The organism is Streptomyces sp. NBC_00154, from assembly GCF_026342835.1.
Classification (GTDB): Bacteria; Actinomycetota; Actinomycetes; order Streptomycetales; family Streptomycetaceae; genus Streptomyces.
Genome location: NZ_JAPEMI010000001.1, coordinates 1,351,630 through 1,409,300 on the forward strand (window position 1 = coordinate 1,351,630; position 57,671 = coordinate 1,409,300).

46 protein-coding genes and 3 pseudogenes (2 of these 49 only partly in view) are annotated in these 57,671 nt (G+C 69.2%); 17 read left to right on the plus strand and 32 right to left on the minus strand.

What is annotated here, in order from left to right; all coding sequences use genetic code 11:
* The 3 genes from OHA03_RS05960 to OHA03_RS05970 form a co-directional block, all read left to right on the plus strand.
* On the plus strand, positions 1-319 hold the 3' portion of the coding sequence (locus OHA03_RS05960; RefSeq protein ID WP_267007938.1) for a roadblock/LC7 domain-containing protein. Its footprint begins 95 nt before the window's first position; 319 of the gene's 414 nt are visible here — the last part of the coding sequence; its start codon lies off the left edge, out of view; it ends in the stop codon at positions 317-319.
* An 89-nt stretch (positions 320-408) separates the two neighbouring features.
* Positions 409-1,068: a DUF742 domain-containing protein gene (locus OHA03_RS05965; RefSeq protein WP_267001461.1), complete on the plus strand. Its 660-nt coding sequence runs from the start codon at positions 409-411 to the stop codon at positions 1,066-1,068.
* A complete protein-coding gene (locus tag OHA03_RS05970) occupies positions 1,049-1,630 on the plus strand; it encodes an ATP/GTP-binding protein (protein WP_014048542.1) in 582 nt (193 codons plus the stop codon). Before OHA03_RS05965 ends, OHA03_RS05970 begins: the two co-directional genes overlap by 20 nt.
* 85 nt (positions 1,631-1,715) lie before the next feature.
* Here OHA03_RS05970 and OHA03_RS05975 read toward each other — a convergent pair whose 3' ends face one another.
* The 3 genes from OHA03_RS05975 to OHA03_RS05985 form a co-directional block, all read right to left on the minus strand.
* Entirely contained in the window at positions 1,716-1,922 is a 207-nt protein-coding gene (locus tag OHA03_RS05975; RefSeq protein WP_093772301.1) for an acyl-CoA carboxylase subunit epsilon, read from the minus strand.
* A 63-nt stretch (positions 1,923-1,985) separates the two neighbouring features.
* Positions 1,986-3,569 carry an acyl-CoA carboxylase subunit beta gene (locus tag OHA03_RS05980; RefSeq protein WP_030928728.1) on the minus strand — a complete coding sequence of 528 codons (1,584 nt, stop codon included), beginning with the start codon at positions 3,567-3,569 and terminating at the stop codon, positions 1,986-1,988.
* A 533-nt stretch (positions 3,570-4,102) separates the two neighbouring features.
* A complete protein-coding gene (locus OHA03_RS05985; protein WP_267001466.1) occupies positions 4,103-7,975 on the minus strand; it encodes an endo-alpha-N-acetylgalactosaminidase family protein in 3,873 nt (1,290 codons plus the stop codon).
* Between the two features lie 349 nt (positions 7,976-8,324).
* On the opposite strand from OHA03_RS05985, the gene OHA03_RS05990 reads away from it, so the two are divergent.
* Complete coding sequence (locus OHA03_RS05990) at positions 8,325-9,551, plus strand: glycoside hydrolase family 64 protein (protein WP_267001468.1); 1,227 nt, start codon at positions 8,325-8,327, stop codon at positions 9,549-9,551.
* A 69-nt stretch (positions 9,552-9,620) separates the two neighbouring features.
* Here the strand turns inward: OHA03_RS05990 and OHA03_RS05995 are convergent, their stop codons facing one another.
* Positions 9,621-10,145: a hypothetical protein gene (locus tag OHA03_RS05995; protein ID WP_267001470.1), complete on the minus strand. Its 525-nt coding sequence runs from the start codon at positions 10,143-10,145 to the stop codon at positions 9,621-9,623.
* A 236-nt stretch (positions 10,146-10,381) separates the two neighbouring features.
* Between OHA03_RS05995 and OHA03_RS06000 the strand changes: the two genes are divergently transcribed.
* From OHA03_RS06000 to OHA03_RS06020, 5 genes are all read left to right on the plus strand, one after another.
* Complete coding sequence (locus tag OHA03_RS06000) at positions 10,382-10,993, plus strand: YceI family protein (RefSeq protein WP_267001472.1); 612 nt, start codon at positions 10,382-10,384, stop codon at positions 10,991-10,993.
* Positions 10,994-11,123: 130 nt separating this feature from the next.
* The gene (locus OHA03_RS06005; protein WP_267001474.1) at positions 11,124-11,777 is read left to right on the plus strand and encodes a class I SAM-dependent methyltransferase; all 654 of its coding nucleotides are present in this window, start codon (positions 11,124-11,126) and stop codon (positions 11,775-11,777) included.
* A 373-nt stretch (positions 11,778-12,150) separates the two neighbouring features.
* Positions 12,151-13,512 (plus strand): SGNH/GDSL hydrolase family protein, encoded by a 1,362-nt coding sequence (locus tag OHA03_RS06010; protein ID WP_267001476.1) that lies wholly within the window; start codon positions 12,151-12,153, stop codon positions 13,510-13,512.
* A 320-nt stretch (positions 13,513-13,832) separates the two neighbouring features.
* The gene (locus OHA03_RS06015; RefSeq protein WP_267001478.1) at positions 13,833-14,732 is read left to right on the plus strand and encodes an aldo/keto reductase; all 900 of its coding nucleotides are present in this window, start codon (positions 13,833-13,835) and stop codon (positions 14,730-14,732) included.
* Between the two features lie 150 nt (positions 14,733-14,882).
* A complete protein-coding gene (locus tag OHA03_RS06020; RefSeq protein ID WP_158716017.1) occupies positions 14,883-15,056 on the plus strand; it encodes a hypothetical protein in 174 nt (57 codons plus the stop codon).
* Between the two features lie 176 nt (positions 15,057-15,232).
* Here the strand turns inward: OHA03_RS06020 and OHA03_RS06025 are convergent, their stop codons facing one another.
* The 9 genes from OHA03_RS06025 to OHA03_RS06065 form a co-directional block, all read right to left on the minus strand.
* Positions 15,233-16,603, minus strand: a complete 1,371-nt coding sequence (locus tag OHA03_RS06025; protein WP_267001484.1) for a hypothetical protein — start codon at positions 16,601-16,603, stop codon at positions 15,233-15,235.
* Between the two features lie 62 nt (positions 16,604-16,665).
* Complete coding sequence (locus tag OHA03_RS06030; RefSeq protein ID WP_267001486.1) at positions 16,666-19,776, minus strand: glycoside hydrolase family 3 N-terminal domain-containing protein; 3,111 nt, start codon at positions 19,774-19,776, stop codon at positions 16,666-16,668.
* 154 nt (positions 19,777-19,930) lie between these two features.
* Positions 19,931-21,349, minus strand: coding sequence for a GH1 family beta-glucosidase (locus OHA03_RS06035; RefSeq protein ID WP_267001488.1), 1,419 nt, complete (start codon positions 21,347-21,349; stop codon positions 19,931-19,933).
* A 28-nt stretch (positions 21,350-21,377) separates the two neighbouring features.
* Positions 21,378-22,391, minus strand: a complete 1,014-nt coding sequence (locus tag OHA03_RS06040) for an ABC transporter ATP-binding protein (RefSeq protein ID WP_267001490.1) — start codon at positions 22,389-22,391, stop codon at positions 21,378-21,380.
* Entirely contained in the window at positions 22,388-23,386 is a 999-nt protein-coding gene (locus OHA03_RS06045; RefSeq protein WP_267001492.1) for an ABC transporter permease, read from the minus strand. Before OHA03_RS06045 ends, OHA03_RS06040 begins: the two co-directional genes overlap by 4 nt.
* A gap of 4 nt (positions 23,387-23,390) precedes the next feature.
* Positions 23,391-24,371 carry an ABC transporter permease gene (locus OHA03_RS06050; RefSeq protein WP_267001494.1) on the minus strand — a complete coding sequence of 327 codons (981 nt, stop codon included), beginning with the start codon at positions 24,369-24,371 and terminating at the stop codon, positions 23,391-23,393.
* Entirely contained in the window at positions 24,368-25,414 is a 1,047-nt protein-coding gene (locus OHA03_RS06055) for an ABC transporter ATP-binding protein (protein ID WP_267001496.1), read from the minus strand. The genes OHA03_RS06050 and OHA03_RS06055 overlap by 4 nt, the downstream gene beginning before the upstream one ends.
* A 21-nt stretch (positions 25,415-25,435) precedes the next feature.
* Positions 25,436-27,112, minus strand: a complete 1,677-nt coding sequence (locus OHA03_RS06060) for an ABC transporter substrate-binding protein (protein ID WP_267001498.1) — start codon at positions 27,110-27,112, stop codon at positions 25,436-25,438.
* A 178-nt stretch (positions 27,113-27,290) separates the two neighbouring features.
* Entirely contained in the window at positions 27,291-28,265 is a 975-nt protein-coding gene (locus tag OHA03_RS06065; protein ID WP_267001500.1) for a LacI family DNA-binding transcriptional regulator, read from the minus strand.
* Positions 28,266-28,545: 280 nt separating this feature from the next.
* On the opposite strand from OHA03_RS06065, the gene OHA03_RS06070 reads away from it, so the two are divergent.
* Positions 28,546-30,414 (plus strand): lectin, encoded by a 1,869-nt coding sequence (locus OHA03_RS06070; protein ID WP_267001502.1) that lies wholly within the window; start codon positions 28,546-28,548, stop codon positions 30,412-30,414.
* Between the two features lie 74 nt (positions 30,415-30,488).
* Here the strand turns inward: OHA03_RS06070 and cimA are convergent, their stop codons facing one another.
* The 8 genes from cimA to OHA03_RS06110 all read right to left on the minus strand — a co-directional run bounded on the left by cimA (position 30,489) and on the right by OHA03_RS06110 (position 40,600).
* Positions 30,489-32,096, minus strand: a complete 1,608-nt coding sequence (gene cimA, locus OHA03_RS06075) for a citramalate synthase (protein WP_267001504.1) — start codon at positions 32,094-32,096, stop codon at positions 30,489-30,491.
* A gap of 278 nt (positions 32,097-32,374) precedes the next feature.
* Entirely contained in the window at positions 32,375-33,712 is a 1,338-nt protein-coding gene (locus OHA03_RS06080; protein WP_267001506.1) for an MFS transporter, read from the minus strand.
* 143 nt (positions 33,713-33,855) lie between these two features.
* The gene (locus OHA03_RS06085; protein ID WP_267007939.1) at positions 33,856-34,392 is read right to left on the minus strand and encodes a TetR/AcrR family transcriptional regulator; all 537 of its coding nucleotides are present in this window, start codon (positions 34,390-34,392) and stop codon (positions 33,856-33,858) included.
* Positions 34,393-34,552: 160 nt separating this feature from the next.
* The gene (locus OHA03_RS06090; protein ID WP_267001508.1) at positions 34,553-35,572 is read right to left on the minus strand and encodes an agmatine/peptidylarginine deiminase; all 1,020 of its coding nucleotides are present in this window, start codon (positions 35,570-35,572) and stop codon (positions 34,553-34,555) included.
* A 19-nt stretch (positions 35,573-35,591) separates the two neighbouring features.
* Positions 35,592-37,274, minus strand: coding sequence for an urease subunit alpha (locus OHA03_RS06095; protein WP_267001510.1), 1,683 nt, complete (start codon positions 37,272-37,274; stop codon positions 35,592-35,594).
* Complete coding sequence (ureA, locus tag OHA03_RS06100; RefSeq protein ID WP_267001512.1) at positions 37,274-37,969, minus strand: urease subunit gamma; 696 nt, start codon at positions 37,967-37,969, stop codon at positions 37,274-37,276. The genes OHA03_RS06095 and ureA overlap by 1 nt, the downstream gene beginning before the upstream one ends.
* Before the next feature lie 260 nt (positions 37,970-38,229).
* Entirely contained in the window at positions 38,230-39,318 is a 1,089-nt protein-coding gene (locus OHA03_RS06105; RefSeq protein WP_267001514.1) for a branched-chain amino acid aminotransferase, read from the minus strand.
* A 241-nt stretch (positions 39,319-39,559) separates the two neighbouring features.
* The gene (locus tag OHA03_RS06110) at positions 39,560-40,600 is read right to left on the minus strand and encodes a 3-isopropylmalate dehydrogenase (RefSeq protein ID WP_267001516.1); all 1,041 of its coding nucleotides are present in this window, start codon (positions 40,598-40,600) and stop codon (positions 39,560-39,562) included.
* A 128-nt stretch (positions 40,601-40,728) separates the two neighbouring features.
* Between OHA03_RS06110 and OHA03_RS06115 the strand changes: the two genes are divergently transcribed.
* Positions 40,729-42,303, plus strand: a complete 1,575-nt coding sequence (locus tag OHA03_RS06115) for a metallophosphoesterase family protein (protein ID WP_267001518.1) — start codon at positions 40,729-40,731, stop codon at positions 42,301-42,303.
* Positions 42,304-42,320: 17 nt separating this feature from the next.
* On the opposite strand, the gene OHA03_RS06120 is transcribed toward OHA03_RS06115, so the two are convergent.
* Together OHA03_RS06120 and OHA03_RS06125 are read right to left on the minus strand one after the other, a co-directional pair.
* Positions 42,321-42,449, minus strand: a complete 129-nt coding sequence (locus OHA03_RS06120; RefSeq protein WP_093772350.1) for a hypothetical protein — start codon at positions 42,447-42,449, stop codon at positions 42,321-42,323.
* Positions 42,450-42,633: 184 nt separating this feature from the next.
* A pseudogene (locus OHA03_RS06125) lies at positions 42,634-43,071 on the minus strand (LysR family transcriptional regulator substrate-binding protein); the annotation flags it as partial.
* On the opposite strand from OHA03_RS06125, the pseudogene OHA03_RS06130 reads away from it, so the two are divergent.
* A pseudogene (locus OHA03_RS06130) lies at positions 43,072-43,587 on the plus strand (phospholipase domain-containing protein); the annotation flags it as partial.
* 132 nt (positions 43,588-43,719) lie between these two features.
* Here the strand turns inward: OHA03_RS06130 and OHA03_RS06135 are convergent.
* Positions 43,720-44,265 carry a GNAT family N-acetyltransferase gene (locus tag OHA03_RS06135; protein ID WP_267001520.1) on the minus strand — a complete coding sequence of 182 codons (546 nt, stop codon included), beginning with the start codon at positions 44,263-44,265 and terminating at the stop codon, positions 43,720-43,722.
* 52 nt (positions 44,266-44,317) lie between these two features.
* On the opposite strand from OHA03_RS06135, the pseudogene OHA03_RS06140 reads away from it, so the two are divergent.
* The 3 genes and pseudogenes from OHA03_RS06140 to OHA03_RS06150 form a co-directional block, all read left to right on the plus strand.
* Positions 44,318-44,623, plus strand: a pseudogene (locus OHA03_RS06140) (1-acyl-sn-glycerol-3-phosphate acyltransferase); the annotation flags it as partial.
* A gap of 164 nt (positions 44,624-44,787) precedes the next feature.
* The gene (locus OHA03_RS06145) at positions 44,788-46,680 is read left to right on the plus strand and encodes a glycoside hydrolase family 97 protein (protein ID WP_267001522.1); all 1,893 of its coding nucleotides are present in this window, start codon (positions 44,788-44,790) and stop codon (positions 46,678-46,680) included.
* 120 nt (positions 46,681-46,800) lie between these two features.
* A complete protein-coding gene (locus OHA03_RS06150) occupies positions 46,801-47,271 on the plus strand; it encodes a DUF1877 family protein (RefSeq protein ID WP_267001524.1) in 471 nt (156 codons plus the stop codon).
* Between the two features lie 109 nt (positions 47,272-47,380).
* Here the strand turns inward: OHA03_RS06150 and pruA are convergent, their stop codons facing one another.
* Together pruA and OHA03_RS06160 are read right to left on the minus strand one after the other, a co-directional pair.
* Positions 47,381-49,012, minus strand: a complete 1,632-nt coding sequence (gene pruA, locus OHA03_RS06155; RefSeq protein WP_267001526.1) for an L-glutamate gamma-semialdehyde dehydrogenase — start codon at positions 49,010-49,012, stop codon at positions 47,381-47,383.
* Between the two features lie 51 nt (positions 49,013-49,063).
* On the minus strand, positions 49,064-49,990 hold the full coding sequence (locus OHA03_RS06160) for a proline dehydrogenase family protein (protein WP_267001528.1): 927 nt from the start codon (positions 49,988-49,990) through the stop codon (positions 49,064-49,066).
* Between the two features lie 182 nt (positions 49,991-50,172).
* On the opposite strand from OHA03_RS06160, the gene OHA03_RS06165 reads away from it, so the two are divergent.
* Positions 50,173-51,360, plus strand: coding sequence for a CdaR family transcriptional regulator (locus tag OHA03_RS06165; RefSeq protein ID WP_267001530.1), 1,188 nt, complete (start codon positions 50,173-50,175; stop codon positions 51,358-51,360).
* A gap of 19 nt (positions 51,361-51,379) precedes the next feature.
* Here the strand turns inward: OHA03_RS06165 and OHA03_RS06170 are convergent, their stop codons facing one another.
* Positions 51,380-51,862, minus strand: coding sequence for a carboxymuconolactone decarboxylase family protein (locus tag OHA03_RS06170; protein ID WP_267001532.1), 483 nt, complete (start codon positions 51,860-51,862; stop codon positions 51,380-51,382).
* 47 nt (positions 51,863-51,909) lie between these two features.
* On the opposite strand from OHA03_RS06170, the gene OHA03_RS06175 reads away from it, so the two are divergent.
* Positions 51,910-53,334, plus strand: a complete 1,425-nt coding sequence (locus tag OHA03_RS06175) for a PLP-dependent aminotransferase family protein (protein WP_267001534.1) — start codon at positions 51,910-51,912, stop codon at positions 53,332-53,334.
* A 75-nt stretch (positions 53,335-53,409) separates the two neighbouring features.
* On the opposite strand, the gene OHA03_RS06180 is transcribed toward OHA03_RS06175, so the two are convergent.
* The 5 genes from OHA03_RS06180 to OHA03_RS06200 all read right to left on the minus strand — a co-directional run.
* Positions 53,410-53,997, minus strand: a complete 588-nt coding sequence (locus tag OHA03_RS06180; RefSeq protein WP_267001536.1) for a TetR/AcrR family transcriptional regulator — start codon at positions 53,995-53,997, stop codon at positions 53,410-53,412.
* Between the two features lie 83 nt (positions 53,998-54,080).
* Positions 54,081-55,673, minus strand: coding sequence for a phosphoglycerate dehydrogenase (gene serA, locus OHA03_RS06185; RefSeq protein WP_267001538.1), 1,593 nt, complete (start codon positions 55,671-55,673; stop codon positions 54,081-54,083).
* A 270-nt stretch (positions 55,674-55,943) separates the two neighbouring features.
* Positions 55,944-56,945: a ketol-acid reductoisomerase gene (ilvC, locus tag OHA03_RS06190; RefSeq protein WP_093772369.1), complete on the minus strand. Its 1,002-nt coding sequence runs from the start codon at positions 56,943-56,945 to the stop codon at positions 55,944-55,946.
* A gap of 102 nt (positions 56,946-57,047) precedes the next feature.
* Positions 57,048-57,575 carry an acetolactate synthase small subunit gene (gene ilvN, locus OHA03_RS06195; RefSeq protein WP_030928848.1) on the minus strand — a complete coding sequence of 176 codons (528 nt, stop codon included), beginning with the start codon at positions 57,573-57,575 and terminating at the stop codon, positions 57,048-57,050.
* A 22-nt stretch (positions 57,576-57,597) separates the two neighbouring features.
* Positions 57,598-57,671: the final stretch of an acetolactate synthase large subunit gene (locus OHA03_RS06200; RefSeq protein WP_267001542.1), read on the minus strand. It continues 1,783 nt past the right edge of the window; the window shows 74 of its 1,857 coding nt (coding positions 1,784-1,857); the start codon falls outside the window, past its right edge; it ends in the stop codon at positions 57,598-57,600.

Genomic DNA, 57,671 nt, shown 5'->3' on the forward strand with positions numbered 1-57,671 from the left:
ACTCCTGCTGGCCATGTCCGAAGGATTCCCGCGGGACCGTGCCGACCAGCTGGCGGCCGTCGCTTCCGGCCTGACCTCGCTGACCGCGGGCGCCTCGCGGATCTTCGAGGGCGGCGCGGTGAATCAGACAGTTGTGGAGATGGAGCGCGGATTCCTCTTCATCATGTCCATCTCCGACGGATCTTCGCTGGCCGTTCTCTCCCACCCCGACGCCGATATCGGTCTGGTTGGGTATGAAATGGCCCTTCTGGTCGACCGTGCAGGCACGGTCCTCACCCCGGACCTCCGTGCCGAACTGCAGGGAAGTCTTCTTAACTAGTAGACAGACGGTGCGTCATGCGCCACCGCACCATAAGGTGCGGTGGCGCGGCCCCACTGGGATCGGGACCGGCAGTCGGAGGAGGAATTGTGGCAACACCCCCAGGCGGACACCAGTACGACGGTGGTCAGCAAGTACCGGGCGAGCACGGGGACAACCGTTACAACTTCCCTTCCACGCCCAGCAGACAGGGCTCGCAGCAACCTTATGAGCCGCAGCAGCCGTACCCGCGCCGGCAGACGCAGGACGGCGGGTGGCAGCAGGACGGCGGGTGGCAGCAGGATGGTGGGTGGCAGCAGCAGCAGCCGCAGCACCCTCAGCGCCCGCATCGGATCGAATCGCCCCAGCAGCCCCGCATTCAGACGGTGCAGCCGCGGCGGTCCGCCGAGCCCGCCGCTCCCGCGGCCCACAACCCGCTGGTCCGTCCGTACGCCATGACCGGCGGCCGGACCCGACCGCGATACCAGCTCGCCATTGAGGCGTTGGTCAGTACCACGGCCGATCCGTCGCGGCTGCAAGGGCAATTGCCCGAGCACCAGCGGATCTGCCGGCTGTGCTTCGAGATCAAGTCGGTTGCCGAGATCTCGGCGCTTCTCACGATCCCCCTCGGCGTTGCCCGGATCCTCGTAGCCGACCTGGCCGAGGCCGGACTCGTCGCTATCCATCAGCCCGGCGGCGACGAGTCCGCCGGTGGCCAGCCAGATGTGACACTGCTCGAAAGGGTGCTCAGTGGACTTCGCAAGCTCTAGCGGCGGAGCAGCCCGCTCCACTACCTCCGCGAAGATCGTGGTGGCAGGGGGCTTCGGCGTGGGTAAGACCACGTTCGTCGGTGCCGTTTCGGAGATCAACCCGCTGCGCACCGAAGCCGTGATGACGTCCGCGTCGGCGGGCATCGACGATCTGACGCACACCGGGGACAAGACCACCACGACGGTGGCCATGGACTTCGGCCGTATCACCCTGGACCAGGACCTGATCCTGTACCTCTTCGGTACGCCCGGTCAGGACCGTTTCTGGTTCATGTGGGACGACCTGGTCCGCGGCGCCATCGGCGCCGTCGTCCTCGTCGACACCCGGCGTCTCGCCGACTGCTTCCCGGCCGTCGACTACTTCGAGAACAGCGGACTGCCGTTCGTCATCGCCCTCAACGGCTTCGACGGACACCAGCCGTACACCCCCGACGAGGTGCGCGAGGCCCTGCAGATCGGCCCCGACACCCCGATCCTGACCACGGACGCCCGCCACCGCGCGGACGCCAAGAGCGCGCTCATCACGCTCGTGGAGCACGCGCTGATGGCGCGCCTGCGGTAGGCTCCGGCAGCCGTACGAAGAGGCCCCGCACTCCCGAGGGAGTGCGGGGCCTCTCGCGTGCTGCGGGCCGTCTGCTGGGCCGTTGTCAGCCCTGCCAGGAGTGCGGGGCGCGGAAGCCCGGGGTGCGCTCGAGGCGGCGCCAGCCGGCGTGGGTGCGGCCGCGGTGGGCCGGGGCGGCGGCGGGGGTGGCGGCTGCGCGGGCGAGCAGGACCGCGGTTATCGCGGCCAGCTCCTCGGGGTCGGCAAGACCCTTCTCGACGCGCAGCACGGACTCGGCAGGAGTAGTGCTCATGGATGTCTCTCCGTCTTCTCGGCAGTGCGTGGCGGGCTGTGCGGGGTGGTGCACCGGCCGCGGCTACTGCGGGGGGTTGCCGTGCTTACGGGACGGCAGATCGGCGTGCTTGGACCGGAGCATCGCGAGCGAGGCGATCAGCACCTCGCGCGTCTCGGCAGGGTCGATGACGTCGTCGACCAGTCCGCGCTCTGCGGCGTAGTACGGATGCATCAGTTCGGCCTTGTACTCCTTGACCATGCGGATCCGCATGGCCTCCGGGTCCTCGGCGTCGGCGATCTGCCGACGGAAGATGACGTTGGCGGCACCTTCGGCGCCCATGACGGCGATCTCGTTGGTGGGCCAGGCGTAGGTCAGGTCGGCACCGATGGACTGGCTGTCCATCACGATGTACGCACCGCCGTACGCCTTGCGCAGGATCAGCGAGATCCTCGGCACCGTGGCGTTGCAGTACGCGTAGAGCAGCTTCGCCCCGTGCCGGATGATTCCACCGTGCTCCTGATCGACGCCGGGCAGGAAGCCGGGTACGTCCAATAGAGTGATGATGGGAATGTTGAATGCATCACACATCTGGACGAAGCGGGCCGCCTTCTCGGACGCCTCGATGTCCAGGACCCCCGCCAGGGACTGCGGCTGGTTGGCGACGATGCCGACGACCTGACCGTCGAGCCGGGCCAGGGCGCAGATGATGTTGCGGGCCCAGCGCTCGTGGATCTCCAGGTAGTCGCCGTCGTCGACGAGCTCCTCGATGACCTTGTGCATGTCGTACGGGCGGTTGCCGTCGGCGGGCACCAGGTCGAGCAGGACGTCGCCGCGCCGGTCGGCCGGGTCGTCGCTCGCCACGGTGGGCGGGTTCTCCCGGTTGTTCGACGGGAGCATCCCGATCAGGTAGCGGACCTCGGCGATGCAGGTCTCCTCGTCGTCGTACGCGAAGTGCGCGACGCCCGAGGTCTCGGCGTGCACATCGGCGCCGCCGAGGCCGTTCTGCGAGATCTCCTCGCCGGTGACCGCCTTCACGACGTCCGGTCCGGTGATGAACATCTGGGAGGTCTCGCGGACCATGAACACGAAGTCGGTGAGGGCGGGGCTGTAGGCCGCGCCGCCCGCGCACGGGCCGAGCATCACGCTGATCTGCGGGATGACGCCGGAGGCTCGGGTGTTGCGCTGGAAGATGCCGCCGTATCCGGCGAGCGCGCTGACACCCTCCTGGATCCGGGCCCCTGCGCCGTCGTTCAGCGAGACCAGCGGGGCACCCGCCGAGATCGCCATGTCCATGATCTTGTGGATCTTTGTGGCGTGGGCTTCACCCAGGGCGCCGCCGAAGATCCGGAAGTCGTGCGCGTAGACGAAGACCGTACGGCCTTCGACCGTGCCCCAGCCGGTGATGACACCGTCGGTGTACGGCTTCTTCTCCTCCAGGCCGAATCCGGTCGCCCGGTGCCGGCGCAGCTGCTCGACCTCCTTGAACGAATCCGGGTCCAGGAGCAGCTCGATGCGCTCACGGGCCGTCAGCTTGCCCTTGGCGTGCTGCGCCTCGGTCGCCCGGTCACTCGGTCCGCGCCGCGCCTGCTCACGCAGTGCCAGCAGTTCGGCCACCCGGCCACGGGTGTCTGTCGGCTCGCCCGGGGTTTCGTCCACAACGGTCATGTATCGACCCTACGAAGCCGACCAAGAGAAACCTGCCGTCGACTCTGCACAGTCTCCCGACCCGTTTCCTGGTGGAGCCGGACAGAACCCTTGCGCCATGCAGGCGAACCACCAGCCCGGGACCGTCCCCGTTTGTACAGGCTCCACAAAGTCTCACTGTGGCGTACTGCACACACCGGTGAGTCCCGGGCATCCCTCGCCTGTGCGTCCTGCGCCTTCCGGGAGTCCTCCGGACGGTCCACGACCGGTTCGCCCGAGTGGGTGATGGTCAGCCGCACGGCCTCGCGAAAGGCGTCCCGCACGGCTGCGGGCACGACGTCCGCGGCGTCCGGACGGAGCGGGAACCGACGGAGGTGGAACGAGCCGCTGATCCGCTTCTCCCACCGCACCGCCCTTGGCGGGCACGGCGGAGTCCGGTGAGAATACCCCGGCCTTGCGGCCCCACCCCTTCCGCACGTCCTCGCGGACGCGCTCCTGGGAAGGGGTGGGGCCGGGATCGGCCCCACCCCTCTCACTGCTCACTGCCGGCTCATTCAGCTTCCGCAGTGGAACCGTGCGTTGCCCCAGTCCGCGTGGTCGTTGCCGTTGCCGTCGCCGCCGTCCGCGACGACCAGCTCGACGTACTTCGCGCCGGTGACGTCCGCCGTGAGTGACCAGGCCGTGTCGGCCGCCTTGAGGACCGGCGACTTCACCTTCTCCGTACCGTCGGCCCTGACGCCGAACTGCACACTGCCCGCGGTCTTCTGCACATCGTCCACGCCCACCTCGGCGGTGAACGACGTGCACCTGCCGCCCAGGTAGTAGCGGATGTTCGCCGGGGCGTGGCTACCGAGCCCCTTGGCGTAGACGGTGCCACCGATCGTCAGCGGTGTGCCGTCGCCGGCGCCCGTCTCACCGTTGGAGAGGTCGCGCTCGACCGGTCCCCAGCCGTTGCTCGACGCCGTCCAGTCCAGGTCGCTGGCCCAGCTGTCCGTGGTGGGCGGCGGCGGCAGGGTCCGTACGGACGTCTGCGCACCGAGGGTCCGCTCCGCCCCGCCGACCGTGTACGACGCCTCGGCGCTCAGGCTGTACGTCCGGTACTCGGCGTCCACCGGCGGGGTGACATGCCAGCTGCCGGTGACCTTGGCGCCCGCCGCCACGGAGTCGAAGGTGACGGCACCCACGGGCTCCGCCTTCCAGCCGTCGGGGACGGTGAGGCCGACCGACACGTCGGTCGCAGCCGTCGCCTCGTAATTGGTGAAGCTCGCCTTGACGACGTTGGCCGTGCCCGGCTCCAGGGTCTCGGCGGCCGGGTCGACGCTGAGCGTGCCGCAGGCGGCCAGCTCACCGGCGGGGGCCGGACCGAGGTCGGTCACGGTGAACCCGTCGAGGACGAAGTCGGCGCCCTCGGGTGCGTCGTCGCGCTTGCGGAGCCCGGTCCAGGTGTCGCCGCAGCCCGCCGTGACGGTCTCGGAGTAGTGCCCGGTGGTGCGCTGCTGACCGATCGCGGTGGTCCGGGTCTCGACCGAGTCGGGGTTGCCGTCGGCCGTGATCCGGTCGTAGCCGTCGACCCACTCATAGGCGCCGGCGTGGCTGGACCGGTAGTCGTACTCGATCTTGTACCGGTGACCGTCGGCCATCGGCACCGTCCAGGGCGCCGTCCGGTAGACGAGTCCGCTGTTCTCCTCGTGGGCCTTGAGGGACTCCTTGCCGCCGATCACGTCGTCGACGAGCTTCCCGTTCCAGCCGGCCTGGGTGTAGGGGGCGTGCAGCTGGGAGATGACGGTCCGGGGGTCGGTGGAGCCGCCCGCATCGCCCTTGAGGAAGGGGCCCCAGCCCTGGTCGACGTCCTCGAAGTCCTCGTACACGACGGTGTTCTTCTTGGTCGCCGGGGCGTTGGCGACGATCCGTACGTCATCGGCCCGCACCGTCGCGGCGCTGCCCCTGGCCGCTTCGATACGGAACGTGGTGCGGCCGTCCGCGGGGGCGGTGAAGTTCACCTTGGCCCGCTGGAAGTACGTACCGTGCCAGTCCGAAGCGGCGACGTAGTCCTCGGCCGTGGAGCGGTCCACGGCGACGGACCTGCCGCCGATCGAGAGCCTCGTGTGCCGGGTCTTTCCGCGCTGGACCTCGATCAGCGCGGAGGCGGTGTAACGCGCGCCGGGCTTGAGGCCGGAGATGCGCTGTGCGACGGCGGCCGGGCCGTCGCCGGAGAGCTTCGCGCTGTTGCGGCCCTGGTCGTCGGTGTCACGGGCGACGGTGCCGGTCTTCGACCAGTCGTCGAGCCCGTTGTCGTTGAAGCCCGGGTCGTCGACCGCACTGCCCTCGCCCCACTCCGGGTCGGCGGCGGCGGGTGCGTGGTCCGGGTAGAGGACGTACGGCTGTCCGGCGGTGGCCGTCAGCGTGATCTTCCCGTCGACGGGCCGGATCGTACCGGCCTTGACCCGGCCGTTGTCGGTGAGCTTGTAGACGGTGTACGCGCCCGTGGAAGGCACCGACCAGCTGCTCGTACCACCGGACTTGCTGTAGTGGTACAGCTTCTTGCCGCCGTCCCACGGCAGCAGGTAGTCGGTGCCGCTGAGCACCTTGCGGCCGTGGTCGTAGAAGGTCCGCCTGCCGTCCTCGACCGTGCCCCGGACACCGCCGGTGAGGGTGATGTCGTTGCCGTCCCAGCGGGTGATCTTCTGCTGCTGGAGGTACTTGGCGGGCAGGTTGCGCTGCCAGATGTTGTCGTAGAAGGCGTTCCAGTCGGTCTCGCCGGTCCAGCCCTCGAACTCGTCGATGGCGGTCTGGCCGAGGACCGGGTCGTTGTTCCAGACGTCCTTCTCGCTGTTGCGAATGAACCGGATGATCTGCGAGTTGAGGCCCTTGTTGGTGGCGCCGCCGTAGTCGAGGTCATTGGCCCAGTGCGACCAGAGCGAGCCGCGCTCGAACTTGTCGGCCCACTCGGTGGCGACGTTCCAGCCCTGCTTCTGCACGGACTGCAGGGTCTTGTCGGCGATCCAGCCGTGCGTGTAGTAGACGTCGATGTAGAGCAGACTGAGGTTGGGGTCGGTCTCGTCGCGCAGCTGCTGGAAACGGCGGGCCAGGTTGCCGCTGTTGATGTCGTTCCGCTGGTCGATGTAGTAGCTCTGGCCGAGCCAGTTCCAGCCGGGCTTCGTCTTGTCGACGAGCTTCTCGTCGAAGGCGTGGGCGTCCGCGTACGCCTCGGTGGCGTTGACGTGGACGCCGAAGGTGGCACCCCACTTCTTGCCGTCCTTCAGCAGCGCGTTGAGGTCCTTCAGCCCGCCGGCGCGCTTGTTGTAGTTGCCGCCGTAGTCGGGGTGGGCGGAGTCGTGGCCCTCGGAGGCGTACCCCTTGAGCAGCGCCAGCTGACCGAGGCCGTCGGTGGCGAGCGAGACCCGCTTGACGTCGTCGAGGGTGCGCAGGAACGGGTGGGTGGCCTGGCTCGCGAAGTTGAACGGGATGTGGGTGATCACCCGGTTCGCGGTGTCGTCGCTGCCGGGCGCGGTGACGCCGATGGTGCGGAACGCGACGGCGCCGTCCTGCCAGTCGACGGCCTTGTCCCCGTTGGCGTCGGGGGTGACGACGACCTTGGCCCAGGGCAGGTTCGCGCCGCTCTCCGGCTTCGGTGCGCCGGAGCCGCGGTAGGTCCACTGCCCGGACCAGATGCCGACCCGGACGGTGCCGTCGTCGGCCTTGCGGGCCTGGTGCCAGAACCGGGCGTCATCGCCCCCGGTGGCGCCGGACGGCTTGTCGTACGAGGAGTTGGACTCGACGGCCGCAGCGAGCGAGCCGGTGTTGACGATCGCGTACGAGGCGCCGACCGGCGCCTTGTCGGCGGCGGTGTCCGCGGTGACCCGGGCGAAGACGTCGGCGGTCTTCGTCGAGTCCGGGTCGAGGCGGGTGAACGCGGTGGCGGCGCCGGTGTCCGTGGAGCCGACGGACACCAGGTCGTGGCCGGGGATGTCGATGGTGCCGACCCGGAACGCCTCGGTGTCGCGGACGGCCGTCACCTTGAAGGTGGTGGTGCGTCCGGAGACCGAGAGCGAGGCGTCGATCTCCACGCCGGGCAGGTCGGGGAAGGTGAGCGTGTACCGCGCGGTCGTGGCGGTGACCTCGGGCGCACCCTTCGGCTGCACCTGGTGCGCGGCACCGTTGAGGGTGACGGCGGTCACCGGCTGTGTACTGCCGAGCAGTTGGTTGCCGCTGTCCCGGTCGGTGTACGACAGGACACGCGGGAAGTCGTCGGCGACAGCGACCGAGAGCTGCGGGGATCCGATGACGGCGGCATCCGCGGGGACGGCCGTGACGGCTGCGGCGGGGAGCGGGGTGGCGGCTGCGGCGGGGAGTGCGGTCCCCACGAGCGCCAGGACGGCGGCTGAGGCGGCGGCGACAGCGCCCGCCGAAGTGAATCTTCGCGACATGTGCCCTGAGTAGTCCCCATGTCGGGACACCGTCAACGACGTGGGACCTCGATGTGCGTGCCAGTCCAACAACCGCGTTGCGTAAGTCCAAGTGGCCGGTGGGCGGGCCGAGGCGGGTGCGGTGTTCACTTCCTGACCGCACAGTCAGGACCCGCCTCGCAGTCGCCCGCCAATTACCGTTCCCACTCGACGAGTTGTGAAGAATTCTCTTTCTTGAGAGCGCTCTCAGTCACAACCCTTGACGCTCATGGCGGCCGTCGCAAGAGTGGTGCGCACCGCGGACGCCCCTTGTTCCGAATCCCCGCACGATCGCTCCCGTCCGCGGCCCCCACACCTCAGGAGTCCCCCCGTGATCTCGCGCAGACTGTTCCTGACGGGCGCCGCCGCCACCGCGACCGCGCTCACCTACCCCGCCTGGGGAAGTGCCCTCAGCCCGCACGCGTCGGCGGCCGCCGCCACCTGTGAACTGGCCCTGGAGAACCGCTCACTGCCCGGCACGGTCCACGCCTATGTCACCGGCCATGAGCAGGGCACCGACCGCTGGATGCTGCTGCGGGCCGACGGCAGCGTCTACCGCCCCGACTCCCCCGCCGCACCGCAGACCCCGCTGCCGGTCGACTGCGCCATCCCGCTGAAGCCGGCCGGCGCCGGGCCCGTGATCCTGACGCTTCCTCAGATGTACGGGGCCCGCGTCTACTTCGTACGCGACGACAAGCTGGACTTCTTCCTGAACCCCGGCCCCGCGCTGGTCGAGCCGGCGTTCGCGACGTCCGCCGACCCGAACTACGGGCGGACCTGGTCGTTCTGCGAGTTCACCTTCAACCCGCAGCAGCTGTACGCGAACATCAGCTACGTCGATCTGGTGACCGCGCTGCCGATCGGCCTGGCACTGGAGGGCGACACGACGCACACGGTCGCGCCGCTTCCGAACGGTGCCGTGCAGCGGATCGCCGACGCCCTGACCACCCAGGCGGCGGCCGACGGACAACCGTGGGACAAGCTGGTGACCCGTGGCACGGACGGCGACGTACTGCGGGTTGTCTCGCCGCAGAACCTGATGGCGCCGTATTTCGACCGGCCGGACCAGATGCCGTTCCGGGACCTGTTCACCGCACAGATCGACCAGGCGTGGGAGAAGTACCGGGGTACGGATCTGCGGATCGATCTCCAGGGCGGCCGGGGCGTACGGACCGGGCGGGTCGTCGGCGACATCCTGACCTTCGACGGCGGCCACACCTTCACCAAGCCGGTGTCGAAGGACATCTTCACCTGCAACCACGGGCCGTTCACCAACAACCCGGGCGACTCCGACGACAAGAAGGCCCTGCTGGCGCGGCTGGCAGCGGGCTTCAACCGGTCCCTCATGCTCTCGCACCCCGACCAGCCGAACGGCACGACGGTGGCGGACTACTACCGGGGCGCGGTGACGAACCACTGGTCGCGCGTGGTGCACGCGAACACCCCGATCGGGTACGCGTTCCCGTACGACGACGTGCGTCCCGACGGTGAGCCGGACGTCTCCGGGGCGGCGAACGACGGCAACCCGCGGCGGTTCACGGTGAGCGTGGGCTCCTGAACCACGGAGAAGTACAGCCAGGTGCCCCCGCCCGGGACCTTCCGGACGGGGGCACCTGCGCGCGCGGGTTCAGCAGCCGCCGCAGTTGTAGTAGAGGACGTCCCAGTGGTTGCCCTCGTCCGCGTAGATGTTCCCGGAGCCGGACTGGTACTGGGGAGCGCCGTCTCCACGGAGCCCTATGTAGCTGAAGGCGTTGTGGATGTAGTTGGTGAGACAGGTGGACTTGCCGTAGTCGAGCTTGTAGCCGTTCCAGTGCGAGTACGTACCGCTGGCGTGGCCGGTCTCGGTGCCGCCGGTGATGTTGAGCGCGCAGCCGGTGGCGCTCTTGAGGGTCTGGGCCCCCTGGGCGGTGGCGAGGTTGAGCTGCTCGAAGGATGTGCAGGTGGGGTTGTTCCGGTCGGAGCAGCCGCCGGAGGACGACCAGGTGATGCCGGACGAGCGGAACATGGACGTCGCCTGTGCGTGCGTGAGCTTGGTGACGGCGTGGGCCTCGGTGGCGCCGCTGCCGAAGGCGCCGACGCCGGGGGCGAACGCGGCGCCGAGGACGAGGGCGAGGGCGGTCAGGACGGGGCGCAGTGTCATACGGGACACCATGGGGGACTCCTCCTGCTCATGACAACAAGGGCAGGGAGATAGTGCCCGAGTTCTACGCGCGTCCGCCAGAGGGCATCGGACGCCGCCGCGGCGAGCGCCGTCACCCCTGTGGACGCACCACCGAAATCAGTCGGCACCAGATGTTGAACTTTGAACAAGGTGCAGCTACAGTCGATGTCGTTGAAGGTTAAACAATGACCTCGACCCCCGCTCGATCAAGTCCCCGAGGAGGAGCCATGGCTCTGTTCAACCGCAAGTCCGCCGCCGCCCCGTCCACCACCGCCGTGGACCCGGCCCTGACCGCGCTGACCGGCACGTACACGATCGACCCGTCGCACAGCAGCATCGGCTTCACCGTGCGTCACGCCATGGTCACCAACGTCCGCGGCTCCTTCGGCGACCACGAGGGCACGCTGACGCTGAACGGCACCGACCCGCACCACTCCACCGCCTCCATCGACGTCAAGATCGCCAGCGTCGACACCGGCATCGCCGACCGCGACGGCCACCTGGTCAGCGGCGACTTCTTCGACGCCGAGAAGTTCCCGCTCATGACGTTCCGCTCCACCCACGCCGAGCAGCTCGGCGGCGACAAGTACCGCATCACCGGTGACCTCACCATCAAGGACGTCACCCGTCCGCTCGCCATCGACCTGGAGTTCAACGGCTCCGCCACCGACCCCTACGGCAACGAGCGCGTCGGCTTCGAGGGCGGCGCGGAAATCCTCCGCTCCGACTGGGGCCTGACCTGGAACGCGGCGCTGGAGACCGGCGGCGTGATGGTCAGCGACAAGGTCAAGCTGAACTTCGACATCTCCGCGATCAAGGCCGCCGCCGCGCAGGCCTGATCCTCGGAAGCACCCCGACCCGAGCGCGCCCGCCTTCCACTCCCCCGCCGGGGAGGAAGGCGGGCGCTCGGCGTTTCCCTCCGCCGCGGTTCCAGCGCGTTCCCGCGCGGGGAGCAATAGGGTCTGCGGCATGGCCGAGCCGTCCTACCTACGCGAAACCCGGGTGTCGTACGACACCGTCGCCGTCGACTACGCCGAGCTCGTGCGCCCCGCATTCGAGGCCGATCTGTTGGGGCGCTCGATGCTGGGCGCATTCGCCGAACTCGTGCGAGGAGCCGGCAACGGCCCGGTCGCCGATGTGGGTTGCGGACCCGGCCATGTGACAGCACATCTCCGCTCCCTCGGCCTGGCGGCATTCGGTGTGGATCTGTCGCCGGGGATGGTCGAAGTGGCCCGGCGGGACCACCCGGATCTGCGGTTCGACGTCGGGACGATGACAGCCCTGGAGTCGGCGGACGGCGAACTCGGCGGCATCGTCGCCTGGTACTCCATCATCCACACACCACCGGAAGTGCTGCCGACGGTGTTCGCGGAGTTCCACCGGGTGCTGGCCCCTGGAGGCCACCTGCTGCTCGGCTTCCATGTCGGCGACGAACGACGGCGCAAGGAGACGGGGTACGGCGGCCACGCGATGACCCTCGACGTCCACCTGTTGCCACCCGACCGCATTGCCGAGTCGGCGACCCGCGCCGGGCTCGTGGTGCACGCCACGCTGATCCGCGAGCCGGAAGGTGCGCGAATTCCGCAAGCCTGCCTTCTGGTGCGCAAACCGAGGAATTCATAACCGTCGAACGGCAGCGGAACAAGGCGGGCAGGTCACGCATCACGGCATCAATTCCTCGGTGTTCCAGCACTTTCCGAGACGCCCCGGAAAGCTGGGAAATGCGCGGAGCCGTCGCGCCGCTCGACGTTCGGACGACCCCGGTTCTGCGCACTCCGCGATCCGGACGCGCACACGTCGCAGACATTTGACGCATAGTCAGTTCAGGGGTGCAGGGCACCTTGCGTCACATCGCCCCCTTTCCCACTCTGCGAAAGTTTCGGTATTCCACCGACTCAAGTCGGATCGTGAAAGGTTTCTTGACACCCAGTAACCAGCCCGTTTACCGTCACCGCCACAGCGTGCGTGGATCATTGTGATGGAGGGGACGCAGTTCATGGCCCGAAAGTTTTCGATCGTCGGCCTGACCGCAACAGTGGCTCTTGCGGCCACCGTGGCGACGGCCTCCGCTGTGGGAGCCGTGGGCACGGAGGGCACCCACAAGGCACCGGGTCTGTCCGTTGACGCTAAACCGCAGCAATCGAACAACCACTGGGTGAATACCTGGACGTCGATGCCGCAGTTGACCGAGCCCGCCAATATGCCGCCTGCGCCGTTCACGCAGGACAATCTGGTCCTCGCCGACAGCACCCTGCGACAGACCGTCCACATGGCGGTCGGCGGACAGCAGATGCGACTGCGCTTCTCCAACGCGTTCGGTGGTGCGGCACTGCCCATCACCGCGGTCTCGGTCGCGCTTCCGGCCGGCGGGCGGGCCGGCGACAGTGCGATCCAGCCGGAGACCTCCCGGAAGGTGACCTTCCACGGCCGGCCTTCGGCGGTCGTTCCGGTCGGGTCGGAGATCGTTTCCGATCCGCTGGACTTCGATCTGGAGCCCGGATCCAACCTTTCCGTGACCATCTACCTGGCCGAGGGCCAGGCGTCCAACTCCATCACCTCGCACCCCGGTTCCCGGACCACGTCATTCATGCAGGCCGGCAACCATGTCGAGGACACAGACCTGGCGGGGGCGGCATCGACCGCACACTGGTACTTCCTCAGCGGAGTCGAGGTGTGGTCCAGAGGCACCACTGCAGCGGCTGTCATGCTGGGCGACTCGCTCACCGACGGCCGGGGCTCCACCACCAATATGAACAACCGCTGGCCGGACCAGCTGCAGGACAGGCTGCGGTCGCGCCGGGACACCGCCGGCACCGCGATCCTCAATCAGGCGGCGGGCGGCAACCGGGTACTGAACGACGGTCTGGGCCCCAACGCCCTGTCACGGGTGGACCGTGACGTACTGGCACAGAGCGGAGTCGAGTGGCTGCTCGTCTTCGAAGGCGTCAATGACATCGGCACGGCCGACGCCTCGGAAGCCGCCCAGAAGCAGGTGGCGGACGATCTGATCGCGGCCTACGACCAGATCATCGTCCGGGCGCACACGCACGGGATCCGGGTGTACGGGGCGACGCTGACGCCCTTCGGCGGCAACACCGCGTACGACGACCCGGACGGATACCGGGAGCAGGCCCGGCAGACGGTCAACAAGTGGATTCGCACCAGCGGCCGGTTCGACAGCGTGATCGACTTCGATCGCGTGGCGCGTGACCCGCAGAAGCCGGGACAACTCCTGCCGACGTACGACGACGGCGACCACCTGCACCTGAACCCGACCGGTTACCAGGCCCTGGCCGACGCCGTTCCGTCCCGACTGTTCCGGCAGGAGCCGCTGCCGCGGGGCTTCGGCTTCAACTAGCCCCGGCCCGGGCCGGTTTCGGCCACGCCGACAGCCGCATCACACGTCTGTGATGCGGCTGTCGGCGTTGGGTATTCCGGACGGCGAAAAGCCGGAAGCACGGGCGACCACTGGACGGACCGTCAGCCCGAGCTATACCCTGCACACATGAAGATCAGATAGAAAGACACACCTTCTTCGGCGAATTTATCAGCTATCGAGCAGGAGCGCAAGCCATCGTGGCCCGCGGTGCACAGCCCGCGTAAACCACCTGCCAACTCCCCCGCCACGTCACGAAGTTGCCCTTCGTACGTTCCGAACACCACCTGAAGGGTCACCTCATGACCTCGGAGACGATCACCGCGACAGCCTCGGGCAGCTGGAAGCTCGGTGACCTGACCGTCAACCGACTCGGATTCGGCGCGATGCGCCTGACGCAGAACGGCAAGGCCTTCAGCGCCGACAGTCCGTCCAGCGATCGCAGCCGGTCGACAGCCGTGCTGCGCCGCGCGATCGATCTCGGTGTGAACCACATCGACACCGCCGCGTTCTACTTCTCGCCGCTGCGCTCCGCCAACGAGCTGATCAACCGGGCGCTGGCGCCGTATCCCGAAGATCTCGTCATCACCACCAAGGTCGGTCCGGTGCGGGACGCTTCAGGCGCGTGGCGGACTCCGGCGAGGCCCGACGAACTGCGCGGCCAGGTCGAGGAGAACCTGCGCCAGCTGGGCCGCGACCACCTCGACGTCGTCAACCTGCGCGTCATGGGCCAGGAGTCCGTCTCCGAGCACTTCGGCGCGCTGGCCGAGCTGCGCGAAGCGGGGCTGGTCCGCCACCTCGGAGTCTCCGGCGTCACACCGGAACACCTGGCCGAGGCACAGGCCATCGCCCCGGTGGTCTGCGTGCAGAACCGGTACGGCATCGACGCGCACAGCGCGGACGACGACGATCTCCTGCGGGCCTGCGGCGAGATGGGCGTCGCTTTCGTGCCGTTCTTCGCGATCGCCGGCGCGGGGCGCGAGCAGGGCGCGAGCGCCGGGGACGACGACGGGCTGCTCGCCGTAGCCCGCGCACACGGAGCCACGGTCGCGCAGGTCCGGCTGGCCTGGACGCTGCACCAGGGCCCGCACGTCCTGGCCATACCGGGCACCGGCGATCCCGACCACCTGACCGCCAACGTGGCCGCCGGAGCGCTGCGGCTCTCGCGGGACGAACTGGCGGGGCTCACCAGGAACCGTTGACCCCATTGGGCTCTCTGGAGTCGCTGGTTGTACGAACACGGTGTGGTCTGGCATTGCGCACCGCGATGAGAAGCGGGCGCCGGCTGGGGCAGCCCGTGCTGAAACGCCGGGACGGCTCCTGCCCGTGTAGACCGAGAAACGGAGAAGTCAATGCCGCACAACGAGGGTCAGCGCGTGGAGTACCTGGACCAGGAGAACAAGCGGTGTCAGGGCGAGATCACCAAGGTCAGCGGCAGCGGACCGGCGACCACCTACACCATCAAGAACGAGAAGACGCACCGTGACGACAAGGTCCGGGAAATGCAGATCGAGCAGGATCTGTAACAACTCCTCCCCCCGCTGATGCGCTGCCCCGACCTGCCTACGCCAGGTCCGGGCAGGCCGCTGATCCTGGGAAAGCACGAGGGCGTCCGCACCCGCGGTGAAGCGGCTGTGCGGGCGCCCTCATCGCTGGGCCCAGGGACTTCCCGGCAGAGCCTGCCGGTGCGCAGTTTCGGCTCTCAGAAGCCGCCGCCACCGAAATCGCCGCCCCCGCCGAAATCGCCACCGCCGCCGAATCCTCCGCCGTCGCCTCCGCCCCCGAAGTCGGACGCGTCGAAGTCGGAGCCGGAGTAGTCACCGCCCGAGTAGTCGCCGTTGCCGAAGTCGCCGCCGCCGTAGTCCGCCGCGTAGGCCGGGGACGAGAGCATCGAGCCGAGCAGGGTGCCCACCAGCAGGCCGGGGAGCAGGCCGCCGCCGAAGTAGCCGCCCGCCCAGGGGCCGTACGCCGGGCCCGCCTCCCAGTACGGGCGGCGGCGGCCGTCGCCCGTGTCGACCGTGCGGCTCAGCGGGTCCTCGCCGTCGCGCAGCCGGATCTCGTCCACGCCGCAGACCGGGACCTCGCGCGGTGCGCCGCCGGACGGCGTCCACACGGCATCGGCCACCGAAGGACCGTGGCGCGGGTCGAAGAAGCACGGTGGGCGGCGGTCAGGCAGGCGGCTGCCTGAGCGGCGGGCTTCCAGGACTGCCAGGGAGAAGCGGCCGTCCTCCAGGGCCTGGGTCACCCCGCGAACGTCGGACGGGTGCTGGGCCTTGTCCATGCGGGACTTCGCGCTCTCGTACGAGTCCAGTGCCCGCTCGTAGTCGGCGCGCATCGCGTCGTCGGCGCCGGCCTCCGCCGGGTGGAAGTCGAGGCGGTCGAGGGTCTCACCGTATGCGGTGATGTCCTCGTCCACGACGACCCGCAGCTTGTCGAGCGCCGCCCGTTCCTCATCGGCCTTGCGGCGGCGGTTGCGGCGGACGATCGCGTACGCGGTCCCACCGCCGATCACAGCGAGCGCGCCGACCGTGATCAGTGCGGTCACGCCGGATCCCGTGTCGTTCGAGCCGCCGCTCCAGGAGGCGGGTGCGTGACCGCGCGCCTGGGCGACGGCCTGATCGACGAAGGTGGTGAGTTGGGTGGTGGCGTCCGTAGCGGTGCCGGGGGCCTGCAGGGCCGCGGAGAGGTTCTGGCGGGCCGTGACAGACATGACCGACCGGTCCGCGCCCAGCTTGAACGTGTCGCCGAGGCGGATTCCGTACACGCCGGTGATCCCGGTGTCGTTGCGCAGCGTCCGCAACACCGTGGCCTCGGGGAACGCGGAGGTCCGCGGCAGCACAGCCACGAAGACCGGCTTGTCCGCGTCCTTGATCTTCTTGGTCAGGGCGTCGGCCTGACTCGCGGACAGCTGGTCCGCCGCTGCCGGATCGACGTACACCGGGCCCTGGCGCAGGGCCCGGGCCACATCGTTGATCGTCGTGGCGCTCGGCGCAGCCGGGGCCATGGCCAGCATGGCTGCCGAGAGCATCAGCAGCAAACCGGCCAGCAGGGTCGGGAACAGCCTGTTCCGCATATATCGACGCTAACCCAGGTGGGCGACAAATGCTCCGCCCACCTGGGTCGGCCCCGCTTCTGTTACCGCTGTGCGGCCCGGTACGCCGTCCTCAGCTTGGCCACCGCCCCGGTCAGATCACCGGTGAGCAGCAGATGGTCGGCGTCGGCGAACGGCTTGGACACCGCTGCGGTCGGCTTCCCGCCGGCCTTCTGCTGCACCAGCAGGCGGGCCTGGTCGACGATCGCCCTGCCTGCCTCGGACTTCCCCAGTCCGGCCTTCTCCGCGAGCTGCGCGGCGACGGCGAGCGCGCCCAGGGTCAGTTCGCCGCCCGTCGGGGCCTTCTTCAGCGTGGTCAGGCCCCAGCCGTACGGGAACTGCGGGTCGTACGTCGCGTCGCCGACGTTGATCGGCAGCTGCGACTCCGACTTCGGCCAGGTGACCGGCAGCTGTCCGGTGAAGGCACGCTTCCCGTACAGCACGTCGGCCACTCCGTCGCCCTCGGTGCCCGGCAGCCAGGACGCGACGAGTGCGTCGATGTCACCGAGCCTGTCGCCGATGAGCTGCGGGCGGCCGGAGACCACCAGGACCGCGCACTTCATCGCGGCGCAGACCTTGTCGATCGCGGCCTTGTCGGCAGCGGTCAGCTCCAGGTCGTTGCCGTTGCCCACGTCACCGATGCCTTCGGCGTACGGGGTCTCGCCGACCACGACCACACCCACGTCGTAGCCGTCCGTGGATGCCGAAGCGTCCTTGGAGTAGGTGACCGAGGCCGCGTCCGTGGCGTCCTTCTTCATGGCCTCCAGGATCGTCGTACCCGTGGTGATCCTGCCCGACGAGCCCTGCCAGCTGACGGTCCAGCCGCCGGCCTGGTTGCCGATGTTGTCGGCGTTGGACCCGGCGACGTACACCTTCTGCGATGCCTTGAGCGGCAGCACTCCGCCGTCGTTCTTCAGCAGGACCTGCGACTTGGCCGCCGCCTCGCGGGCCACCGCACGGTGTCCGGCCGAGCCGACCTGGTCGATGTCGGTCGTGTCGGCGTACGGCTTCTCGAAGAGGCCGAGCCGGAATTTCTGGGTCAGGATCCGGGTGACCGCGTCGTCGATCCGGGCCTGGCTGATCCGGCCCGCGGTGACCTCGTCCTGGAGCGTCTTCGTGAAGTCCTGGTAGGCCGTCGGGACCATGATCATGTCGAGTCCGGCGTTGATGGACGTACGGACGTCGCTGGCGTAGTCGCCGGGGATCTGGTCGATGGCCTGCCAGTCACTGATGACGAAGCCGTCGAAGCCCATCCGGTCCTTGAGCACGCCGTTGATCATCTCGGCGTCGGCGTGCATCTTCACCGGGCCCTGGTCGTCGCCGAGGATGTCGAGCGAGGAGTACGACGGCATGACCGTGCCGACACCGCGCTTGACGGCCTCCTCGAACGGGGCGAGGTGCACGGCTTCGAGCTCCTGCCGGGTGACCTTCGTGACGCCCTGGTCGATGGTGTACGAACCGGTGGTGGACGAGCCGAACTCCGTACCGCCGTCGCCGACGTAGTGCTTGGCGGTGGCCAGGACCTTGTCGTTGCGGTGCAGGTCCTTGCCGGACGCGCTGCCCTGCATGCCCTGGATGACCGTCTCCATGGACTCGACGAGTGCCGGGTCCTCACCGTACGACTCGTAGGAGCGGCCCCAGCGCTCGTCGCGGGTGACGCAGAGGCAGGGTGCGAAGTCCCACGGAATGCCCGTCGCGCGGACCTCGTCGGCGGTGACCGCGCCGGTCCGCTCGGCGAGCTTCGGGTCGCGGCCTGCACCGATGCCGATGTTGTGCGGCATGATCGTCGAGCCGATGACGTTGTTGTGCCCGTGCACCGCGTCCACGCCGTAGATCAGCGGGATCTGGAAGCGGGTCGCCTGCGCCCGGAGTTGGTAGGCGTCGACCATCTTCGCCCACGCCTCGGGTGTGTTCGGCGTCGGGACGGAGCCGCCGCCGGAGAGCAGCGAGCCGAGGTCGTACGTGGCGATGTCACCCTGCGACTTCAGTGCATTGCGCTCGGCCTGCGTCATCTGGCCGGCCTTCTCGGCCGGCGACATCCGGGAGAGGAGGTCGGCGACGCGCTTCTTCACCGGGAGCTTCGGGTCGAGGTACGGCAGCCCATGGGCGTCGATGACGACCTGCGGGTTCTCCTTGGGCGGCTTGGCGCCGGTGACGGTGAGTTCGAGCGGGATCGTCTCGGCGGACTCCGCTGCCCCGTCCTTCCTGGTGGCCACCGAGATCCGGTGCGAAGTCCCGGACGCGGTGCCTGCCGGGAAGGTGTACGTGCCGGTGACCGGCGTGTAGTCCTTGCCGGGCTCGGCGCTGCCGCCCTTGGTCGCGTACGCGACGGTGACGGGTTCCTCGATCGGTACGGAGCCGGTGGTGGCGACGGAGACATCGATGTCCGCCGTGCCGCCCTCCTTCACCGTATGGACCGCCGCGTCCGTGACGACGCTCGCCTTCAGGGCCGCGTCGGCCTTCCCGTACAGCTCCACACCGTCCATGGCGAACGAGCCGGGGGCCCCGGTCGGCAGCGTGACGGCGTAGCCCCACATCTCGTCGAGGCCGAGGACCTGGTCGATGCCGCCGACGGGCTGGTAGTCGGTGCGGTACGTGAAGTCGGCGAACGGTATCTCGACCTGGTGCCAGCCCTCCCAGTCGTCGGTGAACGACGTGGTCCACAGCTCGGACGCCTCGCCGTTGGCGCCGCCGTCCTTGATCTCGAAGTTGATCCTCTTGCCCGAACCGGGCGGCAGCGGCGCGGTGTTCTGGCCGTACCACCAGAACCGGATGCCCTTGTGGGCCGACCAGTCGTGGGCGGGCTGGTCGGCGGCGAAGTCGTGGCTGAGGCCGCCGTAACCGCTGATGTTGTACGTGCCTTCGAGGACCTTGGCGCCCTCGGGGGCGTCGGCGCGGTCCTTCACGGCCAGAGTCGGCGGGTCGTCGGAGTCGCCGCCCCAGGTGAAGATGCCGTCGGCGGGCTGGTTGGCGAACGGGACCTCGCCCTCGAAGCGGTCGACGAGGACGGGCGCCGGGTCGTCCGCCGCCGCTGCGGTGGCGGCGCTGGCGCTCGGGACGGCCCCGGCGAGCAGACCGGCGAGGACGGTGACGGCAGCCAGTGCGGCCGTCGCCGGTCTGGCCCGGCGGCGGGCGAGGCGGGTGCGTGGTGGCATTGCGGCTCCTTCGGACACTGAAAAGTGCTTCTGCTGGTTCTTCTGCTCGACCCGCCCCCAGTCGGTCTCCGCCTTCACGCCGCCCTGCGCGATGCGGTCGACGCTGGACTGCGGGAGACCCCAGTAGGGCTGGGAGACCTGGTTGTTGCCGCAGTCACGCGCCGCGGGTGAGGCGGATCGTGTCGCGGTACCACTTGGCGCTGTCCTTGAGCGTCCGCTCCTGGGTGTCGTAGTCGACGCGGACGATGCCGAACCGCTTGTCGTAGCCGTAGGACCACTCGAAGTTGTCCATCAGCGACCAGGCGAAGTAGCCCCGGACATCGGCGCCTTCGGCGCGGGCCGCAGCGACGGCGGCGATGTGGTCGGCGAGGTAGGTGGTGCGGTCGGCGTCGTGGATCTCGCCGTCCGCGGAGACGGCGTCGTCGAACGCGGCGCCGTTCTCGGTGATGACGGTCGGGATGCCGTAGTCCTCCTGCAGCCGCACCAGCAGGTCGGTGAGGGCGGTGGGGGTGATCTCCCAGTCCATGGCGGTACGCGGCAGGTCGCGCTCGACGCCGCGGGTGACCGGCAGCCCGTCGGCGTCCACCGGAGACCCCTCCTCCGTGACGCCGGAGAAGAGCGTGCCGCGGTAGAAGTTGACGCCGAGGACGTCGAGCGGGGTGGAGATGATCTCCAGGTCGCCGTCCTGGACCGGGAGTTCGACGTTCTGCAGGGCGAGGTCGGCGATGACGTCCTCGGGGTAGGCGCCCTTGACCACCGGGTCCAGATAGAGGCGGCGGCCGAGCCCGTCGGCGCGCCGGCAGGCCTCGGCGTCCTCGTGACTGTCGGTCTCGGGGGTGGCGGTGCCGAGGTTGAGCGTGATGCCCAGTTCCAGGTCGTTGCCGCGGGCGGCGGCGGTCTCGCGGATGTACCGGGAGGCGAGCCCGTGGCCGAGCAGCAGATGGTGGACCGCGTGGATCGCCTCGCCGAAGTTCGTACGGCCGGGGGCCTGGCTGCCGTACGCGTACCCGAGCATGGCCGAGCACCAGGGCTCGTTGAGCGTGGTCCAGTGCTTGACCCGGTCACCGAGCGCGTCGTAGGCGAGGGCGGCGTACTCGGCGAAGCGGTAGGCGGTGTCACGGGCCGGCCAGCCGCCCGCGTCCTCCAGCTCCTGCGGCAGGTCCCAGTGGTAAAGGGTGATCCAGGGGGTGATGCCCTTGGACTCGAGCTCGTCGATCAGCCGCTTGTAGAAGTCGAGGCCCTTGGCGTTGGCCGGGCCGCGGCCACCGGGCTGGATGCGCGGCCAGGCGAGCGAGAAGCGGTACGTGTCGACGCCCAGGTCCGCGATCAGCTGCACGTCCTCGGGCATCCGGTGGTAGTGGTCACAGGCCACATCGCCGTTCTCGCCGCGGACGACCATGCCCGGCACCCTGCAGTACGTGTCCCAGATGGACGGGGTTCTGCCGTCCTCGGCGGCCGCTCCCTCGATCTGGTAGGCGGCGGTGGCGACGCCCCAGCGGAAGTCGGCGGGCAGACCGGTGACGGGCTCGGCGGCGATCTCGCGAGCGTATCCCTGGGGGATGACGAGGTTCATGGTTCTCCTGTGGTGTGCTGTGGGGTCGCTACGAGCGGGGGGCGGCGGTCGCCGGGGCCGGCTGATGCAGCCAGCAGGCCACCGTGCGGGAGCCGTCCCCTTCCGGCCGGTCGAGCACCGGCACCTGGGTGGCGCACGGTTCGAGTGCCTTGCCGCAGCGGGGGTGGAAGGCGCAGCCGGCCGGCATCGCGGACAGATGCGGAGGCGAGCCGGGAATGCCGGTGAGTTCGCGGCGGGGACCGTGCAGAGCCGGGAAGGAGTGCAGCAGGCCGTCGCTGTAGGGGTGGCGGGGGTCCTGGTAGATGTCGGAGGCACCGGCCTCCTCGACGATCCGGCCGCCGTACATGATCGCGATCCGGTCCGAGAACTCGATCAGCAGCGAGATGTCGTGCGTGATGAAGACGACCGAGAAGCCGAGCTCCTCGCGGAGCCTGACCAGCTGGCGCAGGATCTGGCGCTGCATGACGACGTCCAGGGCCGTCGTGGGCTCGTCCATGATGACGATCTCGGGCTCCAGCGCAAGTGCCATCGCGATCATCACGCGCTGGCGCATGCCGCCGGAGAGCTGGTGCGGGTAGGCGGAGAGCCGGTCCGCGGAGATGCCGACCAGCGACAGCAGCTCCTTCGCGCGTGCGGTGCGCTCGGCCCGGTTCATCTCGGGGCGGTGCGCCTTGAGCACGTCGGTGAGCTGGCTGTGGACCGTGTGCACCGGGTTGAGCGAGTTCATCGCTCCCTGGAAGACGATCGACAACTCCTGCCAGCGGAAGGCGCGGAGCTCGGGGGCGGTCAGCGTCAGCAGGTCGAGCCTTTCCCCGTCGCGCTGGTGGTAGTGGACCTCGCCGCCGGTGATCACTCCGGGCGGGGAGAGGAGGCGGGTGACGGCGTACGCCAGGGTGGACTTGCCGGAGCCCGACTCGCCTGCCAGGCCGAGGACTTCGCCTCGGTGCAGGGTGAGGTCGATGTCGCGCAGCGCGTGCACGGCGGCGTCCCCGGTTCCGTAGTCCACGTTCAGGCCACTGATGGTGAGGACGGGCTCGCTCATGAGCGGGTCTCCTTGTCGTGCGTGCCGTGCGCCGCGGCATCGTGCGTACCGCGCGCCACGGGGGTGAAGCCGACCCGCATCCGGACCTTCCGGGACGCGCCCGTCTCCGTACGCAGCCGCGGGTTGACGAACTCGTCGATGCCGAAGTTGATCAGGGCGAGCGACATGCCGAGCAGGGCGATGCAGAGTCCGGCCGGGACGAACCACCACCACGCGCCCTGGGCCAGTGCCTGGTTTGACTGCGCCCAGAACAGGACGGTCCCCCAGTTCCAGTTGGAGATGTCGGCGACACCGATGAAGGCGAGGGTGATCTCGGACAGGATCGCGAAGATCACCGTGCCGACGAAGCCGGACGCGATGACGGCCGTCAGGTTCGGCAGGACCTCGAAGAGGATGATCCGCCAGGTGGACTCACCGGTGGCGCGGGCCGCTTCGACGTAATCCCTGCGGCGCAGCGACAGCGTCTGGGCGCGCAGGACGCGTGCGCCCCAGGCCCAGGAGGTGAAGGCGATCACGGTGGCGATCAGCAGGTCACCGGCGTCCGAGACGAAGCTCGCGATGATGATGATCAGTGGCAGTCCCGGGATGACCAGGAAGACGTTGGAGAGCACCGAGAGCAGTTCGTCGGCGGTGCCGCCGAGGAACCCGGCGCTGACCCCGATCAGTACGGACAGGATCGTCGCGAAGATCCCGGCGACGAAGCCGACGACCAGGACCCCGCGGGTGCCGACGAGGATCTGCGAGAGCACGTCCTGACCGGTCTGCGTGGTGCCGAACCAGTGTGCTCCGGAGGGCGGTTGGAGCAGCTCGTTGCTCATGGTGTCCGGGTCGTACGGAGCGATCCACGGCCCGATGACGGCGATCACGACGAAGAAGAGCAAGATCCCGAGCCCGACGACGGTCTTGCGGCCGCGCAGGAAGCGGAACCTGCGCTTACTGGGCGCCGGGGTCTCGGTCGCGTCGAGTACGGCGACCTCTGCAGCAGTGACGGCCATGTTCCTAGGCCTCCCTTCGGGTACGGGGGTCGAGGACCATGTAGATGACGTCGGCGAGGAGGTTCGCCGCGAGGACCGAGAGCGTGATGATGAGGAAGACGCCCTGCATCAGGGGGTAGTCCTTGGCACCCACACCCTGGAAGAGCTGGTAGCCGATGCCCGGGTAGGAGAAGACCATCTCCACCAGAAGCGTGCCGCCGACGATGAAGCCCAGGGAGAGGGCGAAGCCGGAGATGTTGGGCAGGATCGCGTTGCGTGCCGCGTATCCGAACATCACCCGCCGCTCGGAGAGCCCCTTGGCCTGGGCGACCATGACGTAGTCCTCGCTGGACACCGTCACCATCATGTTCCGCATGCCGAGGATCCAGCCGGCCACGGCGCTGAGCACGATCGTGAGGCCCGGCAGGGCGGCGTGATAGAGCGCGCTGGAGATGAACGGCCAGTCGAACGCCGGCACCAGTGCACTGTCGTAACCGCCCGCGGCCGGGAAGAGCGGCCACTTCACGGCGAACAGCGCGATGGCGATCAGCCCCAGCCAGAAGTACGGGATGGCGGAGATGAACGTGGTGACGGGCAGCAGGCTGTCCATCCAGGAGCCGCGCCGCCAGCCGGTGAAGACACCGATGCCGGTGCCGAGCACGAAGCTGATCAGGGTGGTGACGCCGACGAGCGCGAGCGTCCACGGCAACGACTGGCTGATCACCTCGCTGACCGGCGTCGGGAAGAAGGTGAAGGAGAGCCCGAGGTCTCCGTCGAGCAGATGCGACCAGTAGTCGGTGTACTGCTCCCAGAGCGACTGGTGCTTGTCGAGGCCGAAGAGCGCCTTCAGTGAGGCGATGGCGCTGGTGTCGAGCTGGCCCTGGAAGCGGGCGATGAGGGACTGGACGGGGTCGCCCGGCATCAGGCGCGGGATCAGGAAGTTGATGGTGATCGCGGCCCACGCGGTGACCAGGTAGAAGGCGAGCCGTTGCAGCAGATACTTCACTTCGCAGCCTCCTTCTCGTGGTCATCGGCGGCTTCCGCGGCGTCGGCGTACAGCCAGCAGGCCGCCCACTGGCCGTCCGCCAGATCGAAGCGCGGCGGCAGTTCGGTGCGGCAGCGCTCGAGCGCCTTCGGGCAGCGCGGATGGAAGCGGCAGCCGGCCGGCGGGGCGATCAGCGAGGGCGGTTCGCCACTGCCGGTCTCCTCCTGTTCCGCCTCGGCGACCACCCGGTCCGGGTCGGGCGCGGAGGCGATCAGCAGCTGGGTGTACGGGTGCGCGGGGTGCTGGGTGACGGTCTCGCTGTCACCGCCCTCGACGATCCGGCCCGCGTACATCACGAGCGTGGTGTCCGCGAAGTAGCGGGCGGAGGCGATGTCGTGAGTGATGTAGAGGATCGCCAGGTGGAGGCGTTCCTTGAGGTCCCGCAGCAGGTTGAGGACGCCGAGCCGGATGGAGACGTCGAGCATCGAGACGGGCTCGTCGGCGAGGAGGACCTTCGGGTCGGCGCCGAGCGCACGGGCGATGGCGACGCGCTGGCGCTGGCCGCCGGAGAGCTCGTGCGGGAACTTGTCGAGGTACTGCGCGGCAGGGGTGAGCTGCACCCGCTCCAGCAGTGCGGCGAGCTCGGTCTCGGTCGCCTCCCGGCCGTGGATCTTCAGCGACCGGGTCAGGTGGTAGCGCACGGTGTGCACCGGGTTGAGCGAGGCGAACGGGTCCTGGAAGATCAGCTGGACCTGTCGTACGTATGAGCGGAAGGACCGGCCACGGCCCGCCTTCACCGCCTTCCCCGCCAGCTGGATCTCACCCTCGGTGAGCGGATACAGCTGGGCGAGCAGCCGGGCGACGGTGGATTTGCCGGAGCCCGACTCCCCCACCAGGGCCGTGACAGTGCCCCGCCGGAGCTTCAGCGAGACGTCGTCGACGGCGTGGACGGTGCGGCGCCGGCGCGAGACGAGATCACGGCCGGTGCGGCGGACGGGGAAGTGTTTGGTGACTCCGCGTGCTTCGAGCACGACGTCGTCGGTCCGATCGGTGGTGGTGGTCATGGCCGGTCCGTTTCCCCGTACTTACTTGGAGGGCTTCAGGTTCAGCACGATCTCCAGCGCGGTGGGCTGGGTGTGCTGCGGCGGGGCGTACGGGTCGGCCTCGGTGGGCCAGCCCACCCAGTTCTTCGTGGAGTACTCGGCCCCGATGGGGGCGGCAGCCGTCGGGATCACCGGCGCCTGCTCGACCATGATCTTCTGGAGCTTGTTCATGGCCGTGGTGCGGGTGGCTTCCTCGGTGGCGTTGGCGTAGTCCTTCAGCGCCTGGGTCGCCTCGGGGCTCTTGAAGCGGCCGAAGTTGCCGAGCTGGGAGCTCTTGCCGATGGGCTGGAGCAGCGCGCCGTCCATGATGTTCTGGTACATGTCGTACGGGGTCGCACCACTGTTGGTCCAGTGCAGGGTGGCGTCGAAGTTGCCGTTGGCGACATCCGCGCCCCAGGCCTCGGCGGTCTGCGTCTTGACCTTCGCCTCGATGCCGAGCTGCTTGATGTTGTCCTTGATGATGGAGAGCCCGGTGATGTAGTCGTTCCAGCCGGCCGGGTCGGTCAGCGTCAGCTTCACCGGCTTTCCGCTCGGGTCCTTCAGCACACCGCCGGAGAGCTTGAACCCGGCGTCGTCGAGGACCTTCTTGGCGCCGGCCACATCGGGCGCGGTCGTCGCGCTCTTGTACTCGGGCGCCAGGAACGAGTCACCGGCGGGCAGCGGGATGCCGGTGGGGTTGGTGATCTCCGGGTAGAGGGTCGCCTCGGCCTGGGTGTAGATCGCCTTGCGGTCGACGACCATCGCCATGGCCTTGCGCAGCGCCGGGCTGTCGAACGGCTTGCGGGCGGTGTTGAACCACAGTCCGTGGATGCCTAGCCCGGACGGGAACCACAGCTTGTGGTTCTTCGGGTCCTTGGCGACGAACAGCTGCTTGTAGTTCGGCATGAAGACGAACGACCACTCGACCTTGCCGCTCGCGAGCGCCGTGGTCGCCGCGCTGTTGTCGTTGTACGCGGTGTACCGCAGCTCCTTGACCTTGGTCTTGCCCTTCCAGTAGGCGGGCGTGGCCGTCAGCGTGGTGGTCTGCGGGGTGAACGTCTTCAGCTTGTACGGGCCGGAGCCGACCGGGGTGCGGTTGGGCCAGGTCTCCGGGTTCTTGACACCTTCCCAGATGTGCTTGGGCACGATGAACTGCTGGGTGATCTTGTTCTGGTTGACGAACTGGGAGTCTTTGAAGGTCAGAACGACCTTCTTGCCCTCGATCGAGACCCCGTCGAACGGAATGCCGTTGCCGTTCAGCGCCGGATGCTTCTTGAGCAGTTCGAAGGTGTACGCGACGTCGTCGGCGGTCAGGGGCTTGCCGTCGGCCCACTTGGCCTTGGGGTCGAGGCTGAAAGTGACCTTGGTGAAGTTGGACTCCCACGTCCAGTCGGTCGCCAGCCACGGCTTGGCCTTGTCCGCGGGCTTGATCTGGTTCGTCATCGCCAGCGGCTCGTAGATCATGAAGCGGTAGCCGAGCGTGGCCCCGGCCGAGGTGCTGAGGAACGGGTTGCTGTTGTTGGTCTGCGGTCCGTCCGGCTTGCCCAGGGTCAGCACGCCGGAGGCGCCGCCACCCCCTTTGTTGGCACCCGAGTTGGCGGACGAGCAACCGGTGGCGAGAGCGACCACGACGGTGGCTATTGAGAGCGCTCTCAGTGCGGGGCGGCGGCGTGCGGACATGGCGACTCCAGGAAGGACTGCGGGTCCGGAGGATCCGGGACGGAGGGTGGTCGGCGCTCGGCGCGCCGGGTACGGGTAGTGCTAGTGGTGCGGGTGGTGCCGAGGGTGCCGAGGGTGCGCGGGGAGGCGCGTAGGCGACAAGGGGTGCGGGCGGCCGGGAGGGATCCCGGCCGGACCGCTACGGCGCCGAGAGGCGCACGACCAGTTCGGTGGGCAGTACGACCGGTCCGTCGGGGGTGGCCGTGCCGCCGAGATGGGAGAGCAGCAGCCGCGCCGCCGTCTCACCCATCTGCCGGGTGGGCTGGCGCACGGTGGTCAGCGGCGGTTCGGTGTGCTCGGACATCGGGATGTCGTCGAAGCCGACCACGGCGATGTCGTCGGGCACCGACCGGCCGGCCGCGCGCAACGCCCGCAGCACGCCCGCCGCGCTGATGTCGTTGTGCGCGAAGACCGAGTCGAACTGCACGCCCTCGGCGAGGAGTTGTTCCACCGCCTGTCGGCCGCACCGTTCGGTGAAGTCCCCGTGGACGACGAGATCGGTCGGCAGGACCGTACGGAATCCGTCCAGCCGGTCGCGTACACAGCCGAAGTGCTGGGGGCCCGTGAGGACCAGGGGCCTGGTGCGTCCGGCGGCCAGCAGATGGCGGGCGGCGGACGCGCCTCCTTCGTGGTTGGTGGTCACGACGGAGGGGAATTCGGGGTGGTGGCCGCGGTCGTCGATGAGCACGATCGGCAGGCCACCGCGGTGCAGTGCGGTGAGGTGGTCGAGAGTGTTCTCGGGTTCGACGACGACGAGCCCGTCGAAGGCACGCGCCGACACCTGGCTGGTGAAGCGCTCCACGGACTCGGCGCCCCGGTTGCAGGTGAAGAGCAGCAGCCCGTAGTCGGCGGCCTCGACGGTGTCGACGACACCCTGGAGCACTTCGCCCATCCACGGCCAGGTGAGCGAGGGCACCAGCATGCCGACCGTACGGCTGCTGCCGCGGGCCAGTCCGACGGCGCCCGAGCTGGGTACGTAACCGAGTTGTGCGATCACTTCGCGAACACGGGCTGCCGTTGAACCGTCCACCTCGCCCTTGGTGTTGATGACCCGGGACACGGTCGTCTTGCTGACGCCGGCCTCGCGGGCGACATCGGCGATGGTGACACGCATCGGGGGGCCTCCGGGACAAGGCGGAACAGGGAGCGGAACCGGTACCGCAACCGGTTCCGGAACCGGTACCGGCGTTGCGGCGTGAGTTAACCCCGCTGGAACAGTGCCGTCAATACTTCACGTCGACATTGGTCCGTACCCATCTCCCCAGCAGGCAGGACGTGTTGTGCGTTCAAGTTGTGAACGTACGCCCCCTTGACGCGAGTCCATAACAGCAGTTCACTCACGCCTCGATCGACGGCAACTCCCCCACAGTCCCTGCCGAGAAAGGCAGCAGCCCATGATCAGATCAAGCAGAGCGGCTCGGGCGCTGGTCGCCGCAGTGCTCGCGACCGCGGGTCTCAGCGGGCTCTCGTCCGGTACGGCGCAGGCCGCCGGTGAGACCGTGAACATCGCGCTGACCACGACGGACGACGCCGGTGGCCGGCATGTCACCCGCGGACTGGAGGCACAGACCCCGGTCGCCTTCGGCTCCGGTAACGGTGGCAGCGGTACGAACATCACGGTCGACGAGAACACCCGCTACCAGACGTTCACGGGCGGCGGCGCCTCGTTCACCGACACGGCCGCGTACTTGATGAAGAGCAGTGGGGCGCTCAGCCAGGCGACCCGCGACGCGACGATGAGGAAGCTCTTCTCCCCCACCGAGGGCATCGGGCTCTCGTTCGTACGCAATCCGATGGGCGGATCGGACCTCGCCAGGACCGGCTACACGTACGACGACGTACCGTCCGGCCAGACCGACCCCTCGCTGGTGAAATTCTCGATCGCACACGATCTGGAGGATGTGCTCCCGCTGACCAAGCAGGCCAAGCAGCTCAACCCGGCGCTGACGACGGTCGCGTCGCCGTGGACCGCGCCGGCCTGGATGAAGGACAGCGGCCAGCTGAACGGCGGCTGGCTGAAGGCGGAGAACTACGGCGCCTACGCCAACTACTTCGTGAAGTATCTCCAGGCGTACAGGGACCAGGGCATTCCGGTCGACTACGTCACCGCGCAGAACGAACCGACCTGTTGTTCCGGCTATCCGTCGATGAGCTGGAACGGCTCGGGGCTCGCCTACTTCACCAAGAGCGAGCTGCTGCCCAAACTCCAGTCCGCGGGGCTCGCCACCAAGGTCCTCGCCCACGACTGGAACTGGGACACCTACGACGCCTACGCGGCGGCCACGGTGGACGACCCGGCGGTGCGCAACCACCCGAACTTCGGCGGGGTCGCCTGGCACGGCTACGGCGGTGACGTCACCAAGCAGACCACCGTGCACAACCAGTACCCGACGATGGACGCCTTCCAGACCGAGCACTCGGGCGGCACCTGGATCGCCGACCAGCAGCGCGAGGACATGCTCAACATCGTCGACTACACCCGCAACTGGGCGAAGTCGGTGACCAAGTGGTCCCTGGCCGTGGACCAGAACCGCGGCCCGCACAACGGCGGCTGCGGCACCTGCGACGGGCTGGTCACCGTGCACAACGGGGACAGCAGGAGCGGGCAGGTCGACTACAACATCGAGTACTACACGATGGGTCATCTGACGAAGTTCGTCCGGCCCGGCGCCCAGCGGATCGCTTCGACGGCGAGCGCCACCGTGCCCAATGTGGCCTGGCGCAACCCGGACGGTTCGAAGGCGCTGATCGCGTACAACGGTGGTACGTCGGCGCAGCAGGTCACCGTCAACTGGGGCGGCCAGAAGTTCACCTACTCGCTGCCGGGCCGCACCTCGGCGACCTTCACCTGGTCCGGCAGTCCGTCCGGCTCCACCGGCACCTCGGGCGTCTTCTCGGGCCCTGCGGGCAAGTGCCTGGACGTCGCGGGCGGCAGCAGTGCCGACGGGACGGCCGTCCAGCTCTATGACTGCAACGGCTCGGCGGCGCAGCGCTGGACGGTCGCAGCGGACGGTTCCATCCAGGCGTTGGGTTCCTGCCTGGATGTGACGTCCGCGTCGACGGCCAATGGCGCAAAGGTGCAGCTGTACACCTGCAACGGTTCGTCGGCGCAGCGCTGGACGTACAACTCCTCGACGGGTGACGTCGTCAACACGGCCGCGGACAAGTGTCTGGACATCACCGACCAGTCGACGGCGAACGGGGCCCGTGCCCAGATCTGGACCTGCACCGGAGCCGCCAACCAGAAGTGGCATCTCCAGTAACGGGGCCGATCTGTCCGGGGGGGAGGGGCGGGCCCGTGGAGACTGCTCCGTGGGTCCGCCCCTGGCCGGGCCGGCTACTCCGTGGGCTCGACCCCGGCCCGCAGCAGGCCGTAGGTGTACGCGTCCTCCAGCGCCTGCCAGGAGGCCGCGATGACGTTCTCCGCGACGCCCACGGTCGCCCAGTCGCCGGTGCCGTCGCCCGTGGTGATGAGCACCCGGGTGGTGGACTCGGTGCCGGTGCGGCCCTCCAGGATGCGGACCTTGTAGTCGACCAGCTCCAACTTGGCGAGCTGCGGGTAGATCCGCTCCAGGGCGACGCGCAGCGCCCGGTCGAGCGCGTTGACCGGGCCGTTGCCCTCGGCCGTGGCGACGAGACGCTCGCCCTTGGCCCAGAGCTTCACGGTCGCCTCGTTGGCGTGGGTGCCGTCGGGGCGGTCCTCGACGATCGCGCGCCAGGACTCCGTACGGAAGTAGCGGCGTACCCGGCCCTCGACCTCGGCGCGCAGCAGCAGTTCGAAGGAGGCGTCGGCGGCCTCGTACGTGTAGCCCTGGAGCTCACGCTCCTTGACCCGCTCGACGACGCGCCCGACGAGCTCGCGGTCGCCCCCGAGGTCGATGCCGAGCTCCTTGCCCTTGAGCTCGATGGAGGCGCGGCCCGCCATGTCGGAGACGAGCATCCGCATGGTGTTGCCGACCAGCGCCGGGTCGATGTGCTGGTAGAGGTCCGGGTCGACCTTGATGGCGGAGGCGTGCAGCCCGGCCTTGTGGGCGAAGGCGGAGACACCCACATAGGGCTGGTGCGTGGAGGGCGTGAGGTTGACGACCTCGGCGATGGCGTGCGAGATGCGGGTCATGTCGGCGAGTGCGCCGTCGGGGAGGACGGCCTTGCCGTACTTCAGTTCCAGGGCGGCGACGACGGGGAAGAGGTTGGCGTTGCCGACCCGCTCGCCGTAGCCGTTCGCCGTGCACTGGACGTGCGTCGCGCCCGCGTCGACGGCGGCCAGGGTGTTGGCGACCGCGCAGCCGGTGTCGTCCTGGGCGTGGATACCGAGCCGGGCGCCGGTGTCGGCGAGGACGGTGGAGACGACGGCCTGGATCTGGGCGGGGAGCATCCCGCCGTTGGTGTCGCAGAGGATGACGACATCGGCGCCGGCTTCGGAGGCGGCCCGGACGACATCCTTGGCGTACTCGGGATTGGCGCGGTAGCCGTCGAAGAAGTGCTCGCAGTCGACGAAGACCCGGCGGCCCTGCTCGCGCAGGTAGGAGACGGTGTCGCGGACCATCTCCAGGTTCTCGTCGAGTGTGGTGCGCAGGGCGAGTTCCACATGCCGGTCGTGCGACTTGGCGACCAGCGTGATCACCGGGGCGCCCGACTCCAGCAACGCCTTGACCTGCGGGTCCTCGGAGGCCTTGCCGCCCGCCCTGCGGGTCGCGCCGAAGGCGACCAGCTCGGCGTTCTTGAACTCGATCTCCTGCTGGGCGCGGGCGAAGAACTCCGTGTCGCGGGGGTTGGCTCCGGGCCAGCCGCCCTCGATGAAGCCCACGCCGAAGTTGTCCAGGTGCCGGGCAATGGTCAGCTTGTCCGCGACCGTCAGGTTGATGCCTTCACGCTGTGCACCGTCGCGCAGTGTGGTGTCGAAGACATGGAAGCTGTCATCGGTGGCCTTGGCCTTGGTGGTCATGCTGATCTGACTCCTGTCGGATGAGTGGATCCGGACGATCGGGCTCCACTTGCCCCCATCATCGCGCGCGCATCGGCCCGGCCGAGGTGAGGGCCGGAAAACGAAAAAACCCCTCGCGGGTGCGAGAGGTCTGCGCGCGGGTCTGGGGCACGGTGGCCGCTCCGCATCTGGTGGTACGGGACGGTCACTGCGGACCGGCGCGCCTGTTGCCAATAATCATGACGAACAAGGACACGGAGGCAGTCTCGCACAGCACTGCCTCCGTGCCGTCGCCCGTCTCAGGATGCGGGCGTGACGCTCGCCGCCTCGGACGGCTCCGCAGCCTGCCCGGTCTTCCCGTCGGTCGCGCCGACCCTGCCCAGGTCGATGTCGCGGGTCTCGCGCATCGTCAGATAGACGACGAGGGAGACCGCGGCGCAGCCCGCCACGTACCAGTAGAAGCCCGACTCGATGCCCGCGTCCTTGAACCAGAGCGCCACATATTCGGCGGTGCCGCCGAAGAGGGCGTTGGCAAGGGCGTACGGGAGGGCGACGCCGAGGGCGCGGATGCCGGTCGGGAAGAGCTCGGCCTTCACACAGGCGTTGATCGAGGTGTAGCCGGTGACGATGACCAGAGCGAGGAGCGCCAGGCCGAACGCGGGCCAGAAGGTCCCCGCGTTCTTGAGCATCGTCATGATCGGCACGGTCAGGAAGGTGGAGCCGACGGCGAAGGTGATCAGCAGCGGGCGGCGGCCGACCCGGTCGGAGACCATGCCGGCCAGCGGCTGGATGCACATGAAGACGAACAGGGCGCAGAAGCTGACGAGCGAGGCGGTGGACTTCTCCATGCCGGCGCTCCTGGAGAGGAACTTGGTGAGGTAGGTCGTGTACGTGTAGTACGCAACGGTCCCGCCCATGGTCAGCGCCATCACCAGGAACGCCTCGCGCTTGTGCTTCCACAGCACCTTCAGCGTGCCTCGGTCCTGCTCGGCGGCCGCGCCGGACTCGGCGTACACCTCGGTCTCCAGCATGGAGCGGCGCAGATAGAAGACGATGGCCGCGCCGAGCGCACCGACGACGAACGGGATGCGCCAGCCCCAGCTGTGCAGCGCCGCGTCGGACATGTTGCGCTGCAGGACGATCTGCAGGCCGAGGCCGACGAGCTGCCCTGCGGTCATGGACACGTACTGGAAGCTGGAGGCGAAGCCGCGCCGGTGGGGTGCGGACGCCTCGGTGAGGTACGTGGCGCTGGCCGCGTACTCACCGCCGACCGAGAGGCCCTGGAGGAGCCGGGCCACCAGCAGGACGGCGACGCCGCCGTACCCCGCCACGGCGTAGGTCGGCGCGATGGCGATGAGGATCGCGGAGGCCGACATGAGGGTGACGGTGAGGGTCAGCGCGACCTTGCGCCCCTTACGGTCACCGATCCGGCCGAGCAGCCAGCCGCCGACCGGCCGCATGAAGAAGCCGACGGCGAAGATGCCCATGGTGTTCATGAGATTCGCGGTCTCATTGCCCTCGGGGAAGAACGAATCCGCGAAGTAGACCGCGAAGGTCGCGTACACGAACCAGTCGAACCACTCGACCATGTTGCCGGCCGAGCCGACCCAGATTTTCTTCCACTGCTCTCGTCCCATGGTCTGTCACCGTGCCCCAACGGCCAGGAACGTAACAAGAGTGCATAGGGCAACGATCATGCGTACTTACGTGCGTTGCGTTCACGGCCGAGCGAACAGCCGCGGGCGCAAGCCGGCTTGCGCAGCGCTGACGGGTGGCGGCGTCAGGCGAGCGACTCGTCCAGGAACTCCCGCACATGGGCGAGGATTCCGCCCCGGTCGGTTCCCGGCAGGCCGATCGCCACATGGATGCTGAACCCGTCGAGCAGGGCGCGCAGCCGGGTCGCATACCGTTCGGCGTCGACGGCCCGGAACTCGCCGCGCGAGGCGCCCTCCGCCAGCAGCGCCACCAGGTCCCGGTGCCAGGCCCGCTCGATGGCGGCCTGCCGGGCACGCGCGTCGGCGTCGGCGTTCTGCGAGCGGTTCCAGACCTCCAGCCAGAGCGTCCAGTGCGGATCGCGGTGGCCGTCCGGGATGTACAGATCGACGTACGCGTCGAGCCGCTCGCGGACCGGGGTCTGCCGGGCCAGCAGTTCGCTCCGCTGTGCGCCGAGCCTGCCCTCGCTCCACTCCAGGGCCTGCAGCAGCAGCTCGTCCTTGGTGCGGAAGTAGTAGAGGAGATGCCCGCTGCTCATGGAGACCTCACGGCCGAGACCGGCCATCGTTAGGCCGTCCAGACCGCGTTCGGCGATGGTCGCCATGGCGGCGGCCAGCACCTCCTCCCGGGGCGGGGCGGTGTTGCGGCGGCGCGGGCCGGGGGTCACGGGCGGGCTCCCGCGGTCCCGTCGTCCGGCGCCGGACGGGTGCGCCGGAGCGCGTGACCCTGTACGGCGTGCCGGACGTCGCTCTCCATCGAATCCATCAGACCCTCGGCTGCTGCTGCGTGATGCAGTGGATACCTCCACCACCGGCGAAGATCGTACGTGCGTCGACCAGGGTCACGGTCCGCTCGGGGTAGAGGCGGCGGAAGATACCCGCGGCGATCTCGTCGCGGGGGTCGTCGAAGCCGCACAGCACCACGCCGCCGTTGCAGACGTAGTGGTTGATGTACGAGTAGTCGACCCAGTGACCGTCCTCGTCCTGCACCACGGTCGGGGCAGGGACCTCGACGACCTCCAGGGGACGGCCCCGGGCGTCGGTCCGGGACCTGAGCATCTCCACGTTCTCCTTGCAGAGCTCGTGGTCGGGGTGGGACGGGTCCGGCTGGGTGTGGACGACGACGACTCCGGGGCCGGCGAACGCGGCGACGATGTCGACATGGCCGAGGGTGCCGAAGCCGTGCGGCGGGTAGTCGCCGGTCAGACCGCACTTCAGCCAGATCGCCTTCGTGGTGCCCAGCCTGGCGTGGATCTCGGCCTCGACCATTTCCTTGGTCCAGCCCGGGTTGCGTTCCTTGCCGAGCTGGACGGTCTCGGTGAGCAGGACGGTGCCCTCGCCGTCGACGTGGATGCCGCCGCCCTCGTTGACCAGCGGCGAACTGTGCACGGGGACCCCTGCGAGATCCGCGACATGACGCGCGATCTTCGCATCGTGTTCCCAGGTCGCCCAGTCCTGTGCGCCCCAGCCGTTGAAGACCCAGTCCACGGCGGCCAGTTGGCTGCCGTCAGTGACGAAGGTCGGACCGATGTCACGCATCCAGGCGTCGTCCAGTTCGCGCTCGGCCAGGTCGATGTCCGGTCCGAGTGCGGCGCGGGCGCCCTCCGCCTGGCCGGGACCGACGACCATGGTGACCGGCTCGAAGCGGCGTACGGCGCGGGCCACCGAGGTCCATGCCCTGCGGGACTCGGCGAGGTCGTCACCGGTGAACGTGACGTTGGGTCCCGGCCAGGCCATCCAGGTGCGCTCGTGCGGGGCCCACTCGGGCGGCATACGGAAGGTCATGTCGTCGGACTCCTCGTTCTTACAGGAAATAGAGACGGTTGAGGGAGATCGATTCGGCGGGTCCCGAGCGCACCGGGTCACCGTCCAGCGTGACCAGGCCGCTGTGCCCGTCCACCGCCACGTCCCCGATACGGGAGTTGAGCCGGAGATCGGCCGGGCCGATCCCGCGGGTGCCGCGTACGGCGACCCTGCGCCGTCGCGTCGGCATCTGGTCGGAGCCCAGCTCGGTCGCAGCCTTTGCCACGAAGGCCACCGAGAGGTCCGCGGGGGTCGCTCCGTACGCTCCGAACTGCGGTCCCAGGACGAGGGGTTCACAGGTGTCGGTCGCGGCGTTGGGGTCGCCCGTCACTCCGTAGGCCGGGAAGCCCGACTTCAGCACGAGCTGGGGCTTGGCACCGAAGTACTGCGGCTTCCAGAGCACGATGTCGGCGAGCTTGCCCACCTCGATCGATCCGATCTCGTGCGCGAGACCGTGCGCGATGGCGGGGTTGATCGTCAGCTTCGCCATGTAGCGCAGTACCCGGGCGTTGTCGTCGTGCGCGCCGTCGCCCTCCATCGGGCCCAGCTCGGCCTTCATCTTCCCGGCCATGGCGAAGGTGCGGCGTACGGTCTCGCCCGCGCGCCCCATCCCCTGGGCGTCCGACGAGGTGATGCCGATCGCGCCGAGGTCGTGCAGCACGTCCTCGGCGCCCATCGTCCCGGCCCTGATCCGGTCCCGCGCCATGGCGGCGTCCCCGGGCAGGTCGGTCTTGAGGTCGTGTACGGAGACGATCATCCCGTAGTGCTCGGCGACCGCGTCCCGGCCGAACGGCAGGGTCGGATTGGTGGAGGAGCCGATCACGTTCGGGACGCCCGCCATCTTGAGGACGTTCGGTACGTGCCCGCCCCCGCAGCCCTCGATGTGGAAGGCGTGGATCGTCCGGCCGTCCAGGACGCGCAGGGTGTCCTCGACGGAAAGGCATTCGTTCAGCCCGTCGCTGTGGAGCGCGACCTGTACGTCGTGCTCCTCGGCGACCCGCAGGGCCGTGTCGAGCGCCCGGGTGTGCGCGCCCATGTCCTCGTGCACCTTGAAGCCGGACGCGCCGCCTTCGGCGAGCGCCTCCACCAGCGGCGCGTCGTCGGAGGACGAACCGCGGGCCAGGAAGCCGATGTTGACCGGCCAGGCGTCGAAGGCGTTGAAGGCGTGGCGCAGTGCCCACGGCGAGTTGACACCGACGCCCCAGACGGGGCCGAACTCCTGGCCGATGACGGTGGTGACACCGGAGGCGAGCGAGGCCTCCATGATGCGCGGCGAGAGCAGATGGACATGGGTGTCGACGGCGCCGGCCGTGGCGATCATGCCCTCGCCGGACACGATCGTGGTGCCCGTACCGACGACGACGTCCACGCCGTCGAGCGTGTCCGGGTTCCCGGCCCGTCCGATCGAGCAGATCCGGCCTTCGCGGATGCCGATGGAGACCTTCCGGATGCCCAGCGACGCGTCGATGACCAGCACATTGCTGATGACGACGTCACAGGTGTCGCGTACGGCGGCGGCCTTGAGATGCAGGCCGTCGCGCGCGGTCTTGCCGAAACCGGCCAGGAACTCGTCGCCGGGCGCCTGCGCGTCCGACTCGACGCGCACCACCAGACCGGAGTCGCCGAGGACGACCCGGTCGCCGGCGCGCGGCCCGTGGACCGAGGCGTATGCGTAGGGGTCCATCAGGCGTCCTCCGCTCCGAGATAGCCGCAGGCCGCCGCACGCCGCAGGGCCTCTTCCTTCGCTCCGGGCGCGTCCAGCGGACCGTCGACCAGACCCGCGAAGCCGATCGCGATCCGGGCGCCGCCGATCGGCAGCAGGCCGACCTCGGTCTCGCCGCCCGGGTCGAAGCGGACCGACGCTCCGGCCGGGACGCACAGCCGCATTCCGTACGCCGCGGCTCGGTCGAAGTCGAGCCGCGGGTTGACCTCGAAGAAGTGGAAGTGCGAGGTGACGCTGACCGGGACGGTCGCGGTGTTGCGCACGGTCAGCCGCAATTCGGGCCGGGGCTCGGCGTGCGGCGGTGCGGGCAGTACGGCGCCGGGCGCGGCGTCCGCCCGCCGGACTCCGGTGCCGGCGCCTATGGGGTCGGAGACGACGGCGAGCCGGGACCCGTCGTCGAAGACGGCCTCCACATGCACCTCCGTGACCACGTCCGCCACGCCGGGCAGGACGTCGTCGGGTCCCAGCACGCTGCGCGCGGCGTCGATCGCCTCCGCGAGCCGCCGCCCGTCCCGGGCCGCCTCGCAGACGGTGTCCGCGATGAGCGCGGTCGCCTCGGGGATATTGAGCCTCAGGCCACGCGCGCGGCGTGCCCGTGCCAGTTCGGCGGCGCCGAAGAGCAGCAGCCGGTCACGCTCGGTCGGGGTCAGTCGCACGTCACCACACCTCCTGTTTGAGCATCACTCTAACCATGGATCCCCCGTATGAAAACCATGAGTGAGGCACATACTCGGCATCACATAGAGTGGCACTCAAACCGTCGGACAGGGATGGCCTCGTGCGCGCAGCGCTCCGCGCGACCTCGTCCCGAAAGCCGTCAGCCCGGGCGACCGGCACGCGGGGGCGGCCGCGCGCAAAAACGACTTCGCCCGCCCTGGCGGCTGCCGGGGCGGGCGAAGTCGTACGGGACCGTGAATCACCCGAGCGGGTGCATCCAGCCGTGGGTGTCCGCCGCGATACCGCGCTGGACGTCGAGGAGCCGGTCGCGCAGCTTCATCGTGACCTCGCCGGGCTTGCCGTCGCTCTGGGTCCACTCGCCGCCCGCGGACTTGACGACGCCGACGGGGGTGATGACGGCGGCTGTGCCACAGGCGAAGACCTCGGTGAGGGTGCCGTTCTCGGTGTCGGCGCGCCACTGGTCGATGGAGACGCGGCCCTCCTCGGACTCGTAGCCGAGGTCACGGGCGACCCGGAGCAGCGAGTCACGGGTGACACCGGCGAGCAGCGAGCCGGTCAGGGCCGGGGTGACGATCTTGTCCCCGTACACGAAGTACAGGTTCATGCCACCGAGCTCCTCGACCCACTTGTGCTCGACCGCGTCGAGGTAGGCGACCTGCTCGCAGCCCTTCTCGGCGGCCTCGGCCTGGGCGAGGAGGGACGCGGCGTAGTTGCCGCCGGTCTTGGCGTCGCCCATACCGCCGGGGACGGCGCGGACCCGGTTCTCGGAGAGCCAGATGGAGACCGGCTTCACACCGCCGGGGAAGTAGGCGCCGGCGGGCGAGGCGATGACGATGAAGAGGTACTCGTTGGCGGGCTTCACACCGAGGCCGACCTCGGACGCGATCATGAAGGGGCGCAGGTAGAGCGACCCCTCGCCGCCGTGCGCGGGAACCCATGCCTTGTCCTGCTGGACCAGCACGTCGCACGCCTCGATGAACGTCTCCACCGGCAGCTCGGGCATGGCGAGACGGTGCGCGGAGCGCTGGAAGCGCTTGGCGTTGGCCTCGGGGCGGAACGTGGCCACCGATCCGTCGGGCTGGCGGTAGGCCTTGAGCCCCTCGAAGATCTCCTGCGCGTAGTGCAGGACGTTGGTGGCGGGGTCGATCGACAGCGGGCCGTAGGGGACGAGCTGGCCGTCGTGCCAGCCGCGGCCTTCGGTCCACTTGATGATCACCATGTGATCGGTGAAGTAGCGGCCGAATCCGGGGTTGGCCAGGATCGCCTCGCGCTCCGCGTCGGACAGCGGGGTGGAAGAAGGCTTGAGCTCGATCGTGGGCGTCGTCATGAGTGCGTGTCCTTCACCGGTTTTGTGTGTGAGGGACCGCGCTCACGCCGCTCCTGTCAGACAGGTGCTAGGACGTCCGAGCTTTATCACAAGCCACGGTCCCGTTCGATTATCGCTCGATGGGGGCCATGCACGAAATGACGTGATTGCGGTCCAGGGATCGATGGTGGCACCCGGGACCACGCAGGAGAAGCCGCCGGGTGCGGTTGCGACCCGGCGGCTTCGAAGTGGAGTCGTCAGGTCAGCTCGCTACGCGTACCGCGAGCGCGTCGCCGATTTCCGAGGTGGTACGAGGGGTGTCGCCACGCTCCGCGAGGTCGGCGGAGACGGCGTCCTCGATGCGCACGGCCTCGGCCTCGTAGCCGAGGTGGCGCAGCAGGAGGGCGACGGAGAGGATCGCGGCCGTGGGGTCGGCCTTGCCCTGACCCGCGATGTCCGGGGCGGAGCCGTGGACCGGCTCGAACATCGAGGGGAACTCGCCGCTCGGGTTGATGTTGCCCGAGGCCGCGACGCCGATGCCGCCGGAGACGGCCGCGGCGAGGTCGGTGATGATGTCGCCGAAGAGGTTGTCGGTGACGATCACGTCGAACCGCTCGGGCTGCGTGACGAGGAAGATCGTCGCCGCGTCCACGTGCAGGTAGTCGGTGGTGACGTCCGGGAACTCGGCCGCGACCTTGTTGAAGATGTTGGTCCACAGGTGCCCGGCATAGGTCAGCACGTTGTTCTTGTGGACCAGCGTCAGCTTCCTGCGCGGGCGCGCCTGGGCGCGGGCGAAGGCGTCACGGACCACACGCTCGACGCCGAACGCGGTGTTGACCGAGACCTCGGTGGCGACCTCGTGCGGGGTGCCGGTGCGGATCGAGCCGCCGTTGCCGGTGTACGGGCCCTCGGTGCCCTCGCGGACCACGACGAAGTCGATCTCCGGCTGACCCTTGAGCGGGGTCGCGACACCCGGAAGGAGCTTCGACGGCCGCAGGTTCACATGGTGGTCGAAGAGGAAACGAAGCTTCAGCAGGAAGCCGCGCTCCAGGACGCCGGACGGGACCGAGGGGTCACCGATCGCACCGAGCAGGATTGCGTCGTGCTGCTTGAGCGCCTGGACATCCGCGTCGGTGAGGGTCTCACCGGTCGCGTGGTACCGCTTGGCGCCGAAGTCGAACTCCTTGGTCTCCAGCTTCACATCCTGCGGGAGAACAGCATTGAGGACCTTGAGGCCCTGAGCCACGACCTCCTGGCCGATACCGTCACCAGGGATCACTGCGAGATTGATGCTGCGAGACATATCGGCACCCTACTGCTCGTCCCACCCCATGACATTTTGCGTCCACCATACGGACACATGGGGAGCTGTACGTGTACCGTTCACCCACTCGACCGGAAGGCGTCAGCCGACGGGTGGATGTTCTGGCCATGGACATCCCTCGCTTCGGTATCCCCGAGAAGCTCGCCGACCGAATGAGCATGGCTGAGCAGCACGACTATCTGCGCACCCGGCTCACCCGGCGTGGCGCGCTCCGCGCCGGTGCGGCGACCGCCGCCGTCGTAGGCGCCGGCCTCTCCACCGGGCTTGCCGCCTCGCCCGCCTACGCCGCGCCCACGGTGCTCTCCTCGCGCAACTCCTCCACTCAGGTGGACGGTTCGCTGGTCGCCCCGTTCGGCCGGCATCTCGCGTACGGCGCCGACCCGAAGACCCAGATGCGGATCTCCTGGCAGGTTCCGTTCGCCGTCGGGCGCCCGTACATCCGGATCGGGCTCAAGCCGTGGGCGCTGAGCCGGAAGATCGACGCCGAGGTGCGGCATCTGACGACCCCGCTGCTGAACGACGGCAAGATCGCGGCTGCCGAGCAGTTCTACGTACACGCGGGACTGGACCGGCTGCAGCCCGGCACGACGTACTACTACGGCGTCGGCCACGACGGCTTCGACCCGGCCGACACCCGCAACCTGGGCACTCTCGGCACCTTCACCACCGCGCCCTCGCACGCCGAGCCCTTCACCTTCACGGCCTTCGGCGACCAGGGTGTCAGCTATCACGCCCTCGGCAACGACCAGCTGATCCTTGGCCAGAACCCGGCCTTCCACCTGCACGCGGGCGACATCTGCTACGCCGACCCGTCCGGTTCCGGCCAGTCGAGCGACACGTACGACGCCCGCACCTGGGACCAGTTCCTGGCGCAGACGGAAACCGTGTCGAAGACCGTGCCGTGGATGGTGACCACCGGCAACCACGACATGGAGGCCTGGTACTCGCCGGACGGCTACGGCGGCCAGAACGCCCGCTGGTCGCTGCCGGACAACGGCCCCGACCCGGTGGGCCAGCCCGGCGCCTACTCGTTCGTGCACGGCAATGTCGGCGTGGTCGCGCTCGACGCCAACGACGTCTCGTACGAGATCCCCGCCAACTTCGGGATCAGCGACGGCGGGCAGACCCGCTGGCTCGACCGGCGTCTCGGTGAGCTGCGGGCCCGTCACGACGTCGACTTCATCGTCGTGTTCTTCCACCACTGCGCCTTCTCGACGACCAACGCGCACGCGTCGGACGGCGGGGTGCGGGACGCCTGGGTGCCGCTCTTCGAGAAGCACCAGGTGGACCTGGTCATCAATGGCCACAACCACGTCTACGAGCGCACCGACGCGATCCTGAAGAACGCGGTCGCGCGGAAGGTGCCGATCGGCGAGCGCACCGACCCGACGCGGGACGGCATCGTGTACGTCACGGCGGGCGGAGCGGGCAAGGCGCTGTACAACTTCCCGGCGCCGGACACGTACGAGGGGCACGTCGCGGACCAGGAGAGCGTGAACACATACCACGTGGTCAAGGGCGGCGGCAGGGCCACCGAGACCGTGGAGTGGTCGCGGGTGCGCTACACCGGCTTCTCGTTCCTCGCGGTCGAGGTCGAGCCCGGGCGGCACGCCCGGATGAAGGTCACTGCGCTCGCCGAGTCGGGCGAGCGCATCGACCACTTCGAGATCAGCCGCGGATGAGCTGAACCCCGCCGGTCTCAGTGACCGGTGGAGCCGCCGTTGTCCCTGCGGTCGAGGGCTCGCTGCAGGGCGGCGGCGGCATTCTGGCGCTCCGACTCGGTCGGGCGGTGGGTGTGACGGACGCGGCGGACAGTCGTCTCGGCCATGGTGGATCGACTCCTTGAGATCGCGAGGATTTCGAGATCGAAAAATCGTGAACGTGATTTCGAGATCGGGATTTCGAGGCGCCGGAAAGGGCGGGGAGCGGATGCCGCAGGGGTTGCCTGCATCGGGGCACGTGCTCACGACCGCCAGTCGCTGGATCTAGCGAGACGTTCGGCTTCTACAAAGCTAGGGCAGCCCGGCCGGTCTGTCTCCACAATTACTCGGACTTCCTACTATCTGAGACGGAGGTTTGGCGCCGCCCGCCCGCAGTTCCCGGATCAGGGCCCGCACGGCCAGGGATCGTGCCTGCTCAGCGGTGGTGACATAGCCGACGGTCCGAGTCGGCCGTTCCGGTCCGAGAGCGGTGATCTCGACGTTGTCGGGTACTCCCTCCAGGGGGAGCTGCGGCATGATCGCCATTCCGAGACCACGGGACACAATCGAGAGCACCGCTCCGTCGTCCTCGGCCTCCACCGTCGCCGCAAGGATCCCTTCCTGCGCGGCCCACCAGTCCCGGGTGTACGAGGTGCAGTTCTACGCCCAGTCGACCAGGGGCAGCGAGCGCGGTACCGGATGGCCGACCGGGTGCACCAGCGCGTACTCCTCCTCCAGCAGCACTCCCCCGGCGGCTGGGTCAGCTCCGAGGTCTTCGACCACACCTCGGTGCTGCGCTTCCTGGAGACCTGGACGTCGGCCATCGGCAAGCCGGCCGCCTGCCCGAACATCAGCGCCTGGCGCCGCAAGGTCACCGGTGACCTGACCGGGGTCTTCGACTTCGCGCATCCGGTGTACGGGGTGCCGTCGCTGCCCTCAACCGCCAAGGTGATCGGCATCGGCACCTGCGCCCCGCTGCCCAACCCGGCCCCGCAGACCAACGCGAGCGGCAGGACCGCCATCTGGTTCCGGCTGTCCAACGCGTCCACCGCAGCGGTGAAGTTCACCCTCGGATCGAACAACTACCGTGCCGACGGCCCGTGGACGTACACCGTGTCCGCGGGCGGTTCCACGGAGGACTACTTCAAATCCGTCGCCGGGCAGAACGGCTGGTACGACTTCACGGTCACGGCCGACGCGGACAGCACATGGTCGCGCCGGTACACAGGCCACATCGCGACGGGGGCGGCGAGCATCAGCGGCTGACCGGTCAGAATCTGACGGTCACGCCCCGGCGATCAGGTCCTGCAGGCCGCCGCCCTCAGCAGCTGCAGCCTCGTCTCTCCTGATTGCAGTGCCTCCGCGGCCCGGGACGCGGAGGCACTGCGGCAGGCCCCGTCACAGCACATCGCCGTCACGCCAGTCGAAGATCAGCTTCCGGGACGGGGAGGGCAGCGGGCGTCCGGCCGCGCCACGGACGTACGTGCTGCCCTCCTCGTCCGGCAGCGGCATCACACCGCTCAGCCCCTGCACGCCGATCTGCCCCTGCCACACCTGCCAGCCGCGCGCCGCGTACAGCGCGGCCCCGGTGTCGGAGGCGGACAGTGCCCCGAAGGCGTACGCCCCGTCGATGACCCGCTCCAGCGTCGCCATCACCCGGCCGCCGAGCCCCTCACGCCGCCGGTCGGCGCGGACCGCCACACCCTCGACATATCCGATGCGGTACGAGCGGTGGGCGTGGATCACCCGGCGCTGGACGACACTGCCGTGCGCGAGGAGCCCGCTGCCGTCGCGTGCGTAGGCGTGGATGCCGCCCAGGGTGTGGTCCCAGTCGTCGTCGCTGAAGCCACCCTCGAATGCGGTGTCGAGGAATGTGCGGATCCCGTCGCGGGCGGTCGGGGTCAGCTCGTAGGTGTGCACGGTGTGCCACAACGGCTCAGTCATGTCCCCCAGCCTCTCAGGCACCTGCGCCATCAGGTACTCAGCGCGCATTTGAGTAGCTGCCACGGGTCTGCCGCTCGCGTTCTGCTGGGCGGCGGAGGCGCTGAGCTGGCCGCTGATGCCGGAGCTGCTGCTCGCGGCGGCGTGTGCGGCGGTGCCGCGCGCGGCACCGAAGGTGTCTCTCGGCGCGCTCGCGGGCAGTCTTGCGGGCGGCCCGCTCGCCGTCCAACTGGCCACCGCGGGGATGCAGTTGCTCGCCGGCTTCGGGCTGCTGATGCGGCGGCAGTACGGACGGTATCTAGTACTGCTCGGCGGCGGGTTCGCGACCGGACTGTCGCTCATCGTGCACGGCTGGAACTGAACGATGACACAGTAGGAGATCCTGGACATCGTTCAGCCATCCACACCAGTGATCCGATGTATTACCCGCCAGGACCCTTGACGACCCCTCAGCAGCCCTCCATTCTCCCAGTCATCGGATCATTGATCCGTCATCTGAATCGTGAACTGACTGAGGGAGGCCCCGTGTCGTTACGGAACCGGATCAGGACACTTTCGATCGTCCTCTGCGGCGCCCTCGCATCGACGTTGCTGCTCGCCGTCGACGCGCGCGCCGAGGAGGCCGGCTGGACGGTACAGGACAGACCCGGCGGGCCCACCGCCGAACTGCGACTGGACCGGGCGAGCGGGGCACTGGACCTGTCCGTCTCCCGCGCCGGTGAGACCGTGCTCGCCCCCTCGCCCGTCGGTATCGTCACCGAGCGGGCCGACTTCTCCACCGGGCTGTCGTTCCTCGGCCGCAGCGACCGCGCGGTCGACGAGCACTACCGAACCGCCGCGGGCAAGGCCCGCAACCGCACCGTACACATGCGTGAGGCACGCTTCCGCTTCCGCACCGGGGCGGGCGCCCGGCTCGACGTGGTCGTGCGGGCGTCGGCCGACGGGGTCGCGTACCGGTACGACCTGCCGGGCGACACGGGCAACGTTCTGCAGGAGACCTCGGCGTTCACCCTGCCCGAGGGCTCCTCCGCCTGGCTCGGCGCCTACCGCAAGGACAACGAGAACCTCTTCAACGCGTACACGGCGGCCGGCGCCCCGGCCGGCGAGTACATGATGCAGGCACTGTTCCGTACCGGGAACAGCTATGCCCTGGTGGCTGAGTCCGATCTCACCGGCAGCTACTCGGGGGCCCGGCTGGCCCACGACGCGGGGTCCTCCACCTATCGCGTCAAACTCTGGGACCCGCAGGTGCAGACGGCCGGTGCGCTCACCACCCCGTGGCGCGCCGTGGTCACCGGCGACCTGGCGACCGTCACCGAGTCGACGTTCACCGACGACCTCGCCCCGGCGTCCAGGATCCACGACACCTCCTGGATCAAGCCGGGCCGCGCCCTGTGGACCTGGCTCGCGGGCGGGCGTGAGGCAGGGCAGAGCCTGGAGATGCAGAAGGGATACGTCGACTACGCGGCTGCCCGCCACTGGCCGTACACCGTGGTCGACGCGGGCTGGTACTTCGACCCGGCGCAGTGGGACGTCACCGACCCCGACTGGCAGACCCACAGCTGGATCCCGGAACTGGTGCGTTACGGCAGGGAACGGGGCGTGGGCATCCAGGTCTGGATCCATCACCGCGACCTCGACACCGCCGAGGAGCGGGCCCAGTGGCTTCCGACGCTGGAGAAGTGGGGCGTCAAGGGCGTGAAGATCGACTTCATGGACTCGGAGGCGCAGGAGACGTTCCAGTGGTACGACCGGATCCTCCCGGAGACGGCGGCCCACCACCTCCTGGTCAACTTCCACGGCTCCACGATCCCCAAGGGCATCCAGCGCACCTGGCCGCACGTCATGTCACTGGAGGGCGTCAACGGTGAGGAGAAGAAGACGAACACCGCCCAGCACCTGACCACGCTCCCCTTCACCCGGAACGTGATCGGCTCCATGGACTTCACCCCCGGCGCCTTCCACCGCCCGAACCGGCCCAACGCCGCGTCCGACGCAAGCGAGTTGGGGCTCTCCGTCCTGTACGAGTCCGGAATCCAGAACCTGGCGGGCACGCCCGAGTCGTACGAGGCGCGCCCGGAGGCCCGGCACTTCCTGGAGCAGTTGCCGGACGCCTGGGACAGTACGCGGCTGCTGGCCGGGGAGCCTGGGAGCAGTGCGGTGCTGGGCCGCCGGTCCGGCAGCAGGTGGTTCATCGGCGGTATGTACGCGGGTGCGGCGCACACCGCCGAGGTGCCGCTGCGGATCGGATCCGGACGCTGGCTGGTCGAGACGGTGACGGACGGACCGGCCGGACCGCTGCGCACGGCCCGCACGGTGCGGAGCGGCGACACCCTGTCGGTGGATGTGGTTTCCGACGGCGGCTTCGCCGCGGTGGCCTGCCGCTGGTCCCCGGGCCGTACTTCCTGCGACCGCTGAACCGGTAGCGAGGGGCGGATCATCCACCGGGCTCATCCGGCGCGGGCCGTTGTCGGTGGGCGCCCCTACTGTTCATGAGCAGGGGGCCTGCGGACAGCGGCCCGGCAGGAGGGGACGACGATGAGCTTCAGCATGCAGGCACGGGCCGTGCCGGCCGCCGGGCTGCCGCAGGACTTCGCCGGAGTGGCGGAGGTCTTCGCCGACACCGACGACGAGTTCGACCGCCTGGAGACGGATCTGAGCATCTCCAAGGATTTCTCCCAGGTGCACGAGCTGTGCCTCACCGCACCGCCCGGCCACGGCAGGTGCGAACTCCCGATCTTCGGCGGGAACGTCCACGAGGACCCGGCCGGGATCGAGGCGCCGTCGGTGACTCTCGAGGCCACGGAGGTACGGGAGGCGGCGGAATTCCTCCGCACTCATCCGTTCGACGAGCTGTGGCGCGCGGCCGACGGGGGCGTCGGTGCGCACTGGGGATGGCCGGAGGCCGAGGTCCGCGCCGTCTTCGCCACGCACTACCGGCAGGTGCTGGACTTCTACGGGCGGGCGGCCGAGGCGGGCGACGCGGTGGTGAAGCGGTTCCTGTACTGATGCTTCCCGTACCGGCGGGCGGAAATGGAATCCGCCCCCGACCGGCTGGGGGAGCCGGGCGGGGGCGGGATCTGTGGCGGGGTGCGGGTGCGCCGCATCCCGGAGGGCGTCAGCCCTGGTGGGGGTAGGTGTAGTCGGTCGGCGGGACCAGCGTCTCCTTGATGGCGCGGGTCAGCGTCCAGCGCTGCAGGTTCTGCGGGGCGCCCGCCTTGTCGTTGGTGCCCGAGGCGCGGCCGCCACCGAAGGGCTGCTGGCCCACGACGGCACCGGTCGACTTGTCGTTGATGTAGAAGTTGCCCGCCGCGTAGCGGAGCTTCTCCATCGTGTAAGCGGCCGCGGCGCGGTCGCCCGAGATGACCGAGCCGGTCAGCGCGTAGTCGGAGACCGACTCCATCTGCTCCAGCATCTCGTCGTACTTGTCGTCCTCGTACACGTGGACCGCGAGGATCGGGCCGAAGTACTCGGTCGTGAAGACCTCGTTGGCCGGGTCGGCGCACTCGATGACCGTCGGGCGGACGAAGTAGCCGACCGAGTCGTCGTACGTGCCACCCGCGACGACGGTGCAGGACGAGTCGGCCTTGGCCCGGTCGATCGCGGCCTTGTTCTTGGCGAACGCACGCTCGTCGATGACAGCACCGATGAAGTTCGACAGGTCGGTGACGTCACCCATGGTGATGGAGTCGACCTCGGCCGCGAACTCCTCCTTGAAACCGGAGTTCCAGATGGAGGCCGGGACGTACGCCCGGGAGGAGGCCGAGCACTTCTGGCCCTGGAACTCGAAGGAGCCACGGGTCAGTGCGGTCTTCAGGACGGCGCGGTCGGCGCTGGGGTGCGCGACGACGAAGTCCTTGCCGCCGGTCTCGCCGACCAGACGCGGGTAGGTGCGGTAGTTGGCGATGTTGTTGCCGACCGTCTTCCACAGGTGCTGGAAGGTCGGGGTCGAGCCGGTGAAGTGGATACCGGCCAGGTCGCGGTGGTTCAGGGCGACCTCGGAGACGGCGATGCCGTCGCCGGTCACCAGGTTGATGACGCCCTTGGGCAGACCGGCCTCCTCCAGGAGCTGCATCAGCAGCACGGCGGAGTGGGTCTGCGTCGGGGACGGCTTCCACACCACGACGTTGCCCATGAGAGCGGGGGCGGTGGGCAGGTTGCCCGCGATGGCCGTGAAGTTGAACGGCGTGATCGCGTAGACGAAGCCCTCCAGCGGGCGGTGATCCATGCGGTTCCACACACCCGGGGAGTTGGCCGGGGGCTGCTCGGCCAGGATCTGGCGCGCGTAGTGCACGTTGAAGCGCCAGAAGTCGACGAGCTCGCACGGGGTGTCGATCTCGGCCTGCTGGGCGGTCTTCGACTGGCCGAGCATGGTCGAGGCGGCCAGCGTCTCGCGCCAGGGGCCGGACAGCAGCTCGGCGGCGCGCAGGATGATCGCGGCGCGGTCGTCGAACGACATCGCACGCCATGCCGGGGCGGCGTCGAGGGCGGCGTCGATCGCGTCCCGCGCGTCCTGCTCGGTGGCGCCGGCGAACGTGCCGATGACGGCCTTGTGGTTGTGCGGCTGTACGACGTCGAAACGCTCGCCGCCACCCATCCGCTTCTCGCCACCGATGGTCATCGGCAGGTCGATCGGGTTCTCGGCGAGCTCCTTGAGCTTCGCCTCCAGACGGGCGCGCTCCGGGGAACCCGGGGCGTAGGAGTGGACCGGCTCGTTGACCGGCGCGGGGACCTGGGTCACAGCGTCCATGAGTGCCTTGTCTCCTTGCTTCAGCGGGGTGGGGGCAGCGGGGCGGGCGGGTCAGCCCTTGGTGAGGATGGAGCGGGCGAAGAACAGCAGGTTGGCCGGCTTCTCCGCGAGACGGCGCATGAAGTAGCCGTACCAGTCGGTGCCGTACGCGGTGTAGACACGCATCCGGTGGCCCTCGGCCGCGAGCCGGATGTGCTCGTCGCTGCGGATCCCGTAGAGCATCTGGAACTCGTACTCGTCCAGTTTGCGCCCGGCCTTGCGGGCGAGCTCCTGCGCGATGGCGATGAGCCTCGGGTCGTGGGACCCGATCATCGGGTAGCCCTCGCCCTCCATGAGCGTCTTCAGGATGCGGACGTACGCCTTGTCGATCTCGGCCTTGTCCTGGTACGCCACGGAGGCGGGCTCCTTGTAGGCGCCCTTCACGATGCGGACGCGGCTGCCGGCGGCGGCGAGGCGGCGGGCGTCGTCCTCGGTGCGGAACAGGTAGGCCTGGATGACGCAGCCGGTCTGCGGGAAGTCCTTCCGCAGCTCCTCGTGGATGGCGAACATCGAGTCGAGGGTGGTGTGGTCCTCGGCGTCCAGGGTGACCGTGGTGCCGATCGCGGCCGCGGCCTCGACGACCGGGCGGACGTTGGCGAGCGCCATCTCGTGGCCGCCCTCCAGGGCCTGGCCGAACATCGAAAGCTTGATGGACATCTCGGCCCTGGTGCCCAGGCCGAGGTCCTTCAGGCGGTCGATCAGCTCCAGGTACGCGTCGCGCGCGGCGGTGGCCTGCTCGGGCGTCGTGATGTCCTCGCCGACGACGTCGAGGGTGACCTCGAGGCCCTTCCCGGTGGCGTCCTTGATGATCGGGACAACCTGCTCGACCGTCTCGCCGGCGATGAACCGGTCGACGACCTGCTTGGTCCCCGGAGCAGCCGAAATGAAACGGCGCATCTTGTCACTGCGCGACGCAGCGAGGATCACGGGAGCCAGCACGGGGCACCTCCAACGGAAAGATATGAACGAGGGCCGTACCGGCAGGAACTGAATCAGACCGGTACAGCACGGAGAACCACCGTGAAATCTAAGGATCCCTCCGATCATGTGCCATCGACAGCTGTCACGCATCCATGCCCTGGATCTCAGACATATGTCTGAAGGGGTGGGAGAATGGCCGGGTGAAGGGCGATTACCAGGAGCTGGTCGACGAGATCTCCGCGCTGCTCGGCGCCCCCGCGACACTGGAGAACCGGGACTTCGGCCTGGTCGCCTTCGGGGCGCACGACAGCGACGACGACACGGCGATGGACCCGGTCCGCACCCGATCGATCCTCACTCGTCGCTCCACACCCGCGGTCCGCGCCTGGTTCGAGGGCTTCGGCATCGCCCGCGCCACCGGCCCGGTCCGCATCCCCGCCGCCCCGGAGGCCGGGGTGTTCCGCGGCCGGATCTGCCTGCCGGTACGCCATCGGGGCGTCGTGCTCGGCTACGTCTGGCTGCTCGACACGGAACCCGGGCCGACCGACGGACAGCTGATCGCGGCGATGGACGTGGCGGCCAGGATCGGGGCACTGCTCTCCGACGAGGCGCGGGCCGGCACGGATCTGTCCCGGGAGTTCGGCGCGGTACTGACGGCCGGCCGCGGCTGGCAGCGCGACATGGCGGTGGCCGCGCTGCGGGAGGCGCTGGGCCCGGACTCGGACGGGCTGCACACGGTGGTCTGTGTGACCCCGTGGCCGGACGAGACCCCGTCGGCCCGTACGGTGCCGTCCGCGGCAGCGCTGTCCACCGTCCCGTCACCGGCGGGGGCGGGCACCCTGTCGCTGGCCGCACTGATCCGGCTGCGCTCCCCCGACGTACTGGACCCGGCGACGGCGGCGGCGGACCGGCTGCGCACCACCGCGGGACGGACCGCCACGGCCGGGGTCGCGGTCCCGCGCCGGGGCCTGCCGGAGCTGGCCGCGGCCTGGCACGAGGCCTCGGCGGCGGCCCGCGCGGCGGCAGCGGAGTCGCGCTTCGGCCCGGTTGCCGACTGGTCGGCCATCGGCCCGTACCGCCTGCTGACCGCGCTCCCCCCGACGGCGGACACCACCCCGGACCCCGCGGTGCGCCCCCTGCTCACCCCGCCGCACACGAACCTGGCCCGCACCGCCGAGGTGTTCCTCGACTGCGCGGGTCAGGCGAGCCGCACGGCGGCCGAACTCGGCATCCACCGCCAGACGCTGTACTACCGGCTGTCCCGGGTCGAGCAGCTCACCGGTCTGGACCTGAACGACGGCGAGGACCGGCTGCTGCTGCACTTGGCACTGAAGAGGGCTCGGCTCCAGGGGGGACAGGGCATCCTCGGCGGACATCCCCTGGGGTGAGGCCGGAGAGCGGCGCCGTTCAGTGGGCCGCCCGCTCGTCCGTGCCCGCCACCTTCGCGGTGCTCAGAGCGATGCGGTTCCAGGTGTTGATCGTGAAGATCAGGGCCAGCAGTCCGGCCAGCTCGGGCTCGTCGAAGTGGGCCGCCGCGCGGGCGTAGACGTCGTCCGGGACGCCGCCGCGGGAGACCAGGGTGACGGCCTCGGTGAGCGCGAGTGCTGCCTGTTCCTTCTCCGTGAAGAAGTGGGCGGCCTCCGGCCAGACGGCGACCATGTGCAGCCGCTCCTCGCTCTCACCCGCCTTGCGGGCGTCCGTGGTGTGCATGTGCAGGCAGTACGCGCACCCGTTGAGCTGGGAGGACCGGATCTGGACCAGTTCGACGAGCGCAGGGTCCAGGCCCTGCCGCGCGGCGGCGTCGAAGCCGATGAGGGCCTTGAACGCCTTCGGGGCGGCCTTGGCGAAGTTGACTCGGGCGGTTCGGGTGACTGCTTCGCTGTTCGTCATGATCACTACGCTACGGAGTCGGGCGACCTCGCGTAGGGTGCATTCCGATGTCGGAATCATGGGTCAATTCGGCGGAGCGGATCGGCAGCGACCTGCTGCTGGAGCTGGCTGGACCGGGCAGCCGCCGGTCCGTTCTCATCCGCGCGCTGCGCGACGCGGTCCGGGCGGGACGGCTGCCGCCCGGCACCCGGCTGCCGCCCTACCGCTCGCTCGCCGCCGACCTCGGCCTGGCCCGTAACACCGTCGCCGACGCCTATGCCGAACTGGTCGCCGAGGGCTGGCTGACCGCCCGTCAGGGGTCCGGCACCCGGGTCGCGCACCGCGCCGCTGCCGCCGCCCCTGCCCGGATCCCGAAGAAGACGCCGTCCCGCCCGGCCACGCCCGTGCACAACCTTCGTCAAGGACAGCCGGACGCCGCGTCCTTCCCCCGTACCGCATGGCTCGCGGCCTCGCGCCGCGCCGTGAACGGCGCGCCGAACGACGCCTTCGGCCCCGGGGATCCACAGGGTCGCATCGAGCTGCGCCGCGCGCTGTCCGGCTATCTGGCGCGCGTCCGCGGGGTGCGCTGCTCCCCCGAACGGATCGTGATCTGCTCCGGCTTCGCGCACGCCCTTCGGCTGCTGTTCGGCGGCGGCGTGCTGCGCGGCCCGCTGGCGGTGGAGTCGTACGGGCTCGCTTTCCACCGTTCGCTGCTGGTCGCCGCCGGGGTCCGCACGGTCCCGCTGGCGATCGACGAACACGGGGCCCGCACCGGTGAGTTGACCGGACTGCCGGGCGTACGGAGTGTGCTGCTCACCCCGGCCCACCAGTTCCCGACGGGCGGTCCACTGCACCCGGAGCGGCGTGCGGCCGTGGTCGACTGGGCTCGTACCCGCGGCGGGCTGGTCCTGGAGGACGACTACGACGGGGAGTTCCGTTACGACCGTGAGCCGGTGGGCGCCGTCCAGGGCCTCGATCCGGACCGGGTCGTCCACCTCGGCTCCGTCAGCAAGAGCCTCTCCCCCGCCATTCGCCTGGGCTGGATGGTGCTGCCCGAGCACCTCGTCGGCGCCGTGCTGGCCGCCAAGGGGGAACGCGAGGGCTGGGCGAGCGTCCTGGACCAGCTCGCGCTCGCCGACTTCATCGAATCCGGCCACTACGACCGGCACATCCGCCGGATGCGGCAGCGCTACCGGCGCCGCCGTGACCAGCTCGTCGCCGCCCTGGCCGCACACGCCCCGCACATCACGCCCACCGGCATCGCCGCCGGACTGCACGCCGTCCTGCGGCTACCGCCCGGCACCGAACGCTCCACCGTCAAGGCCGCCGCCTGGCAGGGCCTCGGCCTGGACCCGCTCGCCGACTTCCGTCATCCGGCCGCCACCATGCGCGCCGAGGACGGCCTGGTCGTGGGCTATGCGACGCCGCCGGACCATGCGTACGGCGCGGCCCTGGAGGCGCTGTGCCGGGCCTTGCCACCGCCCGGCGCCTGACCACCGGGCGGGCACTGCCACATCTCAGCCCCTCCGGCGATGGACGACACAGCGTGGCCGCGGCCACGCAATCGCCTACGACACCCGCCCCTCGAGCACCGCCTTCAGCCCGTCCGTCAGGTCCTGCGCCGACGGCGCCGAGTCGCGGTCGATCATCCACTGCACCATCACGCCTGCCAGCAGCGCCTGGCAGAACAGCCCGGCGACCCGCGCCCGCTCCGGGTCGGTCTCCGGGTCGATGCCCAGCATGTTCTCGGCGAGCCCGTCCCGGCCTTCACGCTGCGGGCCCGCCAGGGCCTTCTGCAGCTCGGGGTCGGAGTCGACCCGGGACACGACCTCCATCTGGAGTTGCCAGACGGCACGTGTCCGTTCGTAGCTGCCGATCACCCGCTCCCACACGTCGCGGAACTGGTCGAGAGGCGCCTGGGGGGAACCGTCGCCGTTCCCGGTCCCGTCCGGCTGCTTGGTGAGCAACTCGCCCCACTCCTCCGTCACCTTGAGGAAGGCGAGATTGAGCAGGGCCTCCTTGGAACCGTAGTGGTAACCGATGGAGGCGAGGTTGGTGCCGGAGGCCGCGACGATGTCGCGTGCCGTCGTCCGGGCGTACCCCTTCTCCAGCAGGCAGCGCTTGGCGCCTTCGAGCAGATCCTCACGGTGTCCCATGAAAGCAGCGTACCCGGCATGCAGACGTTTGTGTAAGACGCACGTCTACATTCCGGGTACACCGGCCCGCACAGGGTTTGGGATCAGTCGCTGAGGTTCACCGAGCGGGCCGAGGTCGCGCCGATCTCCTCGGCGATCTCGCTCAGGACCGCTGCCGGGACGTCGTCGTCGACGGTGAGGACGACCAGCGCCTCGCCGCCCGCGGCCGCCCGCGAGACCTGCATGCCGGCGATGTTGAGACCGGCCTCGCCGAGAATCTTGCCGACCGCGCCGACGACACCGGGACGGTCCTCGTACCGCAGGACGACCATGTGGTCGGCGAGCGCCAGGTCCACATCGTGCTCGCCGATCGCGACGATCTTCTGGAGGTGCTTGGGGCCGGCCAGCGTGCCGGAGACCGCGACCTCCTCGCCGCTCGCCAGCGTGCCGCGGACCGTCACCACATTGCGGTGGTCCGGCGACTCGGAGCTGGTGGTGAGGCGGACCTCGACACCGCGCTCCTGCGCGAAGAGCGGGGCATTGACGTAGGACACCGTCTCGTCGACGACGTCCTCGAAGACGCCCTTGAGCGCGGAGAGTTCGAGCACCTTGACGTCGTGCTGGGTGATCTCGCCGTACACCTCGACATCGAGGCGGGCCGCGACCTCGCCCGCGAGCGCGGTGAAGATCCGGCCGAGCTTCTCGGCGAGCGGCAGGCCGGGACGTACGTCCTCGGCGATGACGCCGCCCTGCACGTTGACCGCGTCCGGCACGAGTTCACCGGCGAGCGCGAGGCGGACGGACTTGGCGACCGCGATGCCCGCCTTCTCCTGCGCCTCGTCGGTGGAGGCGCCGAGGTGCGGGGTGCAGACGACCTGGTCGAACTGGAACAGCGGGGAGTCCGTGCAGGGCTCCTTCGCGTACACGTCGAGACCGGCGCCGGCGACGCGGCCCTCCTTGAGGGCGGAGGCGAGCGCCTCCTCGTCGACGATGCCGCCGCGCGCGGCGTTGACGATCCGCACCGAGGGCTTCACCTTGTGCAGCGCCTCGTCGCCGATCAGGCCGAGCGTCTCGGGGGTCTTCGGCAGGTGCACGGTGATGAAGTCGGAGACTTCCAGCAGCTCGTCCAGCGTGAGGAGCTTGACGCCCATCTGCGCGGCGCGGGCCGGCTGCACATAGGGGTCGTACGCGACGATCTTCATACCGAAGGCCGACATGCGCTGCGCGACCAGCACGCCGATACGGCCGAGGCCGACGACACCGAGGGTCTTCTCGCTCAGCTCGACGCCGGTGTACTTGGAGCGCTTCCACTCGCCGTTCTTGAGGGCGGTGTTGGCCTGCGGGATGTTGCGCGCGGTGGCGACGAGCAGACCGCAGGCCAGTTCGGCGGCGGTGACGATGTTGGACGTCGGGGCGTTGACGACCATCACGCCGGCCTTGGTGGCCGCGGAGACGTCGACGTTGTCGAGACCGACGCCCGCGCGGGCGACGACCTTCAGCTTCTTCGCGGCGGCGACGGCCTCGGCATCGACCTTGGTGGCGGAGCGCACCAGGATGGCGTCGACATCGGCGATCGCGGGGAGGAGTTCGGCGCGGTCCGCGCCGTTGCAGTGCCGGATGTCGAAATCCGGCCCCAGGGCGTCAACCGTGGCAGGCGACAGCTCTTCAGCGATGAGTACGACAGGTTTCGAGCTCACGTGAGTCCTCACAAGTCCAGTGCGGACGGCCGTCCCGACGGCCGCAGGCGGTGGAGGGGCTTGCCGCGTGGAAGACGCACGACACTGTGGGCCTGACGCGTGTATGTGTGGAGAAGTGTAGTCATGCGCGAGTGCGCATTCTGCGCCCCGATGGAAGGATCACCCACATGGGGCTGGACGACTTGTACACACGTACGGCGCCGCCTTCTTCCAGCGGTGATGCGGATGCGCCGCGGGGCGGGTCCGAAGACCCGCCCCGCGGCTGAGGACTTACGCGTCCTCGTCGTTCACCCAGCTCATGAGCTTGCGCAGCTCACGGCCGGTGGTCTCCAGCAGGTGGTCGCTGTCGGCCTTCTTGTACTCGTTGTACTTGGGCAGACCGTTGTGGTACTCGGCCATCCAGTTCTTGGCGAAGGTGCCGTCCTGGATCTCGGCGAGAACCTTCTTCATCTCGGCCTTGGTGGCGTCCGTGATGATCCGCGGGCCGGTGACGTAGTCGCCCCACTCGGCGGTCTCCGAGATCGACCAGCGCATCTTCTCCAGGCCGCCCTCGTACATCAGGTCGACGATGAGCTTCAGCTCGTGGAGGCACTCGAAGTAGGCGATCTCCGGCTGGTATCCGGCCTCGGTCAGGGTCTCGAAACCGGCCTTGACCAGAGCGGCGGTGCCACCGCAGAGGACGGCCTGCTCACCGAACAGGTCGGTCTCGGTCTCCTCGGTGAAGGTCGTCTTGATGACGCCGGCGCGGGTGCCGCCGATGCCCTTCGCGTACGACAGGGCGAGCGCCAGGCCGTTGCCCGAGGCGTCCTGCTCGACGGCCACGATGCACGGAACGCCGCGACCCTCCTCGTACTGGCGGCGGACCAGGTGGCCCGGGCCCTTCGGGGCGACCATGCAGACGTCGACGTTGGCCGGCGGCTTGATGAAGTCGAACCGGATGTTCAGGCCGTGACCGAAGAACAGCGCGTCGCCGTCCTTGAGGTTGTCCTTGATGGACTCCTCGTAGACCTGGGCCTGGATCGGGTCCGGGACGAGGATCATGATGACGTCGGCCTCGGCGGCGGCCTCCGCCGGGGTCACCACGCGCAGGCCCTGCTCCTCGGCCTTGGCCTTGGACTTGGAGCCCTCGTGCAGACCGACACGGACGTCGACACCCGAGTCACGCAGCGACAGCGCGTGGGCGTGGCCCTGGCTGCCGTAGCCGATGACCGCGACCTTGCGGCCCTGGATGATGGACAGGTCGGCATCGTCGTCGTAGAACAGCTCGGCCACTGGGTCTTCTCCTTGGTGTGCAGGTGTTGCGTCCCACCGTACGGCGGGGTGCGTCAATTACGTTTTCGGGTCTCGCCATACGAGCGGCGAGAGGGGTGGCGGCTAGGCCGTACGGTCGAGGGCGCGCAGCGAACGGTCGGTGATCGAGCGCGCGCCGCGCCCTATGGCGATGGTGCCGGACTGGACGAGCTCCTTGATGCCGTACTGCTCGAGCATCTTGAGCATGGCCTCCAGCTTGTCGGCGCCGCCGGTCGCCTCGATCGTGACGGCGTCCGGGGACACGTCCACGGTCTTGGCGCGGAACAGCTTGACGATCTCGACGATCTGGGAGCGGGTCTCGTTGTCGGCGCGGACCTTCACCAGGACGAGCTCACGCTGGATCGCAGCGGACGGCTCGAGTTCGACGATCTTCAGTACGTTGATCAGCTTGTTGAGCTGCTTGGTCACCTGCTCGAGGGGCAGGTCCTCGACACCCACGACGATGGTGATGCGCGAGATGTCGGGGTGCTCGGTGGTACCGACCGCGAGCGAGTCGATGTTGAAGCCGCGTCGGGAGAACAGGGCCGTGATCCGGGCGAGGACACCGGGCTTGTTCTCGACCAGGACGGAGAGCGTGTGCTTGGTGGACATGGAGTCGGTCTCTCTCTGTCTCTCAGTCGTCTTCGTTGTCGCCGAAGTCGGGGCGGACGCCACGGGCGGCCATGACCTCGTCGTTGGAGGTGCCGG

Bases quoted from the DNA above. Each gene is read 5' to 3' on its own strand.
- OHA03_RS05975 (WP_093772301.1), bottom strand. From the start codon at position 1,922: ATGAGCACTACTCCTGCCGAGTCCGTGCTGCGCGTCGAGAAGGGTCTT.
- OHA03_RS05980 (WP_030928728.1), bottom strand. From the start codon at position 3,569: ATGACCGTTGTGGACGAAACCCCGGGCGAGCCGACAGACACCCGTGGC.
- OHA03_RS05985 (WP_267001466.1), bottom strand. From the start codon at position 7,975: ATGTCGCGAAGATTCACTTCGGCGGGCGCTGTCGCCGCCGCCTCAGCC.
- OHA03_RS05995 (WP_267001470.1), bottom strand. From the start codon at position 10,145: ATGGTGTCCCGTATGACACTGCGCCCCGTCCTGACCGCCCTCGCCCTC.
- OHA03_RS06000 (WP_267001472.1), top strand. From the start codon at position 10,382: ATGGCTCTGTTCAACCGCAAGTCCGCCGCCGCCCCGTCCACCACCGCC.
- OHA03_RS06005 (WP_267001474.1), top strand. From the start codon at position 11,124: ATGGCCGAGCCGTCCTACCTACGCGAAACCCGGGTGTCGTACGACACC.
- OHA03_RS06010 (WP_267001476.1), top strand. From the start codon at position 12,151: ATGGCCCGAAAGTTTTCGATCGTCGGCCTGACCGCAACAGTGGCTCTT.
- OHA03_RS06015 (WP_267001478.1), top strand. From the start codon at position 13,833: ATGACCTCGGAGACGATCACCGCGACAGCCTCGGGCAGCTGGAAGCTC.
- OHA03_RS06020 (WP_158716017.1), top strand. From the start codon at position 14,883: ATGCCGCACAACGAGGGTCAGCGCGTGGAGTACCTGGACCAGGAGAAC.
- OHA03_RS06025 (WP_267001484.1), bottom strand. From the start codon at position 16,603: ATGCGGAACAGGCTGTTCCCGACCCTGCTGGCCGGTTTGCTGCTGATG.
- OHA03_RS06030 (WP_267001486.1), bottom strand. From the start codon at position 19,776: ATGCCACCACGCACCCGCCTCGCCCGCCGCCGGGCCAGACCGGCGACG.
- OHA03_RS06035 (WP_267001488.1), bottom strand. From the start codon at position 21,349: ATGAACCTCGTCATCCCCCAGGGATACGCTCGCGAGATCGCCGCCGAG.
- OHA03_RS06040 (WP_267001490.1), bottom strand. From the start codon at position 22,391: ATGAGCGAGCCCGTCCTCACCATCAGTGGCCTGAACGTGGACTACGGA.
- OHA03_RS06045 (WP_267001492.1), bottom strand. From the start codon at position 23,386: ATGGCCGTCACTGCTGCAGAGGTCGCCGTACTCGACGCGACCGAGACC.
- OHA03_RS06055 (WP_267001496.1), bottom strand. From the start codon at position 25,414: ATGACCACCACCACCGATCGGACCGACGACGTCGTGCTCGAAGCACGC.
- OHA03_RS06060 (WP_267001498.1), bottom strand. From the start codon at position 27,112: ATGTCCGCACGCCGCCGCCCCGCACTGAGAGCGCTCTCAATAGCCACC.
- OHA03_RS06065 (WP_267001500.1), bottom strand. From the start codon at position 28,265: ATGCGTGTCACCATCGCCGATGTCGCCCGCGAGGCCGGCGTCAGCAAG.
- OHA03_RS06070 (WP_267001502.1), top strand. From the start codon at position 28,546: ATGATCAGATCAAGCAGAGCGGCTCGGGCGCTGGTCGCCGCAGTGCTC.
- cimA (WP_267001504.1), bottom strand. From the start codon at position 32,096: ATGACCACCAAGGCCAAGGCCACCGATGACAGCTTCCATGTCTTCGAC.
- OHA03_RS06080 (WP_267001506.1), bottom strand. From the start codon at position 33,712: ATGGGACGAGAGCAGTGGAAGAAAATCTGGGTCGGCTCGGCCGGCAAC.
- OHA03_RS06085 (WP_267007939.1), bottom strand. From the start codon at position 34,392: ATGGCGACCATCGCCGAACGCGGTCTGGACGGCCTAACGATGGCCGGT.
- OHA03_RS06090 (WP_267001508.1), bottom strand. From the start codon at position 35,572: ATGACCTTCCGTATGCCGCCCGAGTGGGCCCCGCACGAGCGCACCTGG.
- OHA03_RS06095 (WP_267001510.1), bottom strand. From the start codon at position 37,274: ATGGACCCCTACGCATACGCCTCGGTCCACGGGCCGCGCGCCGGCGAC.
- OHA03_RS06105 (WP_267001514.1), bottom strand. From the start codon at position 39,318: ATGACGACGCCCACGATCGAGCTCAAGCCTTCTTCCACCCCGCTGTCC.
- OHA03_RS06110 (WP_267001516.1), bottom strand. From the start codon at position 40,600: ATGTCTCGCAGCATCAATCTCGCAGTGATCCCTGGTGACGGTATCGGC.
- OHA03_RS06115 (WP_267001518.1), top strand. From the start codon at position 40,729: ATGGACATCCCTCGCTTCGGTATCCCCGAGAAGCTCGCCGACCGAATG.
- OHA03_RS06120 (WP_093772350.1), bottom strand. From the start codon at position 42,449: ATGGCCGAGACGACTGTCCGCCGCGTCCGTCACACCCACCGCCCGACC.
- OHA03_RS06135 (WP_267001520.1), bottom strand. From the start codon at position 44,265: ATGACTGAGCCGTTGTGGCACACCGTGCACACCTACGAGCTGACCCCG.
- OHA03_RS06150 (WP_267001524.1), top strand. From the start codon at position 46,801: ATGAGCTTCAGCATGCAGGCACGGGCCGTGCCGGCCGCCGGGCTGCCG.
- pruA (WP_267001526.1), bottom strand. From the start codon at position 49,012: ATGGACGCTGTGACCCAGGTCCCCGCGCCGGTCAACGAGCCGGTCCAC.
- OHA03_RS06170 (WP_267001532.1), bottom strand. From the start codon at position 51,862: ATGACGAACAGCGAAGCAGTCACCCGAACCGCCCGAGTCAACTTCGCC.
- OHA03_RS06175 (WP_267001534.1), top strand. From the start codon at position 51,910: ATGTCGGAATCATGGGTCAATTCGGCGGAGCGGATCGGCAGCGACCTG.
- OHA03_RS06180 (WP_267001536.1), bottom strand. From the start codon at position 53,997: ATGGGACACCGTGAGGATCTGCTCGAAGGCGCCAAGCGCTGCCTGCTG.
- ilvN (WP_030928848.1), bottom strand. From the start codon at position 57,575: ATGTCCACCAAGCACACGCTCTCCGTCCTGGTCGAGAACAAGCCCGGT.